The organism is Micromonospora sp. NPDC050980 (assembly GCF_040653835.1).
Lineage (GTDB): Bacteria > Actinomycetota > Actinomycetes > Mycobacteriales > Micromonosporaceae > Micromonospora.
The window spans coordinates 163,992-220,265 of sequence record NZ_JBFAGS010000002.1; the positions used below are offsets into that span (position 1 = coordinate 163,992).

Annotated in this window: 54 protein-coding genes (2 of these 54 running past the window's edge); 44 read left to right on the forward strand and 10 right to left on the reverse strand. The window is 73.8% G+C overall.

Going from position 1 to position 56,274, the window contains the following annotated elements:
- A protein-coding gene (locus AB0H28_RS04710) for a discoidin domain-containing protein (RefSeq protein ID WP_358034237.1) crosses the window boundary here: on the forward strand, positions 1-2,946 show its 3' portion. 144 nt of this gene lie to the left of the window's left edge; 2,946 of the gene's 3,090 nt are visible here — the last part of the coding sequence; its start codon lies off the left edge, out of view; the stop codon is at positions 2,944-2,946.
- A 70-nt stretch (positions 2,947-3,016) separates the two neighbouring features.
- Here AB0H28_RS04710 and phoA read toward each other — a convergent pair whose 3' ends face one another.
- The 3 genes from phoA to AB0H28_RS04725 form a co-directional block, all read right to left on the reverse strand.
- Entirely contained in the window at positions 3,017-4,384 is a 1,368-nt protein-coding gene (gene phoA / locus AB0H28_RS04715; protein WP_358034240.1) for an alkaline phosphatase, read from the reverse strand.
- A gap of 186 nt (positions 4,385-4,570) precedes the next feature.
- Positions 4,571-6,130, reverse strand: a complete 1,560-nt coding sequence (locus AB0H28_RS04720; RefSeq protein WP_358034242.1) for a hypothetical protein — start codon at positions 6,128-6,130, stop codon at positions 4,571-4,573.
- Between the two features lie 323 nt (positions 6,131-6,453).
- Positions 6,454-7,050, reverse strand: coding sequence for a hypothetical protein (locus AB0H28_RS04725; protein ID WP_358034245.1), 597 nt, complete (start codon positions 7,048-7,050; stop codon positions 6,454-6,456).
- 213 nt (positions 7,051-7,263) lie between these two features.
- Between AB0H28_RS04725 and AB0H28_RS04730 the strand changes: the two genes are divergently transcribed.
- A complete protein-coding gene (locus AB0H28_RS04730) occupies positions 7,264-8,208 on the forward strand; it encodes a LysR family transcriptional regulator (protein WP_358034248.1) in 945 nt (314 codons plus the stop codon).
- A gap of 76 nt (positions 8,209-8,284) precedes the next feature.
- On the opposite strand, the gene AB0H28_RS04735 is transcribed toward AB0H28_RS04730, so the two are convergent.
- From AB0H28_RS04735 to AB0H28_RS04745, 3 genes are all read right to left on the reverse strand, one after another.
- A complete protein-coding gene (locus AB0H28_RS04735) occupies positions 8,285-9,025 on the reverse strand; it encodes an ABC transporter permease (RefSeq protein WP_358034251.1) in 741 nt (246 codons plus the stop codon).
- Positions 9,022-9,900 carry an ABC transporter ATP-binding protein gene (locus tag AB0H28_RS04740; RefSeq protein WP_358034254.1) on the reverse strand — a complete coding sequence of 293 codons (879 nt, stop codon included), beginning with the start codon at positions 9,898-9,900 and terminating at the stop codon, positions 9,022-9,024. The genes AB0H28_RS04735 and AB0H28_RS04740 overlap by 4 nt, the downstream gene beginning before the upstream one ends.
- 80 nt (positions 9,901-9,980) lie before the next feature.
- Entirely contained in the window at positions 9,981-10,793 is an 813-nt protein-coding gene (locus AB0H28_RS04745; protein WP_358034256.1) for an AfsR/SARP family transcriptional regulator, read from the reverse strand.
- 246 nt (positions 10,794-11,039) lie between these two features.
- Here AB0H28_RS04745 and AB0H28_RS04750 point away from each other — a divergent pair, with 246 nt between their 5' ends.
- From AB0H28_RS04750 to AB0H28_RS04780, 7 genes are all read left to right on the forward strand, one after another.
- Positions 11,040-11,975, forward strand: a complete 936-nt coding sequence (locus AB0H28_RS04750) for a UbiA family prenyltransferase (protein ID WP_358034259.1) — start codon at positions 11,040-11,042, stop codon at positions 11,973-11,975.
- 78 nt (positions 11,976-12,053) lie between these two features.
- Entirely contained in the window at positions 12,054-13,103 is a 1,050-nt protein-coding gene (locus AB0H28_RS04755) for an ATP-binding protein (protein ID WP_358034261.1), read from the forward strand.
- Position 13,104: 1 nt separating this feature from the next.
- A complete protein-coding gene (locus AB0H28_RS04760; protein ID WP_358034263.1) occupies positions 13,105-13,782 on the forward strand; it encodes a response regulator transcription factor in 678 nt (225 codons plus the stop codon).
- An 84-nt stretch (positions 13,783-13,866) separates the two neighbouring features.
- A complete protein-coding gene (locus tag AB0H28_RS04765) occupies positions 13,867-14,484 on the forward strand; it encodes a flavin reductase family protein (RefSeq protein WP_358034265.1) in 618 nt (205 codons plus the stop codon).
- A 95-nt stretch (positions 14,485-14,579) separates the two neighbouring features.
- Positions 14,580-15,848, forward strand: a complete 1,269-nt coding sequence (locus AB0H28_RS04770) for a beta-ketoacyl-[acyl-carrier-protein] synthase family protein (RefSeq protein ID WP_358034267.1) — start codon at positions 14,580-14,582, stop codon at positions 15,846-15,848.
- Positions 15,845-17,104 (forward strand): ketosynthase chain-length factor, encoded by a 1,260-nt coding sequence (locus tag AB0H28_RS04775; RefSeq protein WP_358034270.1) that lies wholly within the window; start codon positions 15,845-15,847, stop codon positions 17,102-17,104. The genes AB0H28_RS04770 and AB0H28_RS04775 overlap by 4 nt, the downstream gene beginning before the upstream one ends.
- 22 nt (positions 17,105-17,126) lie before the next feature.
- Positions 17,127-17,387 (forward strand): acyl carrier protein, encoded by a 261-nt coding sequence (locus AB0H28_RS04780; protein WP_358034272.1) that lies wholly within the window; start codon positions 17,127-17,129, stop codon positions 17,385-17,387.
- 83 nt (positions 17,388-17,470) lie between these two features.
- On the opposite strand, the gene rfbC is transcribed toward AB0H28_RS04780, so the two are convergent.
- Complete coding sequence (gene rfbC / locus AB0H28_RS04785; protein WP_358034274.1) at positions 17,471-18,079, reverse strand: dTDP-4-dehydrorhamnose 3,5-epimerase; 609 nt, start codon at positions 18,077-18,079, stop codon at positions 17,471-17,473.
- Positions 18,080-18,235: 156 nt separating this feature from the next.
- Between rfbC and AB0H28_RS04790 the strand changes: the two genes are divergently transcribed.
- The 8 genes from AB0H28_RS04790 to AB0H28_RS04825 are packed head-to-tail and all read left to right on the forward strand — an operon-like array spanning position 18,236 to position 26,986.
- Positions 18,236-19,306 carry a glucose-1-phosphate thymidylyltransferase gene (locus tag AB0H28_RS04790; RefSeq protein ID WP_358034276.1) on the forward strand — a complete coding sequence of 357 codons (1,071 nt, stop codon included), beginning with the start codon at positions 18,236-18,238 and terminating at the stop codon, positions 19,304-19,306.
- The gene (rfbB, locus tag AB0H28_RS04795) at positions 19,303-20,274 is read left to right on the forward strand and encodes a dTDP-glucose 4,6-dehydratase (RefSeq protein ID WP_358034279.1); all 972 of its coding nucleotides are present in this window, start codon (positions 19,303-19,305) and stop codon (positions 20,272-20,274) included. Before AB0H28_RS04790 ends, rfbB begins: the two co-directional genes overlap by 4 nt.
- A 17-nt stretch (positions 20,275-20,291) precedes the next feature.
- Entirely contained in the window at positions 20,292-21,461 is a 1,170-nt protein-coding gene (locus tag AB0H28_RS04800) for a nucleotide disphospho-sugar-binding domain-containing protein (protein ID WP_358034282.1), read from the forward strand.
- Positions 21,458-22,903: an NDP-hexose 2,3-dehydratase family protein gene (locus AB0H28_RS04805; RefSeq protein WP_358034285.1), complete on the forward strand. Its 1,446-nt coding sequence runs from the start codon at positions 21,458-21,460 to the stop codon at positions 22,901-22,903. The genes AB0H28_RS04800 and AB0H28_RS04805 overlap by 4 nt, the downstream gene beginning before the upstream one ends.
- Positions 22,904-22,962: 59 nt before the next feature.
- The gene (locus AB0H28_RS04810; protein ID WP_358035143.1) at positions 22,963-23,931 is read left to right on the forward strand and encodes a Gfo/Idh/MocA family oxidoreductase; all 969 of its coding nucleotides are present in this window, start codon (positions 22,963-22,965) and stop codon (positions 23,929-23,931) included.
- Positions 23,932-23,950: 19 nt separating this feature from the next.
- Positions 23,951-24,706: an NAD-dependent epimerase/dehydratase family protein gene (locus AB0H28_RS04815; protein WP_358034288.1), complete on the forward strand. Its 756-nt coding sequence runs from the start codon at positions 23,951-23,953 to the stop codon at positions 24,704-24,706.
- 25 nt (positions 24,707-24,731) lie between these two features.
- The gene (locus tag AB0H28_RS04820; RefSeq protein ID WP_358034291.1) at positions 24,732-25,907 is read left to right on the forward strand and encodes a nucleotide disphospho-sugar-binding domain-containing protein; all 1,176 of its coding nucleotides are present in this window, start codon (positions 24,732-24,734) and stop codon (positions 25,905-25,907) included.
- Positions 25,904-26,986, forward strand: a complete 1,083-nt coding sequence (locus tag AB0H28_RS04825) for a MupA/Atu3671 family FMN-dependent luciferase-like monooxygenase (protein WP_358034293.1) — start codon at positions 25,904-25,906, stop codon at positions 26,984-26,986. The genes AB0H28_RS04820 and AB0H28_RS04825 overlap by 4 nt, the downstream gene beginning before the upstream one ends.
- 72 nt (positions 26,987-27,058) lie before the next feature.
- Here the strand turns inward: AB0H28_RS04825 and AB0H28_RS04830 are convergent, their stop codons facing one another.
- Complete coding sequence (locus tag AB0H28_RS04830; protein WP_358034296.1) at positions 27,059-27,316, reverse strand: DUF6059 family protein; 258 nt, start codon at positions 27,314-27,316, stop codon at positions 27,059-27,061.
- A gap of 300 nt (positions 27,317-27,616) precedes the next feature.
- Here AB0H28_RS04830 and AB0H28_RS04835 point away from each other — a divergent pair, with 300 nt between their 5' ends.
- Positions 27,617-28,840, forward strand: a complete 1,224-nt coding sequence (locus AB0H28_RS04835) for a nucleotide disphospho-sugar-binding domain-containing protein (RefSeq protein ID WP_358034299.1) — start codon at positions 27,617-27,619, stop codon at positions 28,838-28,840.
- A 66-nt stretch (positions 28,841-28,906) separates the two neighbouring features.
- On the opposite strand, the gene AB0H28_RS04840 is transcribed toward AB0H28_RS04835, so the two are convergent.
- On the reverse strand, positions 28,907-29,872 hold the full coding sequence (locus AB0H28_RS04840) for an aldo/keto reductase (RefSeq protein ID WP_358034301.1): 966 nt from the start codon (positions 29,870-29,872) through the stop codon (positions 28,907-28,909).
- Positions 29,873-30,153: 281 nt separating this feature from the next.
- Between AB0H28_RS04840 and AB0H28_RS04845 the strand changes: the two genes are divergently transcribed.
- The 17 genes from AB0H28_RS04845 (at position 30,154) to AB0H28_RS04925 (ending at position 48,279) form a co-directional block, all read left to right on the forward strand.
- A complete protein-coding gene (locus AB0H28_RS04845) occupies positions 30,154-31,083 on the forward strand; it encodes an aromatase/cyclase (protein WP_358034303.1) in 930 nt (309 codons plus the stop codon).
- Positions 31,076-32,710, forward strand: coding sequence for a class I adenylate-forming enzyme family protein (locus AB0H28_RS04850; protein ID WP_358034305.1), 1,635 nt, complete (start codon positions 31,076-31,078; stop codon positions 32,708-32,710). Before AB0H28_RS04845 ends, AB0H28_RS04850 begins: the two co-directional genes overlap by 8 nt.
- The gene (locus AB0H28_RS04855; protein WP_358034307.1) at positions 32,698-33,000 is read left to right on the forward strand and encodes an antibiotic biosynthesis monooxygenase family protein; all 303 of its coding nucleotides are present in this window, start codon (positions 32,698-32,700) and stop codon (positions 32,998-33,000) included. The genes AB0H28_RS04850 and AB0H28_RS04855 overlap by 13 nt, the downstream gene beginning before the upstream one ends.
- Positions 33,001-33,037: 37 nt before the next feature.
- Positions 33,038-34,678: an FAD-dependent oxidoreductase gene (locus AB0H28_RS04860; RefSeq protein WP_358034309.1), complete on the forward strand. Its 1,641-nt coding sequence runs from the start codon at positions 33,038-33,040 to the stop codon at positions 34,676-34,678.
- A gap of 77 nt (positions 34,679-34,755) precedes the next feature.
- Complete coding sequence (locus tag AB0H28_RS04865) at positions 34,756-35,778, forward strand: methyltransferase (RefSeq protein ID WP_358034311.1); 1,023 nt, start codon at positions 34,756-34,758, stop codon at positions 35,776-35,778.
- Positions 35,779-35,869: 91 nt separating this feature from the next.
- Positions 35,870-37,117, forward strand: coding sequence for an FAD-dependent monooxygenase (locus AB0H28_RS04870; RefSeq protein ID WP_358034314.1), 1,248 nt, complete (start codon positions 35,870-35,872; stop codon positions 37,115-37,117).
- A gap of 19 nt (positions 37,118-37,136) precedes the next feature.
- On the forward strand, positions 37,137-37,922 hold the full coding sequence (locus AB0H28_RS04875; RefSeq protein WP_358034316.1) for a cyclase family protein: 786 nt from the start codon (positions 37,137-37,139) through the stop codon (positions 37,920-37,922).
- Positions 37,919-38,395, forward strand: a complete 477-nt coding sequence (locus tag AB0H28_RS04880) for a nuclear transport factor 2 family protein (protein WP_358034318.1) — start codon at positions 37,919-37,921, stop codon at positions 38,393-38,395. Before AB0H28_RS04875 ends, AB0H28_RS04880 begins: the two co-directional genes overlap by 4 nt.
- Before the next feature lie 31 nt (positions 38,396-38,426).
- The gene (locus AB0H28_RS04885) at positions 38,427-39,659 is read left to right on the forward strand and encodes a nucleotide disphospho-sugar-binding domain-containing protein (protein WP_358034321.1); all 1,233 of its coding nucleotides are present in this window, start codon (positions 38,427-38,429) and stop codon (positions 39,657-39,659) included.
- Entirely contained in the window at positions 39,659-40,885 is a 1,227-nt protein-coding gene (locus AB0H28_RS04890) for a nucleotide disphospho-sugar-binding domain-containing protein (RefSeq protein ID WP_358034323.1), read from the forward strand. Before AB0H28_RS04885 ends, AB0H28_RS04890 begins: the two co-directional genes overlap by 1 nt.
- 30 nt (positions 40,886-40,915) lie before the next feature.
- Positions 40,916-41,914 carry an NAD-dependent epimerase/dehydratase gene (locus AB0H28_RS04895; RefSeq protein ID WP_358034326.1) on the forward strand — a complete coding sequence of 333 codons (999 nt, stop codon included), beginning with the start codon at positions 40,916-40,918 and terminating at the stop codon, positions 41,912-41,914.
- 53 nt (positions 41,915-41,967) lie between these two features.
- Complete coding sequence (rfbH, locus tag AB0H28_RS04900) at positions 41,968-43,275, forward strand: lipopolysaccharide biosynthesis protein RfbH (protein ID WP_358035145.1); 1,308 nt, start codon at positions 41,968-41,970, stop codon at positions 43,273-43,275.
- A gap of 5 nt (positions 43,276-43,280) precedes the next feature.
- The gene (locus tag AB0H28_RS04905) at positions 43,281-44,306 is read left to right on the forward strand and encodes a ketoacyl-ACP synthase III family protein (RefSeq protein ID WP_358034328.1); all 1,026 of its coding nucleotides are present in this window, start codon (positions 43,281-43,283) and stop codon (positions 44,304-44,306) included.
- Positions 44,303-45,895, forward strand: coding sequence for an AMP-binding protein (locus AB0H28_RS04910; RefSeq protein WP_358034331.1), 1,593 nt, complete (start codon positions 44,303-44,305; stop codon positions 45,893-45,895). Before AB0H28_RS04905 ends, AB0H28_RS04910 begins: the two co-directional genes overlap by 4 nt.
- Positions 45,892-46,203, forward strand: a complete 312-nt coding sequence (locus tag AB0H28_RS04915; protein ID WP_358034334.1) for a phosphopantetheine-binding protein — start codon at positions 45,892-45,894, stop codon at positions 46,201-46,203. The genes AB0H28_RS04910 and AB0H28_RS04915 overlap by 4 nt, the downstream gene beginning before the upstream one ends.
- Positions 46,203-46,955, forward strand: a complete 753-nt coding sequence (locus tag AB0H28_RS04920; protein ID WP_358034338.1) for an SDR family NAD(P)-dependent oxidoreductase — start codon at positions 46,203-46,205, stop codon at positions 46,953-46,955. The genes AB0H28_RS04915 and AB0H28_RS04920 overlap by 1 nt, the downstream gene beginning before the upstream one ends.
- A 46-nt stretch (positions 46,956-47,001) precedes the next feature.
- The gene (locus tag AB0H28_RS04925; RefSeq protein ID WP_358034340.1) at positions 47,002-48,279 is read left to right on the forward strand and encodes a nucleotide disphospho-sugar-binding domain-containing protein; all 1,278 of its coding nucleotides are present in this window, start codon (positions 47,002-47,004) and stop codon (positions 48,277-48,279) included.
- Between the two features lie 15 nt (positions 48,280-48,294).
- On the opposite strand, the gene AB0H28_RS04930 is transcribed toward AB0H28_RS04925, so the two are convergent.
- Positions 48,295-49,323, reverse strand: a complete 1,029-nt coding sequence (locus tag AB0H28_RS04930; protein WP_358034343.1) for a ketoacyl-ACP synthase III family protein — start codon at positions 49,321-49,323, stop codon at positions 48,295-48,297.
- A 270-nt stretch (positions 49,324-49,593) separates the two neighbouring features.
- Here AB0H28_RS04930 and AB0H28_RS04935 point away from each other — a divergent pair, with 270 nt between their 5' ends.
- From AB0H28_RS04935 to AB0H28_RS04975, 9 genes are all read left to right on the forward strand, one after another.
- Positions 49,594-50,730 carry an acyltransferase domain-containing protein gene (locus tag AB0H28_RS04935; protein WP_358034345.1) on the forward strand — a complete coding sequence of 379 codons (1,137 nt, stop codon included), beginning with the start codon at positions 49,594-49,596 and terminating at the stop codon, positions 50,728-50,730.
- Positions 50,731-50,750: 20 nt separating this feature from the next.
- Positions 50,751-51,704 (forward strand): ABC transporter ATP-binding protein, encoded by a 954-nt coding sequence (locus AB0H28_RS04940; protein ID WP_358034347.1) that lies wholly within the window; start codon positions 50,751-50,753, stop codon positions 51,702-51,704.
- The gene (locus AB0H28_RS04945; RefSeq protein WP_358034350.1) at positions 51,701-52,540 is read left to right on the forward strand and encodes an ABC transporter permease; all 840 of its coding nucleotides are present in this window, start codon (positions 51,701-51,703) and stop codon (positions 52,538-52,540) included. The genes AB0H28_RS04940 and AB0H28_RS04945 overlap by 4 nt, the downstream gene beginning before the upstream one ends.
- On the forward strand, positions 52,541-53,917 hold the full coding sequence (locus AB0H28_RS04950; RefSeq protein WP_358034352.1) for a glycosyltransferase: 1,377 nt from the start codon (positions 52,541-52,543) through the stop codon (positions 53,915-53,917).
- A complete protein-coding gene (locus AB0H28_RS04955) occupies positions 53,905-55,125 on the forward strand; it encodes a glycosyltransferase (protein ID WP_358034355.1) in 1,221 nt (406 codons plus the stop codon). The genes AB0H28_RS04950 and AB0H28_RS04955 overlap by 13 nt, the downstream gene beginning before the upstream one ends.
- On the forward strand, positions 55,122-55,319 hold the full coding sequence (locus tag AB0H28_RS04960) for an MbtH family NRPS accessory protein (protein ID WP_358034358.1): 198 nt from the start codon (positions 55,122-55,124) through the stop codon (positions 55,317-55,319). Before AB0H28_RS04955 ends, AB0H28_RS04960 begins: the two co-directional genes overlap by 4 nt.
- On the forward strand, positions 55,316-55,786 hold the full coding sequence (locus AB0H28_RS04965) for a DUF4345 domain-containing protein (protein ID WP_358034362.1): 471 nt from the start codon (positions 55,316-55,318) through the stop codon (positions 55,784-55,786). Before AB0H28_RS04960 ends, AB0H28_RS04965 begins: the two co-directional genes overlap by 4 nt.
- Positions 55,743-55,979 (forward strand): hypothetical protein, encoded by a 237-nt coding sequence (locus tag AB0H28_RS04970; protein ID WP_358034365.1) that lies wholly within the window; start codon positions 55,743-55,745, stop codon positions 55,977-55,979. Before AB0H28_RS04965 ends, AB0H28_RS04970 begins: the two co-directional genes overlap by 44 nt.
- Before the next feature lie 82 nt (positions 55,980-56,061).
- A protein-coding gene (locus AB0H28_RS04975) for a rhomboid family intramembrane serine protease (RefSeq protein WP_358034367.1) crosses the window boundary here: on the forward strand, positions 56,062-56,274 show its beginning. It continues 477 nt past the right edge of the window; 213 of the gene's 690 nt are visible here — the first part of the coding sequence; it begins with the start codon at positions 56,062-56,064; its stop codon lies beyond the right edge, outside the window.

The window sequence follows — 56,274 nt, forward strand, 5'->3', positions numbered from 1 at the left end:
GGCCGCCCGACCACCGCCTCGTCGACCGAGGGCGCGGCGACGCCGGCCGCCGCGGCCACCGACGGCGACGCCGGCACCCGGTGGTCCAGCGCCTTCGCCGACCCGCAGTGGCTCCAGATCGACCTCGGCGCGACCGCCACCATCGACCAGGTGCAGCTCGTCTGGGAGGCGGCCTACGCGACCGCGTTCCAGATCCAGGTGGCGCCCGCGGCGTCCGGGCCGTGGACCGCCGTCTACTCGACCACCGCCGGGGCCGGCGGCACGCAGACCCTCGCGGTGACCGGCTCCGGCCGGTACGTGCGGATGTACGGGACGGGACGGGCCACCGGCTACGGCTACTCGCTCTGGGAGTTCAAGGTGTTCGGCAGCACCGGCACCACCCCGCCGCCCACCGGCCGGCCGATCTCCGAGTTCCGCACGGTCGCGGCGTCCTCGTGGGAGGGCGGCAACGCGCCCGCCGCCGCGCTCGACGGCCGCAGCACCACCCGCTGGTCGAGCCAGTTCGGCAGCGACCCGCAGTGGCTCCGCGTCGACTTCGGCGGCGTCGCCACGATCAACCGGGTGGTGCTCGTCTGGGAGGCCGCCTACGCCACCGGCTACCGGCTGGAGACGTCGACCGACGGGTCGAGCTGGACGACGATCCACGCCACCACCACCGGTCGCGGTGGCACCGAACAGCTCACCGTCAGCGGCACCGGCCGCTACCTGCGCCTGTTCGGCACGGCCCGGGCCACCGGCTACGGATACTCGTTGTGGGAGTTGCAGGCGTACGGCAGCGTCGACGACACCGCCACCACCGCGCCGCTGCTCTCCGGCCCCACCCGCCCGCCGGCGGCCCGCGACCAGTTCACCCTGACCGCGCCGGCCGACGCGGCGATGGTCACCACCACCCGCCGACCCACGCTGAGCTGGACGGCGGTCCCCGGCGCGACCCGCTACCAGGTGTGGATCAACATCAGCCGCACCGACTACGACTTCACCGCCGCCGGCAACCTGCTCGACCTCTACACCAAGGTCGCCGAGCCGACCGGCACGTCCTACACGCCCACCTGGGACCTGCCGGACCGGTGGACCTACCGGTGGTACGTCACCACTGTCGGCGGTACCCCGGTCACCTCGACCATCCGCCGCTTCAGCGTCTACCTGCCCACCCTGGAAAGCGTCGCCGACGGGATCGGTGTCGTCGCCGGCGCCCGCGACCTCAACCGCAACGGGACCATCGAGCCGTACGAGAACTGGCGGCTGCCGGTCCAGACCCGGGTGGACGACCTGTTGGCGCGGATGACGCCCGAGGAGAAGGCGTACCAGCTCTTCTACAACGCCCAGGCGTACCCCCGGTCGGGGTGGCACTTCGGCCCCGCGCAGGCGGCGGACCTGCACCAGCAACTGCTCGCCTCGGCCGGCACCCGGCTGGGCATCCCGTTCGTCTCCGCGGGCGACACCATCCACGGCTACCAGACGACCTACCCGATGCAGAGCGCGCTCGCCGCCGCGAAGAACTACCCGCTGGACTACCAGCTCGGCGACGTGCAGCGGCGGGAACAGTTGGAGGTCGGCACCCGCGGCGTGCTCGGTCCGCTGGCCGAGGTCGGCACCAAGGTGATCTACCCGCGTATCCAGGAGGGCAACGGGGAGAACGCGCAGGTCGCCGCGGCCCAAGTCCGCGCCCTGGTGGCCGGCCTGCAGGGCGGCCCGGAGCTGAACCCGCACTCCGTGCTGGCGACGGTCAAGCACTGGCCGGGCGAGGGCGCGGGCGGCGAGGCGCTGATCGTCTACGACAACGTGACGATCAAATACCACATGATCCCGTTCCGGGCGGCGATGGAGGCGGGCGCGGTCAACATCATGCCCGGCTACGCGGGCAGTTCGCTGCTCGACCCGGGCGGCCCCGGCGCCGGGGACAGCGCCAAGATTCTCGCCTACCTGCGGCAGAATCTCGGCTACCAGGGCCTGATCACCACCGACTGGCTGCCCTCCGGGTCCTGGATCGGCGCGGCGAAGGCCGGCTCCGACGTAATGGGTGGCGCCGACCCGGGCGCGGCCGGCTTCTCGATCGCCGACTTCGTGGCGAACGTGCCGGCGTCGCGGATCGACGACGCGGTCCGGCGGGTGCTGCGGGTGAAGTTCCAACTCGGCATCTTCGAGGCCCCGTACGGCGATCCGGTCAACGGCCCGTACCGCTTCCACCAGCCGGTGTACGCGGCGTTGGCCAACCAGGCCGCGCGGGAGTCGATGACGCTGCTGAAGAACGACGCCGGCACGCTACCGGTGCGGCTCACCGCCGGTGACGACATCGTGGTCGCCGGTCCCCGCGCGGCCGACGGCGGCTCCTGCTGCGTGTGGACGAGCTTCTTCCACGCCGAGTACGGGTCGCAGACGATCCTGGACGCGGTCCGCGCCCGGGCCGCGCAGGCCGGGGTGACCGTCCACCAGGACGACAGCCCGAACCCCAAGCTGGCGGTCGTCGCGGTCGGCGAGGCGTCCTACACCCACGCGACGAACTGGCCGAAGGAACAGCCCTACCTGCCGCCGGACCAGCTCGCGGTGATCCAGAGGTTCCGCGCCCGGGGCATCCCGGTGGTGGTGGCGCTGGTCCTGCCGCGGCCCTACGTCATCACCGAGTGGCGGGACCTGGCCAGCGCGATCGTGGTCACCTACCGCGGTGGTGAGGAGATGGGTCCGGCCCTGGCCGGCCTGCTCTTCGGTGACTACCAGCCGCGCGGCAGGCTGCCCTGGCAGTTGCCCCGCAACCTGTCCGACGTGCTGCGTCCGGGCGGCACCGACACCCCGGCCGACGCCGTCGAGGCGTGGGACCTGCCGTACGACCTGGGCGCGACCGCGGCCGAACGGTCGCGGATCCGGGCCGCGATCGACGCCGACCAGCCACCGGCGACGACGTACGGCAACCCGCTCTACCCGTACGGCGCCGGGCTGACCGGCTTCTGAGGCACGCGGGCGGGGCACGGCGGCGTGGGACGAACCGGAGTTCGTCCCACGCCGCTCACCTCCGGTCCGGTTACCGCTCGACGCCGAGCGCGCGGGCCATGGTGTGGAACAGGTCGGTCTGATCGGTGACGCCGAGGACGTTCGCCGCCTGGGGGCCGCCGGCCGCGATCCGGACCTCGCTGCCGGTGTGCTGCTGCGAGCCCGGCAGCGCGGTGGTGGCGTAGCTGACGGTCATGTCGGCGCCGTCCGCGGTCACCAGCGTGGCGGTGACGCCGGGGGTGGTCGAGCCGGCCTCGACGATCTGGCTGGTGTGCGCGTGGTCGGCCGTGACGACCACCAGGGTGTCGGGGTGCGAACGCTGGTACCGCAGGGCCTCACCGACCGCGGCGTCGAAGCCCGCCGTCTCGCCGATCTGGCCGCAGGGGTTGGCGGCGTGGTCCTGCTTGTCGATGGAGGCGCCCTCGATCTGCAGGAAGAAACCCTTACGGTCGCCCCGCGACTGCCGGTCCAGCGCCTGGATGGCGGTCTTGGCCATGTCGGCGAGGTGCGGCTGGGCGGCCGAGCGCGCCGGGTTGACCTCGCACCGGCTCGGGTCGGTGTTGTCGGCCGTCGGCGTCGGGCCGACGTACTCCAGGTCCATGTTGCCGGCGGCGAAGGCGCCCAGGATCGGCCGGCGGTGGTCGGCGGCGGCGAGCCCGGCCGCGTCGGTCACCACCTGGTAGCCGGCGACCTGCGCCTGTTGCAGCACGGTCAGCCCCTGGAACCGGCCGGCGCCCACGGTCTGGTCGAAGTACTTCTTGCCGCCGCCCAGCAGCACGTCGGGGCGGGTCTGCACGAGCTGCTCCGCGATCGAGCCGGCGCCGCCGTTCTCCTTCGCGTTGGCCGGGCACTTCGCCAACGTCTCGACCGGGCCCTTGCAGTCGCGCTCGGTCACGTGCGCGCCGAGCACGGCCGGGGTGGCGTCCTGCACCTCGGCGGTGGAGACGTCGCCGGTGCGGTAGCCGGCCCGCTTGGCCAGTTCGAGGATCGTCGGCACGGGCTTACCGTTCGGCAGGACGGAGATCGCCCCGTCGTAGCTCTTGCGGCCGGTCGCCCAGGCGGTCCCGGTCGCCGCCGAGTCCGGCACGTAGTCCGGCAGCTTCGGGTTGTCCTTCTCCACCGAGTAGGTGGTCATGGCGCCGGTCAGCGGCAACCGGTCCAGGTTGAGGGTCCCGGCCGCGCCCTTGAGGTAGTTGCGGGCGATGGTGATCTCGGAGTCGCCCATCCCGTCGCCGATCAGCAGGATGACGTTGCGGGCCTGGCCGCCCTGGATGGCCTGACGTGCGTCGCGGGTGTGGTCCTGGTACTTGCTCGTCGCAACGGCGGCGGCCGGCGCGGCGACCGCCATCAGCGCGACCGCGGTCACCGCCGCGGCGCGGCGGGCACGAGAGAACTGCACGTGACACTCCCAAGTCGGGGGGTGGCGTCGGTCGGATCTCGACGGACGCGGGATCTCCACCACCCCACGCCCTCGTCGCGCCGCAGACCACCTACGGCGGATGAGCAGGCGGCGACATTCCGGCAAACGGCGCGATGCGCGGGCGGGGGCTGTGCCAAGGCGGGCGGACTGTGGTCCACCGATGTCTCACTGATCCGCCCGCCACCAGACCCGGGAACAGGATCCGGGCCGAGAGACCAGTTCGGTGAGGCGAAGGGCGGCGTAGAGATGCCGCACCGTGGTGTCCGGGTTGATCCGGTCGGTGCCGATCTCGCGATGCACGAGTTGTCGTAGCTCGTCGACGGTCGGTAGCTGCGGGGAGGTCCGGCCGAGTAGGCACTGCGTCTCGGCCAGATACCAGAGGTTGACGATGGTGGGAACGGTCGACGGGGCGACCGGTCCCAGCTGCTCGGTCCCTGAACGTGCGAGCATGCCGTCGGCGGCTGCGGTCAGGGCGTCAGTCAGACGTCGCTGACCGGCGGCTCCGCAGCGGGCGGTGGCCGAGACGAGCAGGGCCGCGTGGAACAACCGGACGCTGGACCAGGCCGCGACGTCCTCCCCGGCTCCGATGCTCCGGCGCAGGTCACGTGCCTGTGGCAGGCAGAGCCCCGGGTAGGCGGTGGCGACGTATCCCAGTGCCGTGAGCGGTAGGGGTGTGGCCTGCGCCCCGAGGGTCGTCGCCTGCCGGGAGGGCAGTTCACGTCTGTCCAGTGCCAGGGCCAGCACCGTGCGCTCCGGCAGGGTGAGCGGCGCACCCCAGTCGACCGGCCCGGGTGCCGGGCGTCCCAGGCGGCGCAGCAGATCCGCGGCGAGCGCGGTGTCTGTCGGGTCGGCCTGGCCGACCGCATCGGGCAGGCGGGACTCCGAGCGTATGATCCGGCGTAAGTTCTCCGTCTGGGCCGCAGGCAGCGCGTAGCCGGCACCGACCGCCGCTATCGCATCGGCGACCGTGATGACCGCGGCCTGTCCGGCATCCGAGCCCCGTCGGTGCTCGGGTCGTCCCAGTGCGGAGAGCAGGTCACCACCCATCGCGAGGAAGTCCGCGCGGTTTGCCGCTCCGACCGTGACCAGCGCAGACGCGGTGGCGACCACGCCGATCCGTTGCTGCAGACCGGTGGTCCGCTCCGGATGCCGGAGCAGGTCTTCGAGGGGGTCCCGTACGGTCGCCGGCACCTGGCACGGTTGGTGTGCGGTGGTCGCGAGCATCGCGGCGGCTGCCGCGTCCAGGGCGGACGTGACCTTCGCACAGCTGAACCGGTGCGCCGCGTCCGCCACGGAGGCGCCGAGATCCGCTGTCCCGGAGACGTCTGGTCGTGCCCGCAGCAGCTCGTCGGCGAGTTGTGCGGCTACGGTCACCTCGCGAAGTCTGCCCGCGTCGGAGGTCGCGAGCGTGGCGCGAACCCAGGCGAGCGCGGGGGTGACCCGGTCGGCGCCTATCTGATCAAGCCCGTCGACCGAGGTCAGCGCTCGGGTGAGCGCAAGCCAGCGGAACCCGTCCGCGTGCTTCGGCCACCACCGGCCGAGCAGCTGCGACGCCCGGTCACGGTCGGCGGGCGACAGCTCACCGGCGTGCGCGAGCACGCGGACCGCGTCGGCGTACAGGACGGGATCGGCGTCGACCGGAGCAGCGACCAGCGGATAGGCGCGGCCCGGATAGATCAGGTCGGTGGCGCGTACCGCAATTTGATCCAGCTCCCTCGTGGTCATGACCGGAACACCGACCCGGACCGCAGGCGAGGGCGGCGAGGTGCAGCCGGCGAGAATGATCAAAATGACTCCGGCCGCCAGCAGCAGGCGGAAACGGCGAGCGGGCATGACCCCTCCCAATCGTTCGAGGATGGTGCGGGCAAGCAGGCGGTGGGGGAACCTGCCCGCTCTCCGGCGTCGCGGGGGAGGCGGTGGTGCCGGGAGGCCCGGTCGGCCTCCCGGCATCCGACGTTCCCGCTCCTGCCGATCGGTCCTGCCCTCCGACCCGGGCGGAATCGGATCCGGAGCGCCGCCGGCCGACCGTTCGGCCAAGCCGTCACGCCTTAGTGGTCGGTCAGCGGCACCTGGCTCAGCAACCGGTAGGTGGTGTTGCCCGAGGGATATTCGATGGTCGCGGTAGTGGCCATTTCGATGGCATAGACGAGGACGTTCTCAGTGAACGCGAAATCCCCGTACCGTGACATGTAGCCGCTGCCGCCGCCGGAGTTCTGCCGGGTCATCGACATGAACACAGCTTGATTCGAGACATAGACCGGATCCGTCGTGTTCACGCTGATTCCCTGCCAGGAGACGTTGACCCGGACTCCGAACGTGTCGAGAGCCTTGATGGTCTGTTCCATCCGTAGTCTCTGGTAAGGGTTGGTGGTGCCCGAACTCCGGACGTACGCGTAGGTGTCCACGTAGGTCATGTGCTGGGGATTCGAGCGGTTGGGGGAGTAGTAAACGGTCATCGACTGGAAGGCGCCGACCGGCCCGACCGAGTTCGGGTCGGTGCTGTTCGAATTCCAGGCCTCCGCTCTCCGGCTGCAGTTGTATTTGCTGTAGCTGTCGAAGCTGCAGCTGGGCTGAAACAACGTCGAGTGCTGGGGGCCGGCGCTGGCCGGGTTGCCCGGAAGCAGACCAAAAGCGATCAGTGTCACGAGCAGCGCAGCGCACCGCGATGTGCGCCTCTTCCATCGACCTGTGGGGTTCACGGACCTCAACTCCTTTGGGGTGGGATGAGTGTCGGGAGAGTCCGCCGGACGAGGCGCAGAATTGCCGCGCAATAATCGCCACTGCTCCCGTGTCGAGTACAGCAGAGGGCAACTGGCCAGTCCAATGACGTTCTACTATGTGTGCCATAGTTGTCGGCTATGGAGCTCCGGCATCTTCGCTACGCCGTCGCGCTCGCCGAGGAAGGCGGGTTCGGTCGGGCCGCCCAGCGACTGCACGTCAGTCAACCCACCCTCAGCGTCCAGATCAGGAAGCTGGAGAAGCTGGTGGGGCATGATCTGTTCCGGCGGCTGCCCGACGGTGTGCGGCTGACCACGGCAGGCGAGGCGTTCCTGCCCGAGGCCCGGGCGGCGCTGGCGGCCGCGGAGCGGGCCCTCACCGCGGCCCGCGAAGGCGGGGTGGTGCGGGTGGGTTGCCTGCGAAGCGCCTGGACCACGTGGGAGCTGGCCGACGCCATCGCGGAGGCGAGTGACGGCCGGGTCTGCAGCCAGGTGCGAACCGTCGCTCCGGAACCCGGACTGATCCAGCTCTCCGCCGGCCAGTTGGACCTGCTGGTCGGCTACGACTGCCGGCGGTCGACCGACAGTGCCCAGCCGGGCGTCACTCGTCGCCCACTCTTCGCCGAGCCCGCCTTCGTCGCGCTGGACGCCCGGCACCCGCTCAACCGGGCGACGGTGACCCTGGCGGACTTCAGTGCCGAGGTGTGGCTCGTCCTGACCGACCCGGCGGATCTCGCCGATTTCGTGATCCGGACGTGCCGCCGCGTCGGTGGTTTCGAACCCCACGTGCTGGCGGTGAGCGCCGACGAGGTCGTGCCCGCGCTTCGCGACCTCAAGGCGGTGACCCTCTGTTCGCCCCTGGTGCGCAGCCGTGACGGGATCACCGCGCTGGACCTGGGGCTGCCCACGCGCCGACACCTGTACCTGGCGTGGCGACACGCCGACGACCGGGCCCACGCCGTCGCGCCGACGGTCGCCGCGGCCACCTCGGCTCTCTACCACAGTCACGGTCAGCGGGTGCCCGCCTACCGACACTGGGTGGCTCGAGAAGGGTGGACCTGGTCCGCCGTCGGCGAGCCCGACTGAGGCTCCCGGTGTGCCCGCCTTCGCGGCCTGCGGAGGGGCGTTCCGCGGTGCGGGGCGTGCCCGGTGGCGTCGGCGATCACGCGTCCCGGCGGGCCGCCGAGCGGCGGTAGGCGTAGACGGCGAACACGGCGAAGACGGCGAACCACCCGCCCAGCACCAGGACGTCGACAGTGGTCGGGCTGTCGTTGAAGTCCACCACCCGCAGTGGGAGGTCCGCGTAGCCGTGGGTGGGGGTGAGCCGCCCGATCACGCGCAGCCAGTCCGGAAACGTCGGCAGCGGCAGCCACAGCCCACCCAGCAGGGAGAAGCCGAAGTAGGCCAGGAAGTTCGCCGGCTGCACGGTCTGCGCGGTGCACAGGTAGCCGATGCCGAGCCCGAGCAGCACGAACGGCGCCGAGCCGAGCCACAGCATCGGGACGATGGCGAACCACTGCGCCGGGTGCAGGCGTACCCCGTTGACCGTCGCCGCGGCGACACAGAGCGCGACCACCGGCGGCAGCGCCAGCAGCATCCCGGTGAGCGCCTTGCCCAGCACCACCCGCAGTGGCGACAGGGGCGTCAGCCGCAGGTGCCGCAGCCAGCCGCTGGAGCGGTCGGCGACGATGCTCGACCCGTAGTTGAGCAGGGCGCCGATCGCCCCGAAACCGCCGATGCTGATCATCGCGTAGAGCGCGGCGTCCCCGGCGTCCCCCTGACCGGTCACCGCGCCCAGATTCGTGAAGATCAGGTACATCACCAGCGGCATGACGATGGTGAAGATCAGAAACCCCGGGGCGCGGAGGGTGCGCCGTAGTTCCAGTCGCAGATAGCCCATCATGCCGGGGGGCTCCCCTTCGCGTTGCCGGTGAGTGCCAGGAAGGCGTCTTCGAGGTTGGCGCCGACGACCTCCAGGCCGCGCACGAGCCCCTGCCGGGCCAGTGCCAGGACCGTCGCGTCCGAGTCGGTCGAGGACAGCTGGGCCCGGTCGCCGGCCAGGTCGACGGCGACCACCCCCGGCAGCGCGAGCAGCGCCGCCGGCGACACAGCGGCACCGGGCAGGCGGATGGTGATCGCCCGGCCGGGCACCCGGCGCTTGATTTCCGCGGGGGAGCCGTCAGCGATCTTGCGCCCACCGGCGAGCACGACGATCCGATCGGCGTTCTCGTCCGCCTCGGCCAGGTAGTGGGTGGAGAAGACCAGGGTCCTGCCCCGCGCCACGTACCGGCGCATGGCCGCCCACAGGTCCCGCCGGGCCGCCACGTCCAGCGCCGCCGTCGGCTCGTCCAGCACCAGCAGGTCGGGCTGACCGATCACGGCCAGGGCGAACCGCACGCGCTGCTGCTGGCCGCCGGAGAGCGCCTCGGTCATCCGGCCGGCGACGCCGGTCAGGTGCGCCAGGTCGAGCACCTCGTCCAACGGCATCGGATCCGGGTACAACCCCCGGGCGAAGCCCAGCAGTTCGGCCACCCGGACCCGGGGCAGCAACTGGTTCTCCTGCAGCATGGCGCCGAGGCGCCCGGCCGCGACGGCCAGCGCCGGGCGACCACCGAAGACCTCCACGGTGCCGGTCTGCGGTGGGAGCAACCCGAGCAGCAGGTTGATGGTGGTGGACTTGCCGGCGCCGTTGGGGCCGAGCAGTGCCAGCACCTCGCCGGGGGCGACCCGCAGGTCGAGCTGGTCGACGGCGCGGAGCTGCCCGTACCGGTAGGCCACCCCGGTCAGCGCCAGGGCGGGATGTGGCCGGTGGCGGTCGGTCAGGTCTGCTCCGCCTCGCCGGCTCGCGCGCCCACCCGTCACGAGGCGGCGGCGAGCGACGGCCGCAGCCGCAGGCCGAAGACCGGCGCCTCGGGGGCGCCCGAGGTGAGCACCTCGCGTTGCAGTTGCTGCAGCTCCGGCTGCGGGTCCAAGCCGAGCTGCTCGCTGAGCACGGCGCGCAGGTGCTGGTAGGCGTGCAGCGCCTCGCTGCGTCGCCCGCACCGGCTGAGCGCGGCGATCAACTGACCGTGGAACCACTCGTTGAGCGGGTGGGCGGCCACCAGGCCACGCAGCTCACCGATCAGCTCGTGGTGCCGGCCCAGCTCGGCGTCGGCCAGGATCCGCAGTTCCAGGGTGCGCAGCCGTTCCTCCTCCAGGTGGACGGCGTGCGCCTGCAGGTGCCGGCCGGTCAGCACGTTGGCGAGGCCGGGGCCCGACCACAGGTCCAGGGCGCGCCGCAGCACGGCGGCGGCTTCCTCGGTACGGCCGCCGTCGAGGAGTTGCCGGCCCTGCCGCGACAGGGCGTGGAAGGCGTTGGCGTCGACCTGCTGGGCGGTGGCGTACATCAGATAGCCCGGCGGGGTGGTGATCAGCCAGTCGTCGCGTCCGGCGGTGACCGTCGAACGGCCGAAGGACCGGCGGAGTTGGTAGATGTAGGTCTGTGCGGTGGTGATGGCGCTCTGCGGCGGCGCCTCACCCCACAGTTCCTCGATGAGCGCGTCGACCGGAACGACCTGATTGGCGCGCAGCAACAGCAGGGCGAGCACCTGTCGAACCTTCGGCGCCGTGGGCGTGCACACCCGCTGCGAATCGATGACCTGGAGCGGACCGAGAACCTTGAAGTCGAGCATTGACCATTTCCTCCGGATTAATGGTTATGGCTGCGAGCACCGAGGATGATCCGTTGTGGCGCCACGGTGGGCTGTTCTGAACTCATACACTAGGGTCGTTTTCTTCAACTGCTCAAGGAAAATCATACGGAGGGTGAGGTGGTCGCATCGCATAGATGTAGGTCGTGGTGCCGGGGGTGGGAGTGATGACTACAACTTTCGATGTATAAACGTTGACCGCACGGGTGGGGCCCCTACGGTTGGGGCATGTCGGTTGACGTGTCACTTCATGCGCAGGCTGTCAGACGGACGGTCTCCTCCCTGCCGCGGAACCTCGTGGCCTGCCTGGTGGAGGCGCGCCCCTGTGTTCAGTTGATCTTTCTGCTGCGCTTCGTCGCCGGCTTCGTGTTGATCCGCCCGGTCGGACTCCGGCTCCCGCTCGGACGGATGGCCCTCGCCGGCACCGTGTGGGAACTGGCGGTGGTGTCCGCGTACCTGTTCGACGGCGTGATGGACGTCGTGGAGGACCGGCTCAACTCCTCGGTCCGTCCGATCGCCGCCGGCGCGCTCTCCCGCCGTTTCGCCGCCGTGGTGTCCGCGGGTTGTGGGCTGGCCGCGCTGGTCGGCGCCCTCCTGCTCGGCAGTCCGTACCCGGTGCTCGTCGGCGTGTCGTTGCTGCTCGGCTACGCCTACTGCGCACCACCGGTGCGGCTCAAGCGTTCGTCCCTGGCGGCCGGCGCCACCGTGATCATATGCGGTCTGTTGACCTTCGTCGCCGGTGCCAGCAGCTATGGGAAATTGCAGATAAACCTCGACCTGACCATATTTGCGGTAACCATGTCTCTATGGATGGGTCTGGTCGGGGCGCTGGCCAAGGACTTCTCCGACACCACCGGAGACGCCGCGGCCGGCTGCCGGACGACCGCTCTGGTCAAGGGTGACGCCCGCGCCCGTCGGCTGGTGGCCGGCAACGCCCTCGCCATCGGCCTCGCCTTCCCCGTCGCCGCAGCGCTGTTCGCGCCCGCGCTGCTCTGGCCGGCGGGCACGATGCTGCTCGGCGCGGGCGTGGTGGCGGGGCTCGCCCGCAGCCCCGCTTCGCAGGGAAGTCGCCGCCGACGGCGGCTACCGTACCGCGCTTTTATGGCAACCCAATATGCGGTTAATGGTGTCCTTCTGATTACTGGTTCGATATTGCTCTGGTGAGAGCGCGCCGCTAGCCTCATCGCATTCGCAACACTGCGGGCGAGGAGACCGGCGTTGGCCGAAAGACATCGGGAGGGCGTGTCTGAGGCGCTGGCGTCCTACCTGAGGGCGGCAATTCCGGACATCGTGGCCTCGTTCGAGCGCCGTCTTGTCAAACAGGACAGCCCGCTGTTTCGCAGCGACGACTCCCGGGAGCAGATCGTCGCGCACGCCCGGCACCTGCTGGACGACCTGCTGGCCGAACTCGACGGAGAGCACCAGGAGACCGCCCGACGGACCCTCGCCAGCGACATCGGCGCGACCCGGGCCGCCCAGGGTTTCCACCCGGGCGACTCGGTACGGGCGGCCGGCATCCTGTTCGACGTGCTGCTGCGCACCATCGGTGCGCACCTCGGGGACCGCCCCGACCGGTCCGAGTTGACCCTGCTGGTCGCGCTGACGATGAACACCGTGCTGGTCCGGGCGCTCGGCCAGGCCGCCGACGCCTACGGCGGCTTCCTGCTCAACCGCCTGCACAGCGCGCACGTGGAGGAACGACGCCGGATCAGCCGGGAGGTGCACGACCGGATCGGCTTCGGCGTCACCGTGGCGTACCGCAACCTGGAACTGTTCAACCTCCATCGGGAGCGCCAGCCGGTCCGCGCGGCGGCCCGGGTGGGCGTGGCGTACGAGGCGTTGCGCGAGACCCTCGACGCGGTGCGCGACGTGATCTCGAACCTGCGGGTCGACGAGCCGCTGGACGGCCTGGAGAAGGAGATCGAGCGCTTCCTCGACTCGGTGCAGCGCCCGGAGCTGGAAGCGCACATCGAAGTCAACGGGGACGAACACTGGGCTCCGCCCCAGGTGCGCAACGAACTGCTGCTCATCCTGCGCGAGGCGGTCCGGAACGTCGTGGCGCACGCCCGGGCCGGCCAGCTGCTGGTGCGGGTCGACGTCACCCCCGACGAGCTGCGCAGCATCGTCCGCGACGACGGTCTCGGCTTCGACCCGCGCGGCGTGCCCCGCTCCCGGGCCGGGATCGCGTCGATGCGGGAACGGGCGGCGCTGCTCGACGGCACCCTCACCATCACCAGCGCCCCGGGGCGGGGCACCCTCGTCGAGTTGCTGGTGCCACTGGGGGAGGCGTGACATGGACCAGGATCCGACCCGTCTGGTGCTGGTGGACGACCACATGCTGGTGCGGGAGGGCATCCGCGGCATCCTTGAGGTCGAACCCGACCTGACGGTGGTGGGCGAGGCCGGCGACAGCGCCTCGGCGGTGGCCGTGGTCGCCGAGTTGCGCCCGCACGTCGTCCTGCTCGACGTGGAGATCATCGGTGACGACGTGGTGACCACGATCCAGCGGATGCGCGAGGTCGCCCCCGAGTCGCAGATCCTCATCCTCAGCATGTACGACGGGCCGCACCTCCTGCAGCGGCTGCTGGGCCTCGGCATCCGGGGCTACCTGCTCAAGAGCGCCCGCCGGGAGGAACTGGTCTCCGCCGTGCGCGCCGTGCGTCGCCAGGACGACCGCATCATCCTGGGCGTCTCCCGGCAGAGCCTGGCCCGCATCCGCGCCGCGCCCGCCGATCCCGGACTGTCCGCCCGGGAGATCGACGTGCTGGAGTTGGCCGCCCAGGCCCTGACCAACGCCCAGATCGCCTCCCGGCTGCAGGTGACCGAGGCCACCGTGAAGCGCCACCTGAGCAACATCTTCGCCAAGTTGGGTGCGGTGTCCCGGATCGACGCGGTGAACAAGGCGCTGCTGGCCGAGCTGATCAGCGCGCCCCGGCCGGGGGGTCACGGGGAGGGCGGCCGGCACCCCTGACCGCATCCTCCACCGGTCCTATAGCCGCGGCGGCCAGGATGGGCGTGCCGGCGACGGCTGGACCGGCCGGCGGAGGGAGGCGGCGTGTTCATCGACGAGCTCACCGGCGACACCGTCCGGCCCGTCCCGCCTCGGCAGCGACCACCCGAGCACGGGCCCGACCGGCGCGCGGGACCCGACGCCGCCGAGCCCGGCGGCAGCGCGGGACCCGACGCCGCCGAGCCCGGCGGCCTGCGCCCCGACGAGTTCCGCAGGGCGCTGGCCCGCTGCGCGAGCGGCGTCGTGGTGGTCACCGCCGCCGCCGGCCCGACCGGGATGACGGCCAGTTCGTTCACCTCCGTCAGCCAGTCGCCGCCGTTGGTGTCGTTCTGCGTCGACCGCGCGGCCGGCAGCCGGTCGACGCTGTGCGCCGCCGGCCACTTCGCGGTCAACGTGCTGGCCGACACCCAGGCGGAGACGGCCGCCCTCTTCGCGCGCCGCGACGTGGACCGCTTCGCGCTGAGCCGCTGGCGTCGCGGGCGGCACGGACTGCCGTTGTTGGACGGGGCCGCCGCGCACCTGGTGTGTCACCGGCACCGGATCGTGCCGCTCGGCGACCACTTCCTGGTCGTCGGGTTGCTGGTCGCCGCGGAGCACCACCGGCCCGGCGCTCCGCTGCTGCATCACCAGGGCCGGTACGGCCGGTTCACGCCGGAGCAGTGACGGCGCGGCCGACCCGGGGCGGCCCTCCAGTCCGGCTCGAAGCCGCCCCCAGCACCGGTCGGCACCATCGGCGCAGGACGAGAAGAGGAGACGGCATGACCCGACGTGTCGCGATAACCGGGATCGGCGTCATCGCTCCGGGCGGCATCGGCACCGATGCCTTCTGGAACCGCATCCTGTCTGGGCGCAGCGCCACCCGTACCATCACCACCTTCGACCCCGCGTCGTTCCGGTCCCGGATGGCCGCCGAGTGCGACTTCGACCCGACCGCGCACGGTCTGAGCCCGCAGGAGATCCGCCGGATGGACCGGGCGGCCCAGTTCGCCGTCGTCTGCACCCGCGAGTGCCTGGCCGACTCCGGCCTGTCCCCGGGCGAGGTCGCAGCCACCCGGACCGGCGTGACGGTGGGCAGCGCGGTCGGCTGCACCATCAACCTGGAGAACGAGTACCTCGTTCTCTCCGACGGCGGCCGGCGCTGGCACGTCGATCACGAGTACGCCGTACCCCACCTGTACGACTACTTCGTCCCCAGCTCGCTTGCCGCCGAGGTGGCCTGGGAGGTCGGCGCCGAAGGCCCGGTGTCGCTGGTCTCCGACGGCTGCACGGCCGGCATCGACGCCATCGGATACGCCTGCCAGCTCATCCGCGACGACGAGGCGGACGTCGTCATCGCCGGTGGCACCGAGGCGCCCATCGCACCGATCACGGTGGCCTGCTTCGACGCCATCAAGGCGACCTCCGCGCACAACGACGACCCGGAGCACGCGCTGCGCCCGTACGACGTCAGCCGCAACGGGTTCGTGCTGGGCGAGGGCGCCGCGATGTTCGTCCTGGAGGAACTGGGACACGCCCGGCGCCGCGGCGCCCGGATCTACGCCACCATCGATGCCGTCGCCACCCGGGCCAACGCCTTCCACATGACCGGGCTGCAGGCCGACGGGCGGGAGATGGCCGAGGCCATCCGGGTCGTGCTGGACCGCGCCCGGGTGCGGCCGGAGCAGGTCGGCTGGGTCAGCATGCACGGCACCGGCACCAAGCAGAACGACCGGCACGAGACGGCCGCGGTCAAGCGCAGCCTGGGCGAGCACGCCTACCGGACGCCGGCCAGCTCGATCAAGTCGATGGTCGGCCACTCACTGGGCGCCATCGGCGCCATCGAGACCGCCGCCTGCGCGTTGGCCATCACCCACGGGATGGTCCCGCCCACCGCCAACCTGCACGAACAGGACCCGGAGCTGGATCTGGACTACGTGCCCCTGCACGCGAGGCAGTGGACCGTGGACGTGGCCCTCAACGTGGGCAGCGGCTTCGGCGGCTTCCAGAGCGCCATGGTGCTCTCCCGGCCCGAGGCGGTGGCCCGGTGAGCCGGGCGGTCGTCACCGGCGTCGGGGTGCTGGCGCCGACCGGGGTGGGCGCCGAGGCCCACTGGGCGGCGACGGTCGCGGGCCGGTCGGCCATCGGACCGATCAGTCGGTTCGACGCGGGCACCTACCCGGTCCGGCTGGCCGGCGAGATCGCCGACTTCGACCCGAGGAGCCACCTGCCGAGCCGGTTGATCCCGCAGACCGACCGGATGACCCAACTGGCGCTCGTGGCCACCGAGTGGGCGCTCGCCGATGCGGAACTGACCGTGGACGACCGGCGTGACTTCGACTTCGGCGTGGTCACCTCCGCCTCCGCCGGCGGCTTCGAGTTCGGCCAGCGTGAGCTGCAGAAGCTGTGGACCGAGGGCCCGGCGACGGTCAGCGCGTACATGTCGTTCTCCTGGTTCTATGCGGTCAACACCGGACAGATCTCGATCCGGCACAAGCTGCGCGGGCCGGCGTCCGCGCTGGTCACCGACCAGGCCGGGGGACTGGACGCGGTCGGCCATGCCCGGCGGCTGGTCCGCGACGGCACCCCCGCGGTGATCACCGCGGGCGTGGACTCGTCGCTGTGCCCGATGGGCCTCGTCTCGCAGCTGCCCAGCGGTCAGCTCAGCCGGCGGCGGGACCCCGCCACCGCGTACCGGCCGTTCGGCGCCGACGCCAGCGGCAGCGTGGTCGGTGAGGGCGGCGCGGTGCTCATCGTCGAGGACGCCGCGGCGGCCCGCCGCCGCGGGGCGCCCCGGGTGTACGGCGAGATCAGCGGCTACGCCGCCACCTTCGACCCGCCGCCGGGATCCGGCCGGGAGTCGGGGCTGAGCCGGGCCGCCGCACTGGCGCTCGACCAGGCGGACGTGCTGCCCGACGACATCGACGTCGTCTTCGCGGACGCCGCCGCCTGCCCCCGGGCCGACCTGGCCGAGGCGCAGGCGCTGGAGAAGCTGTTCGGCCCGGGCGGGGTGCCGGTGACCGCGCCGAAGTCGATGACCGGCCGGCTGGGCGCCGGGGCCGGGGCGCTGGACGTCGCCACCGCGCTGCTGGCGATGCGGGCCGGCGTCGTGCCACCGACGGTGAACGTCGGCGACCTGGCGCCCGGCCACCAGATCGACCTGGTCACCTCGCCCCGCCGGATGCCCGTGCGGACCGTGCTGGTGCTGGCCCGCGGGCAGGGTGGCTTCAACGCGGCAGTGGTGCTGCGCGACGGCGGCGGGACGGACCGTTTGGACACCGTCCGGGACGAGGATCCGGCACGGTGAACACCGAGGAGAGGAGCATCCGGTGAGCCAGTTCACCATCGACGACCTGAAGCGGATCATGCGGGAGTGCGCGGGCGAGGAGGAGGGCGCCGGCCTGGACGGCGACATCGGGGAGGTGCCGTTCGAGCAGCTCGGCTACGACTCGTTGGCCCTGCTGGAGACCGCCGCTCGGGTGGGGCGGGAGTTGCGGGTGTCGCTCCCCGACGACCTGGTCGCCGAGGTCGACACCCCGGCGGCGTTCGTCGCCTTCGTGAACGGTCGATTCCTGGCCCAGACCCACTGATCAATTTCGGACTATCAGCGGCGGGCCGGGAGTGACGCTCCCGGCCCGCGGTGGCTGCCGCCCGGCACCGGACGCGCCGGCCCTCAGTGCCGCGCCGCGCGCTGCCGGTCGTACACCGCACGGCACTGGGCGTACGTCGGCAGCAGGCCGGCGCGGATCGCCTCCGCCAGCCCCGGCGCCTCGGCGTCCTTGCGGGACATCAGTGGTGGCCCGGCGAGTTGCCACGGCAGGGCCAGCTCGGGATCCAGCGGGTTCACCTCCAACGGGGTGCCCGGCACGTAGGTGGTGGAGCACAGGTATCCCACGCAGGCGTCGTCGGTCAGCGCCACGAAGCCGTGCCCGAGTCCCTCCGCCACGAACACCGCCACGCCGCCGTCGGCGTCCAACCGGTTCACCGCGTGCGTGCCGAAGGTCGGCGAGTCCAACCGCAGGTCCACCACGATGTCCAGCACCGCGCCCCGGACGCAGTTGACGACCTTCGCCTGCCCCGGCGGCAGCCGCACGCCGTGGATGCCGCGCAGCGTGCCGCGGCGGGAGACGGAGAAGTTCGCCTGCCGTGCGGTGAACGCGTGGCCGGTGGCCGCCAGCAGGCGGTCGCGGCGCAGGGATTCGTAGAAGCAGCCGCGCTCGTCCGTCAGCTTGCTCGGAACGATCCGGTACGCGTCGAGCACCGACAACGGTTGGATCTCCATGCCCGGAAGTTAGCCACGACGACTCAAGCCTGGGTCGAACGCCCGCCGTCCCGGGTCGTGGACCGGTCCTCGAAGTCACCTCGTGCCCCGGTCCGTATCCATGAAGGTGCCCGGCCGCGCGTAGGTGCCAGCGGCCCGTCGAGAGTGGGTTACCGCATGAAGGCTCTGGTCCTTGCCGGCGGCCTCGGCAGCAGGCTCCGGCCGTTCAGTTACAGCATGCCCAAGCAGTTGGTGCCGGTCGCCAACCGGCCCGTGCTGCTGCACTGCCTCGATCGACTGCGCGAGGTCGGCATCACCGACGTCGCCATCGTGGTCAGCAGCGAACGGGGTCAGGCGATCCGCGACGCCGTGGGCGACGGCAGCGAGCTCGGCCTCCGGGTCAGCTACCTGCCCCAGGAAGCGCCGCTCGGCCTGGCGCACTGCGTCCGGCTCGCGGCGGAGTTCCTCGGCGACGACGACTTCCTGATGTATCTCGGCGACAACATCTTCGCCAGCGGCCTCGGTGAGCTGACCGAGGCGTTCCGCCGGGACCGACCGGCGGCGCAGCTCGTGGTCACGAAGGTGTCCGACCCGTCGGAGTACGGCGTCGCCGAGGTCGACCCGGACGGCCGGGTCAGCCGGCTGGTGGAGAAGCCGGCCAATCCGACGAGCGACCTGGCCGTCATCGGGGTGTACTTCTTCACCGCCGCGATCCACGAGGCGACCCGGCGGATCCAACCGAGCGCCCGCGGCGAGCTGGAGATCACCGATGCCGTGCAGTGGCTGGTGGAGCAGGGCGCGGACGTGCGAGCGGCGCTCTACACCGGATACTGGCGCGACACCGGTCGCATCGACGACATGCTCGAGTGCAACCGGGTGCTGCTGGAGTCCACCGAGCGGCGGGTGCAGGGGGAGGTGGACGTCGCCAGCGAGATCTGCGGAGCGGTCGCCATCGAGCCCGGCGCCCGGGTGGTCCGCTCCCGCATCGTCGGCCCGGCCGTGGTCGGCGCCGGCAGTGTCGTCGTGGACAGCTACGTCGGCCCGTACACCGCGCTGGGCCAGGGCTGCGTGCTCGCCGGCGCGGGCATCGAGTACTCGATCGTGCTGGACCGGGTCTCGGTGCGCGACGTCCGCGGCATCCACGGGTCGCTGATCGGCCGCTCCGCCGAGGTGTGCCTGTCCGCCGGCGAGGTCGCCCGGCACTGCCTGGTCATCGGTGACGACACCCGGGTGGAGGTAGTGGCGTGAGGCTCCTGGTCACCGGCGGCGCCGGGTTCATCGGATCGCACTACGTGCGGGGGCTGCTCGCCGGCCGGCACGCCGGCTGGACGGACGCGGACGTCACCGTGCTGGACAAGTTCACCTATGCCGGCAACCGGGACAACCTGCCGGCGGCGCATCCGCGGCTGACCGTGGTGGAGGGGACCATCTGCGACGGCGACCTGCTGACCGACCTGCTGCCCGGACACGACGCGGTGGTGCACTTCGCCGCGGAGTCGCACGTGGACCGCTCGGTCGCCGGCGCCGCCCCGTTCGCCATGACCAACGTGGTGGGCACCCAGGCGCTGCTGGAGGCGTGCGTCCGCACCGGTGTGCAACGGGTGGTGCACGTCTCCACGGACGAGGTCTACGGCTCCATCGACGCCGGCTCCTGGACCGAGTCCTGGCCGCTGCTGCCCAACTCGCCGTACGCGGCGACGAAGGCCGGCAGCGACCTGGTGGCCCGTTCCTTCTGGCGCACCCACGGGTTGTCCGTCTCGATCACCCGGTGCTGCAACAACTACGGCCCCTACCAGCACCCGGAGAAGGTCATCCCGCGCTTCGTGACGAACCTGCTGGAGGGCGAGCCGGTCCCGTTGTACGGCGACGGCCGCAACGTGCGGGAGTGGCTGCACGTGGACGACCACTGCCGCGCGGTGCACCTGGTGCTCACCGGCGGCGGGGCCGGCGAGGTCTACAACGTCGGCGGGGGCGTCGAGCTGAGCAACCGGGAGCTGACCGAGCTGCTGCTGCGGCACTGCGGCGCCGACTGGTCGATGGTGCGCCGGGTGGCCGACCGGCCCGGCCACGACCTGCGCTACTCACTGGACGACAGCAAGATCCGCACCGAGCTGGGCTACCGGCCACGTGTCGACTTCGACAGCGGACTGGGCGAGGTCGTGCAGTGGTACCGGGACAACTCCTGGTGGTGGAAGCCGCTACGGGGCACGCGCTAGCGGAACGGGAGGACATCATGCGAGTACTTGTCACCACGGCCCCGTTGCACGGCCACTTCTTCCCACTCGTGCCGGTGAGCTGGGCGCTGCGCGCCGCCGGCCACGAGGTGCTGGTCGCCGCCCCCGCCAACTTCGTCGAGGAGATCGCCGCGACGGGCCTGCCGGTGGCGCCGTCCGCCGGTGCTGTCGAGTTCGCCGACTTCATGTTCCACGACCGGGACGGGCGGCGGCTCGACCAGCCGAGCGACCCGGCCCAGCGCCGGCAGTCCAGCGGTCGGGCCTGGGGCCGGCTGGCCGCCCGTACCCTCGACGGCACCCACGACCTGGTCCACACCTGGCGGCCGGACCTGGTGATCGGCGAACCCACCGAGTTCGCCGGCGCGGTCGCCGCGGCCACCGCCGGCATCCCGTGGGTCGAGCACTCCTGGGGCCTCGCCGTCCAGCCCGAGTACCGGCCGGCGGCCGCTGTCGAACTGCGCGGCGAGTGCGCCCGGTACGGGCTGGCCGGCCTGCCCGAGCCGGCCCTGCGGATCGACGTCTGCCCGCCGTCGGTGCAGCGCCCCGGCACGCCGGCCGGGCAGCGGATGCGGTACGTGCCGTTCAACGGGCCGGCGGTGCTGCCGGACTGGGCGCGGACGCCGGCGCGGGAGACCCGCATCTGCCTGACCCTGGGCAGCATGCTGCCCCGGCACGGGCTGCTGGACTTCGCCGGGATGCTGCGCGACTGGGCGACCGCGCTCACCCGGCTCGGCGCGGAGGTGGTCGTCGGGGTCGCCGACGAGGTGGCCCGGTCCTGGTCGGACCTGCCGCCGCGGGTCCGCGCCACCGGCTGGCTGCCGCTGCACCTGGTGCTGCCGAGCTGCGCCGCCGTGGTGCACCACGGCGGGCCCGGCTCGCTGTTCACCGCGCTCGCGCTCGGCGTGCCCCAACTGGCGCTGCCGCAGACCGCCGACCAGTTCGAGAACGCCGACCGGATGGTCGCCGCCGGCGCCGGGCTGCGGCTGCTGCCGGCGGAACGGACCACCGACGCGGTGGTGACCGCCTGCCGCGACCTGCTGGCCGAGTCCCGGTACCGCAAGAACGCCGAGTTGATCGCCGAGGAGAACGCCGCCGGGCCCGGCCCGGCGGAGGTCGTCGGCGTGCTGGAACGGCTCGTCACGGCGAGCCCCTGGAAGGAGATGGCGTGACCACCACCGCAGCACGACCCGGACTGGTCTCCGCGCACGGCCGGCGCACCGCCGAGCGGTTCACCGAGTCGGCCCTCGTCACCGACGGCCGGCTGCTACCCACCGAACGGCTCGACGCCTGGCTGGCCGAGCGGGCCGGCGTCAACCGGTTCGCGGTGCAGCGGGTGCCGTTCGCCGACCTGGACGGCTGGCGGTTCGCCGAGGACACCGGCAACCTGGTGCACGCCAGCGGCCGGTTCTTCTCGGTGGAGGGCCTGGAGGTGCGCACCGACTTCGGCCGTACGCCCCGGTGGACCCAGCCGATCATCAACCAGCCCGAGATCGGCATCGTCGGCATCCTGGTCAAGGAGTTCGACGGCGTCCTGCACTGCCTCATGCAGGCCAAGATGGAGCCGGGCAACGTCAACACCCTGCAGTTGTCGCCGACCGTGCAGGCCACCCGCAGCAACTACACGAGGGTGCACAAGGGCAGCGCCATCCCGTACCTGGAGCACTTCGTGGCGCCGCGCGCCGGCGCCGTGCTCGCCGACTCGCTGCAATCCGAGCAGGGCGCGTGGTTCCTGCACAAGCGCAACCGGAACATGGTCGTCGAGACGACCGAGGACGTCGAGGTCCGCGACGACTTCTGCTGGCTGACCCTCGGCCAGATCCACGAGCTGCTGCGGGTGGACAACCTGGTCAACATGGACGCGCGTACGGTGCTGTCCGGCATTCCCTTCGCCCGGCCGGACGGACCGGCCCGGGCGGTCGCCGGCGACGACCCGTTCCGGGCGGCGCTTGTGGAGTCGGTGGGCGGCCGGCGCGGCGCCCTGCACAGCACCGTCGAGGTGCTGAGCTGGCTGGTCGAGGCCAAGTCCCGGCACATGGTCGCGCAGCGGCGGATCCCGCTGCGGGCGCTGGAGGGCTGGCGGTGCGGCGACGACGTGATCTCGCACGAGGCCGACAAGTACTTCCAGGTCGTCGGTGTGCGGGTGGAGGCCAGCAGCCGGGAGGTGTCGAGTTGGACGCAGCCGCTGGTGGCGCCGGTCGGGCACGGCATCTCGGCGTTCCTCACCCGGCGTCTCGACGGCGTCCTGCACGTGCTGGCCCAGGCCCGGGCCGAGGCGGGCACGCTGGACGTGGTGGAGGTGGCGCCCACCGTGCACTGCCTGCCCGGCAACTACCGGGACGTGCCGGCGGAGGAGCGACCGCCGTTCCTCGACCACGTGCTGTCGGTCGACCGGTCCCGGATCCGCTACGAGGTGCTCCAGTCCGAGGAAGGCGGACGCTTCTACCACGCGCAGAACCGTTACCAGATCATCGAGGCGGACGACCTGCCACTGGCCGAGCCACCCGGCTACTGCTGGATGACGGTGGCGCAGCTCATGTCGATGCTGCGGCTGTCCAACCACCTCAACGTGGAGGCGCGCAGCCTGGTCGCGTGCCTGCAGACGCTGTGGTGAGCGACCCGGCCGGGCACCGGGCGGCCACCGGTGCCGCGGCGGCCCGCCGGCCGATCCGGCTGGGCGTGCTCGGCTGCGCCGACATCGCCTGGCGCAAGACGCTACCCGCGCTGGCCGCCGTACCGCGGCTACGGCTGACGGCGGTGGCCAGCCGCACCGCGGACCGGGCGGCCCGGTTCGCCGACCGGTTCGGCGGCACAGCGGTGACCGGATACCCGGCACTGCTGGCCCGCGACGACGTGGACGCGGTCTACCTGCCGCTGCCGGCCGCGCTGCACGCGCCCTGGGTGGAGCGGGCGCTGCGCGCCGGCAAGCACGTGCTCGCGGAGAAGCCCCTCGCGACCGTCGAGGCCGACGCCCGGCGGCTGGTGGCGCTCGCCGCCGACCTCGGCCTGGTGTTGGCTGAGAACTACATGTTCACCCGGCACTCCCAGCACGCCGAGGTACGCCGTCTCGTCGCCGCCGGAGTGGTCGGTGAACCCCGCCTGCTGACCGCGGCGTTCGCCATCCCGGCGCTGCCCGCCGACGACATCCGCTACCGTCCCGACGTCGGCGGCGGAGCCCTGGCCGACGTGGGCGGCTACCCGCTGCGGGCCGCCACCATGCTGCTCGGCCAAGGGCTGGAGGTGGTCGGCGCGACACTGCGCCGGGACCCGGCCCGGGGCGTCGACCTGTCCGGGACCGTCCTGCTGGTCACCCCGGACGGGGTGGCCGCGCAGCTCGCCTTCGGCATGGAACACGCCTACCGGTGCGAGTACGAGATCTGGGGCAGCGCCGGCCGGCTGCGGCTGGACCGGGCGTTCACCCCGCCCGCCACCTGGAAACCGGTGCTGCGCGTCGAGCGCGGCGGCGAGGTGCAGGAGCGGGTCCTGGCACCGGACGACCAGTTCGTGGCCGCCCTGGGCGCGTTCGCCGACGCCGTGGGCACCGGCACGGACAGCGGACTGCAGGGCCCGGCAATCCTTCGCCAGGCCGCCCTGGTGCAGCGGATCCGGGACACCGCCCGCTACCTGGACCTCCCACACTGACCGGCGGCGAGGAGCGCGGATGGACATCATCGGACGGGGTTTCCTGGCCCGGCACCTGGCGGCCCGGTCGACCGCCCACGACGGGGTGCTGGTGCTGGCCGCCGGCGTGTCGGCGGCCAGCGGCACCGCTCAGGCCGACTTCGACCGGGAGGCGGCGTTGGTCGCCGAGGCGGTACGGCGGTGTGCCGCCGACGGGCGCCGCCTGCTGATCTTCTCTACCGCCTCCACCGGCATGTACGGCGCGACCGGCCGGGGTCGGGAGGACGAGCCGGTGCGCCCCGGCACCCCGTACGGCTGGCACAAGCTGGCGGTCGAGGGCCTGGTCCGCGAATCCGGGGTGGACCACCTGGTGGTCCGGCTGGCGCACGTGGCCGGCCCGGCCCAGCCCGCGCACCAACTGCTGCCCTCCCTGGCCGACCAGGTGCTCGCCGGCCGGGTACGGCTGCACGCGGGGGCGCGCCGGGACATCATCGACGTGGTCGACGTGGTGGCCGTCCTCGACCATCTGCTGGGCGCGGGGGTCAGCCGGGAGGTGGTGAACATCGCCACCGGGCACGCGGTGCCGGTGGAGCGGCTCGTCGACCGGATCGAGCAGCGGCTCGGCGTGCGGGCCCGGCGCACCGTGGTGGCGACCCGCCCGGTCAACCACTTCGTCTGCACCGAGAAACTGCGCCGGCTCGTGCCCGCGGTGGCGGCCATGGGTTTCACCGAAACCTACTACGAGGCGGTGCTCGACCGGTACGTGGTCGCCCGCCCACTGGTCCGGACGGCCTGACCGGCCGCACGGCCAGCAGAGGGAGATGAGACGTCGGATGCGGATCCTGTTCGTCACGTCGGCGCTGCCGTCGCACTTCTTCGCGATGGCGCCGTTCGGCTGGGCCGCCCGGGCGGCCGGGCACGCGGTGCGGGTGGCCACGCCACCGGGACTGGCCGCGGCCGTCGCCCGGTCCGGGCTGCCCACCGTCGCGGTGGGCGAGGAGGTGGACTTCGCCGCGGGCTACCGCGGCCGGCGGCCGGGCGCCTCGGCGGACCCCAAGCGGATGTTCGCGGCCGTGGCCGAGGCCATGGTCGCGGACCTGGTGGAACTGGCCCGGAGCTGGCGGGCCGAGCTTCTGGTGTGGGAGCCGACCTCGTTCGCGGGGCCGGTCGCCGCCGCCGCTCTCGGGGTGCCGTCGCTGCGCTACCTGTGGGGCCCGGACATCGTCGGCCGGGGGACCGGCGGCCGGGACCGGCTGCCCGAGGCGGTGCGGGCCCTGTTCGACCGCTACGCCGACGGCCTGGCCGGGGTGCCGGAGTGGACCACTGTGGACCCGTGCCCGCCGTCGGTGCAGCTGCCCACCAGCGGCCCGTGGCGGCACGTCCGGTACGTGCCGCACAGCACCGCCAGCCGCGTCGAGCCGGCCGCGTTGCGTCCCCCGGACCGGCCCCGGGTGCTGGTGACCCTCGGCATGTCGGTCACCGACCTGGTGGGCCCGCGGGCCTTCCTGCCGCCGCTGGTCGTCCGGGCACTCGCCGACGAGGACGTCGAGACGCTGGTGGCGCTGCCCGCCGGCCAGGCGGCGGCGCTCACCGACGCCGGGCCGCTGCCGGCCAACGTGCGCACCATCACCGACTGTCCGCTGCCGGCGCTGCTCGCGGACGCCGCGGTGGTGGTGCACCACGGCGGCGCGGGCACCCTGCTGAGCGCCGTCAACGCCGGGGTGCCGCAGCTCGTCCTCGCCCAGATGCCCGACCTCGCCTTCTACGGCGACCGGGTGGCCGGCACCGGCGCGGCGCTGCGGCTCGACGCCGACGTCACCGGGTCGGCGATCCGCGACGCGGTCGCCGCGTTGCGCGCCGACGACGGCCCGGCCGGTGCCGGCCACCGGGCCGCCGCGGCCCGGCTGCGTGCCGAGGCGCTGCGGCAACCCACCCCCGCGCAACTCGCGACCGAGCTGCTCGACCCCGCCACCCAGCACGAGGAGTCCTTCGCATGAACCGATCCCGAACGCCCATCGGCCTGTTCTTCTTCGCCGCCCTCGGCGACGAGGCGCCCCGCACGTACCGGCTGATGCTCGACGCCGCCCGCCGGGGCGAGGAACTCGGCCTCGACTTCGTCTCCACCCCCGAGCGGCACTTCCACCGGTTCGGCGGGGCGTTTCCCAACCCGGCCGTCACCTCGGCGGCGCTGGCGGCGGTCACGAGCCGGATGCAGATCCGGGCCGGCAGCGTGGTGACCCCGCTGCACCCCGCCCTGCGGGTGGTGGAGGACTTCGCGCTCGTCGACTGCATCTCCGGCGGCCGGGCCGGCATCTCCGTCGGCTCCGGATGGAACGTCAACGACTTCGTCCTCAACCCGCAAGCGTACCACGACCGGCGGGAGCGGATGCTGCGCGACGTGGCGGAGATCCGGCGGGTGTGGCGCGACGGCACCTGGAGTGGGACCAACCCGGTCGGTGGGGCGGTCACCCTGCCGGTCTTCCCCCGGCCCGTCCAGGCCGAACTGCCGATCTGGGTCACCGTGTCGCGCAGCCCGGAGACCTTCCGGCAGGCCGGTGCACTGGGCGCGAACGTGCTGACCCACCTGGAGAACCAGGACCTCGACGCGCTGGCGGGCAACATCGGCGCCTACCGCGAGGCGTACGAGCGTGACCACCCGGGGCGGACCGGCACGGTCACCCTGATGATGCACACCTACGTCGCGGACAGCACGCGCCGGGCCCGGGAGGTGGCGCTGCCGTGGCTGCGGTCGTACCTGCGGACCGCGATCGACCTGGAGTCCCGGGCGGTCGGCGCCGGCGGCCGGATGAGCGGCGGCCGGACCGGGCGCACGGTGATGACGGACGAGCGGGGCCGGGACCGCCTGGTGGAGATCGCGGTGAACCGCTACCTGGCCGGGACCTCGTTGATCGGGTCGGTGGCCGACTGCCGCCCGGTGGTGGACGCGGTGCGGGCCGCCGGCGTGGACGAGATCGCCGCCCTGGTCGACTTCGTCGGGGACGCCGACGCGGTGCTCGCCGGCCTGCCCCACCTGGCCGCCCTCGCCGTCGGTGACCCGGTGCCGGCCCCGGCCTGACCGCACCGCCCGTCCGCCGGGTCAGGGCCGTCCGGCGCGTGGTCGCGGGGCGGCCCCGTCCCGGCCGGTCGGTCAACCGGTGGGCCGGGCGGAGCCGTCCCGCCAGCCCAGGTCGCGCCAGAGCGCCAACTCCACCTCCGACGGCGGGACGGCGCCGGCGGCGCGCTCCGGATGACCGGGCAGCACCGGGTCGTCCGCCGCTCGCCGGCACGGTGCGCACCCGGGGCCGGGGTCCGGCCAGGCCAGCCCCAGCGCGTGCGACATCGCGACCATGCCCAGCCCGTCGACGAGGTATCGCAGCAACCGCCGCCAGCGGGTCCGGCCGGTCACCGCGGCCCCGCCCCGGTCGCGCGGCGCGGGCCGGCCGCCCGGTCGTACCGTCCGATCATGGCGCGCCCTTCCTCCTCGATGTGCCCGGCGACCACCACGTGGCCCGGCCGGACCCCGGAGCACCCACTGTGGCCCGGCGGCTTCGAGCTGCGGTCCACCGCCGGCCGAGGGTGACCGGCCCGGCGCGGCGGTGCCGCTGCGGCAGCACACCCGGTCGCCGCCGGCGCTGGACCCCGACTCGATCCGGGTGGCCCAGGCTGGCCGCAGCGGGGACCGTGACGAGCTGCGACAGGAGGCGGTATGCGGGTCATGTGCACGGTGTCGGCCTGGCCGAGCCACTACTACCCGATGGTCCCGGTGCTGTGGGCGCTGCGGGCCGCCGGGCACGAGGTCCTGGTGGCCTGCCCGCCGAGCCAGGCCGGGCCGGTGTCCCGGGCCGGCCTGACCCCGGCGCCGGAACTCGGGGAGCTGGCCATCCCGTTCCTGGCTCGGCTACGCAACGTGTGGGACGCCCAGGCGGGCACCTGGCCGTACGACTGGGTGCCGCCGCACCCGGTGACCGGCGCCGACATGTCCTCGCTGGCGGAGTTCGGGTACGCCGACTTCGCCCGCGCCAGCCGGCAGCTGATCGCCGAGCCGGTGGCCCGGGGCGGCCAGGCGGCGATCGACCTCGCCCGCCGCTGGCGGCCGGACCTGATCCTGCACGAGCCGCTCTCCATGGAGGGCCTGCTCGCCGCCCGGGTGGTCGGCGTGCCGTCGGCCGTGCACCTGTGGGGGCCGGTCGGCACGCACGAGGACGACCCGGCGATCCGCGCCGTCGTCGAGTACCCGGTCGGTTCGTTCACGCCGCACCGGGCCGGCCCGCTCACCCTGGACACGGTCACCCACGTCATCGATCCCTGTCCGGCCGGTCTGGCGCCGCCGGTCGACGCCACCCGGCTTGCGGTGCGCTACACCCCGTACAACGGCCCTGGCACCATGCCCACCTGGGTGCTGGAGCCGCCGGAGCGTCAGCGGGTGACGGTGGTCTGGGGCAGCTCGCTCACCGCGATGTTCGGACCGCCGTCGCTGGCGGTGCGGCTCATCCTGGCGGCGCTTGCCGACCTCGACGTGGAGGTGCTGGTGGGCGTCGCCGGACAGGACCTCGACGGCGTGGGTCCGACGCCGGCGAACGTCCGGCTCCTCGACGGGGTGCCGCTGCACGTGGCGCTGCCCGGCAGCGCGGCGGTGGTGCACCACGGCGGTGCCGGCTGCCTGATGACCTCGGTCGCCGCGGGCGTGCCGCAACTGGTCCTGCCCACCGGGATGGACCAGCCGGCCAACGCCGCGCGACTGGCGGCCACCGGCGCCGCGATCCGCCTGCCCCGGGCCGAGGCCACGGTGCAGCGGATCCGGGACGCCGTCACGAGCCTGCTCGACGTGCCGGAGCACCGTCGCGCCGCGCAGCGGCTGGCCGCCCGCAACGAGGAGCGGCCCACCCCGGCCGGGCTGGTCACCGACCTGGAGAAGCTTGCCGCCGGGTGACCGCCGGGCGCGCGGCGCGGGTGGCCGGCCGTCCGTCCGCGCGGCGGGGAACGGCCGACCACCCGGTCACCGCCGCGGCGAGCGGTCCCCGCTCACCGCGTCCGGCGGAATCGCCTCGGCGAGCAGGCGCAACTCCTGCTCGGTCAGCCGCACCCGGGTCGCGGCCACGTTCATCTCCAGATTCGTGGTGCAGCGGGTGCCGGGGATCGGCACGACGTCGGGCCCCTGCGCCAGCAGCCACGCCAGGACCAGCCGGCCCACGCTGACGTCGCGTTCCGCGGCCAGCCGCTCCGCTCGTCTCACCAGGGCCCGGTTGCGGGCGAAGTGTTCGGGCGCGAACCGCGGGTGGTTGCGCCGGTAGTCGCCGTCGCCGAGCTGGTCCACCGAGGTGAGCCGCCCGGTGAGCAGACCCCGACCCAGCGGGCTGCAGGCGACCAGCCCGACTCCGAGTTCCCGGGCCACCGGCAGCACGGTCCCTTCGATCTGCCGTTCGAACAGCGAGTACTCGCTGGCCAGGGCGGCCACCGGGTGCACCGCGGCGGCCCGGCGCAGCTCCTGCGCGCTCACCTCGGACAACCCGATGTGCCGCACCTTGCCGGCCGCCACCAGTTCGGCCAGGGCGCCCGTGCTCTCCTCGACCGGCACCTCCGGGTCGACCCGGGCCAGGTAGTACAGGTCGATGTGGTCGACGCCGAGCCGGCGCAGCGAGGCGTCGCACGCCGCGCGGAGCCGTTGCGGGCTGCCGTCCACCCCCAACGGCCGCCCCTCGGGGGTGAACAGCGCGCCACCCCGGGTGGCCACCACCACGTCGTCCCGGCGGCCCTTGATCGCCGTGCCGAGGAGCGACTCCACGGCGCCGCCGCCGTAGAAGTCGGCGGTGTCCAGCAGCGTGACGCCGGCGTCGAGGGCGTGCCACAGGGTGGCGACCGCCTCGTCCCGGTCGACCGGGCCGTAACCGCCGGTCAAACCGAGGGTGCCCAGCCCGATGGCCGAGGTCACCGGCCCGGCGCTGCCCAATCTGCGGAGCTGCATGAAGTCGTCCCTTTCTGCTGCCCGATACCCGGCTGGCCCTGGTGGCCCCGGTGCGGCCGGTGCGACGCCCGCGCACCGGTGGCGCCGTAGCCGGCTCACGGCAGCCTGGCAGGCCCCGGTCGAAGGCGGTTTGAGTCGATCGGGACCGGACCGGGGCCGGCGCTTCAACGGGCGCTCGACCGGCGCTCGACCGGCGGACGCCACGATCGGCACGTCACGACGGGTGTGAGGGCTCCGGCCCGGAAGGTAGGTGCGCGGTGTCGCAGTCAGGGCATGTCGAGGTGACTCAGCACGTGACGGTGGAGGCCCCCGCGGACGAGGTCTTCGACCTGATCGTGGACGTGCGGCGCTGGCCGCAGTTCTTCGGCTCCCTCGTGCACACCAGTGTGGCGCCCGGATCCGGGGGCGCGACCGACGAGGTGCGGCTGTGGGGGGTACGCGGCGAGTCGGCGGTCCGGGCCTGGACGGCACGCCGGTGGGTCGACCGGGAGAACCTGCGGGTGACCTTCGACAACGACCCGCCGCCGCCCGGGGCCACCGGCCAGCTCGGGCACTGGGAGGTCGAACCGGTCGGCGCCGAGGGTTGCCGGGTCACCCTGCGGCACTCGGTGGTCGCCGCCGACGCCCCGCAGGAGGCGCTCGCCCGGGTCCGCGCGGAGTTCGACAGGCACTCCCGGATCCAGCTCGCCGAGCTGAAGTCCACCGCCGAACGGCGCAAGGAGCTGGAGGAGCTGGTCATCGGCTGGGAGGACACGCTGTTCGTCTCCGGCTCGGCCGAGGACGCCTGGACGATCCTGTACGAGGCCGGCAGGTGGCCGGAGCGGATCCCGCACGTGGCGCGGATCGACCTGATCGAGCCCAGCCCCGGAATCCAGTTCTTCGACATGGACACCTCCACCCCGGACGGGCGCGCGCACACCACCCGTTCGGTGCGGGTCTGCCTGCCGTACGAGTTGATCGTCTACAAGCAGATCACGCTCCCGCCGATGCTGGAGGCGCACACCGGCCACTGGCGCTTCGAGCAGACGCCGGAGGGCACCGTCCTGGGCGCCCGGCACACGGTGACCCTGAAACGGTCCAAGCTGTCGATGCTCGGCCCGGACACGACGGTGGCCGACGCCCGGCGCTACGCCCGGCGGGTGCTGGGCACCAACAGCATGAAGAACCTCCAGATCGCCAAGGCCCACGCGGAGGAGCGGGCCGATGCCTGACCCGTCGGCCGCCGTGGCGGCGCCGGCCGGGTCCGGGCCCGAGCGGGGCGACCCGGCGCACCGGGCGTCGCTGGACTACCCGGCGATCCCGGTCGACGGCCTGCTGCGCGACGCGGCCCGCCGGTGGCCGGACCGGATCGCGATCCAGGACGGCGCGACCCGGCTCAGCTTCGCCGACCTGGACGCGACCGCCGACCGGGTGGCCGCCGCGATCACCCGCCGCGTCGGCGGGCCGGGCCGCCGGTGCGCGATCACCACCGTGCTCAGTCCGCTGTTCGCCGGCGCCTTCTACGGCATCGCCCGCAGCGGCAACGTGGCGGTCTCGGTCAACCCGTTGCACCGGCCGGCGGCGATGGTCGGCACCATCGCCGCGTCCGGCGCCGCGCTCGTGCTCGCCGACCCCGCGACGCTGGCCCGGCTGTCGCCGCTCGCCGACCGGCTGCCCCCGCTGGTCCCGCTGGCCGAGCTGACCGCCCCGGCGGCCGACCCGGTCGGGGGGCAGGCGACGCCGCCGCCTCCGGTCGGGCCGGACGACGTGGCCTGCCTGCACTACACCAGCGGCACCACCGGGGAACCCAAGGGGGTGCTGTTGACCCACCGCAACCTGGTCGTCAACGCCCTGCAGACCGTCCAGGCGCATCACCTGGACACCGCGTCGGTCACCTTCAACGGGCTGCCCGCCTACCATCTGATGCACCTCAACGCGGCGGTGTGCGCCGGGGCCACCCAGCACCTGTACGGCGCGCCGGCCCTGCGGGGCGCCGCCGGGGTGACCGAGTCGGTGCGCGAGGCCGAACGGGTGGGTGCCACCCACTACTACACGCTGCCGGTGCTGCTGGCGATGCTGGCGGCCGACGAGGGCCTCGACCGGCTGCGGGTGACCTCGGTGCGCGGCATGTACTGCGGTGGCTCCGCGCTGCCCGCACCGGTCGCCCGCCGGCTCAGCGACCACTTCGGCATCCCGGTGGTGCAGGGCTTCGGCCTGGCCGAGGCCAGCTCGATGACCCACCTCGACCGCCCGGACCGGCCCCGGTTCGGCTCGGTGGGCGTACCGGCCGCGGACACCGGGTGCCGGGTGGTCGACGTGACGACCCGGGTGCCGCTGGGGGCGGGCGAGGTGGGTGAGATCCAGGTCCGCGGTCCGCAGCTGATGGCCGGGTACGTCGACGGCGCGAGCGCTGTCGACGCCGACGGCTGGTTCAGCACCGGCGACGTCGGGCGGATCGACCCGGAGGGCTACCTGTACCTGGTCGACCGCCTCAAGGACGTCTTCAAGCGCGACAACGAACTGGTGTCGCCCTCGGAGCTGGAACAGGTGCTGGGCACCCACCCCGCGGTGCGCGACTGCGCGGTCGTGGACCGGCCGGACCCGCTGCACGGCGCGGTCCCGGTGGCGCTGCTCGTGCTCGACGGGTCCGCCGGCCCGGATCACGACGAGGTGGCCGCCACCGTGCTCGCGTACGCCAACGGCCGGCTGGCCCCGTTCCAGCGGATCGTCGCCGCGCGGGTCGTCGACGCCGTGCCCCGCACCCCGGTCGGGAAGATCGCCCGGCGCGTCCTGCGCGAGACGTACGACGAACCGGAAACCACCGAGCAGTCCAGAAGGGACGCCCCATGTTCACCCTGATCAACGAGTTCACCGTCACCGGTGACGTCGAGGAGTTCCGGCTGGTGCTGGAGGACTTCAACCGGTACATGTCGGCCCAGCCCGGCGCCGGCGGCTACCGGCTGCTGCGGTCCACCCGCCGCCCGGAGGTGTTCGTCGAACTGGCCGAGTGGGAGAGCGCCGAGGCGCACCAGGCGGCCGTGCGCAGCGATGGCTTCCTGCCGCTGGTGTCCCGGCTGCGCCCGCTTGTCGAGAAGTCGGTGCCGGACCTCTACGAGACGGTGCGGGACGAGCAGACCGTGGCCGGCTGACCGGGCCCACCTTCCGAGACCTCCGAGGAGCCGCTCCATGTCCGAGCCGATCGACGTGCTGGTCGCCGGCGCCGGCCCGGTGGGCCTGACCGCCGCGTACGAACTCGCCCGCCGGGGCGTCCGGGTGCGTCTGGTCGACGCGGCGCCCGGACCGGCGACCACCAGCCGCGCCATCGCCACCCATCCGCGCACCCTGGAGACGTACGACCAGATGGGGATCGTCGACCGCATGGTCGCCCGCGGCCTGGTGGTGCAGGCGTTCACCATGTATTCCAACGGGCGCCGGCTGGCCCGGCTGGACGCCGACTACACCGAGATCCCCACCCGGTTCCCGTTCACCCTCGCCATCGACCAGGTGTTCACCGAGGAGGTGCTGCGGGCGGCGCTGGCCGAACACGGGGTGACCGTCGAGTGGGGCACCCGGCTGGAACGCTTCACCCAGGACGACGCCGCCGTGCGGGCCACCGTGGCCGGCGCGGACGCCGGGCGCCCGGAGGTGGTCGAGGCCGGCTGGCTGGTCGGCTGCGACGGTGGGCACAGCGTGGTCCGCAAGCAGCTCGGCCTGCCGCTGATCGGCGCGGCCAACGAGACCTGGCTGATCGCCGACGCCCTGGTCGACACCGACCTGCCCCGCAACAGCATCTACTGGATCCGGTCCGGCTCCGGCACCCTGATGATGGCGCCGCTGCCGGGGGAGCGGCGGTGGCGGATGCTGGACACCGTCGAGGTCGACCACGACGGCGACGCCGCCGTGATCGCCGAGCGGTTCAGCCGCAAGCTGTCGGCCGGCACCGGGACGCCGGTGTCGGTGCGGTCACCCGGCTGGGTGTCGGTGTTCACGGCACAGCAACGCATGGTGCCGGCCATGCGGGGCGGCCGGGTCTTCGTCGCCGGCGACGCCGCGCACGTGCACAGCCCGGCCTCCGGGCAGGGCATGAACACCGGCATCCAGGAGGCGTACAACCTGGGGTGGAAGCTGGCCCAGGTGGTGCGCGGTGAGGCCGGGCCGGCGCTGTTGGACACCTACGGCGCCGAGCGGGTGCCGATCGGCCGCGAGTTGCTGGGCTCCACCAGACGGGCGACGGCCCTGGTGGCGCTGAAGAACCGGCTCGCCGGTCTGGCGCTGCCGGTGGTCTTCGGCGTCGTGCAGCGGATACCGGCGTTGCGGGTGCGCGGGCAGCGGACCGCGCTGGGTCGGGTCTCCGGGCTCAAGCTGGGCTACCGGACCGGGCCGCTCACCAGCACCGGCTCGACGCCACCGGACGCGCCCGCCCCCGGCGAGCGGGTGACCCGGGTGCATCCGGAGCAGGCCGCGAGCCCCGGTTGGCAGGCCCTGCTGGCGCACCTGCGGGACGTGCGGTGGACGCTGCTGGCCTTCGGCACCGGCGCCGGGTCGACGGCCGACGCCGTCGCCGCCGCGGTGCCGCCCTGGCTGTCCGTACGGCACGTGGTGCGTGCCGCCGACCCCGGCGCGGGCGCCACGACCGGCGCGGCGCCGGTCGCGCTGGTCGACCCGGACGGCGTGCTGGCCGCCACCCTCGGCTGCGCCGACGGCGGATGGCTGCTGATCCGCCCGGACGGCTACGTCGCCGCCCGGGGCGCCGCGCTGAGCGTCGACGCCGTCCGGGCGGCGCTGCGGCCGGCACACCCGCTCCCCGCCCCCGTATCCGCACCCTGACACCTCTTGGCGCGGCCGGTCCGCGTGGCCCCGGGCGACCGGGGCGCGGCCGGCGGCATCCGCAGAAGGGAACGACAGTGACCAGCACCATCGCGCAGCCCTCCGCACCCACCCGCCTCAAGGAACTCGCGCTCGGCCTGGCGTACGCGGCCATGCTGCACGCCGCCACCCGGCTCGGCCTGGCCGACGCGCTGGACGACGAACCGGCGACCGTGGCGGAACTCGCCGCCGCCGTCCGGGCCGACCCGCCGACCCTGGCCCGCCTGCTGCGTGGCCTCACCCTGGAAGGGGTGTTCGCGGCGACCGACGACGGCCGGTACACCCACACCGACCTGTCCCGGCTGTTGCGATCCGACTCGCCGACCCCGATGTCCGACATGGTGCTCTGGGCCGGCGCCGCCTGGGCGTGGGACGCGTGGCCCCGGCTGACGGACGCGGTCCGCACCGGCGAGCCGGTGGTTCCCGGCCTGTACGGCAAGGACTTCTTCACCTATCTGCGTGAGGACGGCGGCGCGGACGCCGCGGTCTTCAACCGGGCGATGACCCAGTCCAGCGGGCAGACCTCCCGGGCCGTCGCCGAGGCGCTGGACGTCACCGGGGCGAAGACGCTCGTCGACGTGGGGGGCGGGCAGGGCCACCTGCTGCGCACCCTGCTGGAGAAGCACCCCCACCTGCACGGCCTGCTGTTCGACCTGCCGGCGGTCGTCGCGGACGCCGACCCCGAGCTGCGGGCGGGCGGTTCACTGGCCCCGCGCACCACCGTCGTGTCGGGTGACTGCCTGGACGGGGTCGCGGTGGAGGCCGACATCTACGTCGTCAAGCAGGTCCTCAAGTGGGACTTCGACAGCTCGGTGCGGGTGCTGGAGCACATCCGCGCCGCGGCCCGGCCGGGCGCGCGGGTGGTGGTGGTGCAGAACCTCATCGACGACACCCCGGAGCCGCGCTACGCCGCCGCGATGGACCTGCTGCTGCTGCTGAACGTCGGTGGCCGGGAACACACCCTGGACGAGTTCCGGCACCTGTTCGACCGGGCCGGGCTGCGGTTCACCGGCGTGACCCCGACCCGCACCTCGCTGCGACTGATCGAGGCCACGGTCTGACCCGCACGACGGCGCCTCGACGGCGGGTCCGTCGGCCTTCGAGGCGCCACCGGCAAGGTGGGGACGATCGGACGAGGGGACAGGAGAAACGATGGACGACCCCGGTACGGACGTGTGCGTCGTCGGCGGCGGACCGGCCGGACTCACCCTGGCGCTGCTGCTGCTGCGCTCCGGCGCGGCCGTCACCGTGGTGGAGAAGGCCCGGTCCACCGACCGGGAGTACCGGGGTGAGATCCTCCAGCCGGGCGGGCTGCGGATCCTCGACCAGCTCGGGGTGCTCGCCGGCGCGCGCCGGCGGGGCGGGTACGAGCTGACCCGCTTCCAGCTCGTCGACGGCGACCGCGTGGTGATGGACATGGACTACCGGCGGCTCCCGGCCCCGCACAACCACCTGCTGAGCATCCCGCAGCGGCATGTGCTGACCGAGCTGCTGCAGCGGTGCGCGGAGCACGACGGCTTCCGCTATCTGGCCGGCCACCGGGTCAGCGCCCTGATCCGCACCGCCGCCACCGGCGGTGTGCGCGGGGTGGTGGCCGAGCACGACGGGTCCCGGGTGACCGTGCCGGCCCGCTGCGTGGTGGGCGCCGACGGCCGGTATTCCAAGACCCGGCGGTTGGCCGGCATCCCCAACGACCGGCAGGAGGTCTTCGACCAGGACGTGCTGTGGTTCCGGCTGCCCGCCGCCGGCCTGCCGACCGGCCGGGTCCGGATCTTCCGGTCCGGCGCCGAACCGCTGCTGGCCTACGACTCCTACCCGGACTCCGTGCAGATCGGTTGGACGGTGCCGCACGGCCGCTACCGGGAGGTGACCGGCGGCGGCGTGGCGCAGGTGCGGGCCGCGGTGGCCCGCTGCCTGCCGGAGTACGCGGACGCGGTGGCCCGGCGGGTGCGTGCCTGGTCCGACCTGACCCTGCTGGACGTGTTCGGCGCCCGGGCCCGGCGCTGGGCCGACGACGGTCTGCTGCTGATCGGCGACGCCGCGCACACGCACAGTCCGCTCGGCGCGCAGGGCATCAACCTGGCCGTCCAGGATGCCGCGGTGGCCCACCCGATCCTGGTGGCGGCGCTGAACGACCGCGACGTGGGCGCCGACCGGCTCGGCGAGTTCGAACGCCGGCGGGGCCGGGACATCGACGCGGTCATGCGCTTCCAGGTCATGCAGAGCAAGGGCATGTTCGCCGCCGGCGGCCTGGCCGGGTTCCTCCGGCCGAAGGTCGCCGGCCTGCTGATGCACACCCCGGTTGGCGCCCGGGTCACCCGGCACGTGACGCTCGGCAACCCGCGCGTGCGGGTGCGTCCGGACGTACGGCTCGACGTCCAGCCCGCAACCAACCGCTGACACCCTTCAGGAGGACGACGTGCGGATCATCGACCTGTCCACGGCCGTGGACGCGTCCAAGTGGGAGCCGGAGACGGTCACCCACGCCATCACCTCACCGGCCGAGGGCGCCGTGCACATGGCGGAGGAGATGGCCGCCAACTTCGGACTGGAGATCTCGCCGAGCGACCTGCGCGACGGGGAGCTGCTGTCCATCGACACGCTGTCGCTGACCACCCACACCGGCACCCACATCGACGCGCCGTCACACTACGGGTCGCGGTGCACCTACGGCGACGGCCGGCCGCGCAACATCGACGAACTGCCGCTGGACTGGTTCTACGGGCCCGGCGTGGTGCTGGACATCAGCGCGGCGGAGAGCGTCGCCGACCAGGCGTTCCTGGAGCGGGAGCTGAAGCGGATCGAGTACACCGTCCAGCCGGGCGACATCGTGCTGCTCTACACCGGCGCCAGCCAGTTCGCCGGCTCGATGCTCTACTTCACCAACTTCGTCGGCCTGGAGGCCACCGCCACCAACTTCCTGCTCGACCAGGGGGTCCGGGTGATCGGCACCGACGCGTTCAGCCTGGACGCGCCGTTCGGTGACATGATCGGCCGGTTCCACGAGTCGGCCGACAACAGCGTGCTGTTCCCGGCCCACTTCGTCGGCCGGGACCGCGAGTACTGCCAGATCGAGCGGCTGGACAACCTCGACGACCTGCCGCCGCACGGCTTCACCGTGGCCTGCTTCCCGGTCAAGATCGCCGGTGCCGGCGCCGGCTGGACCCGCGCCGTGGCGATCCTCGACGAGAAGGTGGCCCGATGAGCGCGCCCACCACCGAGGTCGGGACCCGCAGCACGCCCGCCGGGGCCGGTCTGGCCGAGCTGTACGCGCAGGTGCAGCAGTTCTACGCGGCGCACTTCCACCTGCTCGACTCCGGCGACGCGCACGCCTGGGCCGAGACCTTCACCGAGGACGGGTGGTTCTGGCCGCAGGTGCTGCCCGAGCCGGTCCGGGGCCGCGCGGCGTTGCGCGCCGGGGTGCTGCGTACCCGGGAGAAGCTGGCCGCGGCCAACGAGCAGCACCGGCACTGGCACGGCATGGTGCACGTCCAGCCGGTCGACGAGCGGACCGTGGCGGTGCGCTGCTACGCCCAGATCTTCGCCATCCCGGCCGGCGGCCCGGCCCGGCTGCACCTGCACTGCGTCTGCGAGGACGTGCTGGTCCGCGAGGGCGACGAGTGGAAGGTGCGGCAGCGCAAGGTCGTCCGGGACGACCTGCCGCCGCGAGCCTTCTGACCACCCGCCCGAGGCAGGAAGGACGGATCCGATGCGCGTGTTGTTCGCGGTCTCCGCGTGGCCGGGGCACTACTACCCGATGGTGCCCCTGGGGTGGGCGTTGCAGGCGGCCGGCCACGAGGTGCGGGTGGCCTGCGCGCCGAGCCAGACGGCGGCGGTCACCACCGCGGGGCTGACCCCGGTGCCGGTGCTGGACGGCATGGACATGGTCTTCCTCAGCCGGCTGCGCTACCTGTGGGACGCCCAGGCGGGCCGGTGGCCCTACCCGTGGCGTCCGCTGCATCCGCTCACCGGCGAGGAGGTCACCGACCTGCGGGAGTTCGACTTCGACAGGTACGTCGCCGAGCACACCGGACAGACCTTCGGCGCGCTGGTGCGCAGCTTCGACGCCGTGGTCCGGCTGGCCCGGGACTGGCGGCCGGACCTCGTGGTGCACGACCCGCTGGCCACCGAGGGTCCGCTCGCCGCCGCCGCCACGGGAGTGCCGGCGGCGCTGCACCTGTGGGGTCCGACCGGCACGCACGAGCCCGCCGAACACGGCCTGGACCTCGTGCCGGAGTATCCGCCCGGCACGTTCGCCCGGTGGAAGGTGCGCGGCCTGGACCGGGACACGGTCCGCCACGTCATCGACCCCTGCCCGCCGGAACTGGCCCCGCCGACCGCGGCGCGCCGGCTGCCGGTGCGGTTCGTGCCGTACAACGGGCCGGGCGGGGCGCCCGACTGGCTCCTGGAGCCGGCGGACCGCCCGCGCGTCTGCGTCGTCTGGGGCACCTCCACCACCCGGATGTCCGGCCCGCGCTCGTTCCTGCTGCCCGCGGCCGTCGAGGCGGTGGCCGGGCTCGACGTCGAGGTGGTGGTGACCGCCACCGCCGAGGATCTGGCCGCGGCCGGTCCGATGCCGGCCGGGGTGCGCACCCTGGAACGCTGCCCGCTGCACCTGGTGCTGCCCGGCAGCGCGGCGGTGGTGCACCACGGCGGCGCGGGGTGCGCGATGACCGCCCTGCACGCCGGCACCCCGCAACTGGCCCTCACCTTCGCCATCGAACAGGCCCTCAACGGCGAGCGGATCGCCGCCGCCGGCGCCGGCGCCCACCTGCCCGGCCACCTGGCCGACGTGCCGGCCATCCGGGCCGCCGTCGCCGGGCTGGTCGAGAAGCCCGCCGCCGCCGAGGCCGCCGAACGGCTGCGCGTCTCCTCGTCCGCCCGGCCCAGCCCGGCGGAGCTGGTCGACACCCTGGTCGACCTCGCGGCGGGGCGTGCCTGATGCGCGTGCTGTGCACCGTCTCCGGCTGGCCCGCGCACTGGTTCCCGATGGTGCCGGTCGGCTGGGCGTTGCGGGCCGCCGGGCACGAGGTCCGGGTCGCGTGCCCGCCCGACCAGGCCGCCGCGGTGGCCGCCGCCGGCCTGGTGCCGGTCCCGGTGCTCGGCGCGCTGGACATGACGTTCCTGCTGCGCTACGCCAACCTGTGGGCCGCCCGGGCCGGGACCTGGCCGTACCCGTGGGCGCCGCTGCATCCGCTGACCGGGGAGGCGGTCGACCTGGCGAGTTTCGACCTGGACGCCTTCGCCGACACCGCGAAGCGGCGCATCGCCACCGAGACCGAGGCCGGCTTCGCCGCGGCTCTCGGGTACGCCCGACGCTTCCGACCGGACCTGGTGCTGCACGACCGGCTCAGCGCCGACGGGCTGCTCGCGGCGCGGGTGCTGGGTGTCCCGGCGGTCGCCCACCTGTGGGGACCGGTCGGCACCGACGAGAGCGACGGCGAGCTGTATCCGCTGCCGGTCGATCACACCCGGGCGTTCCCCCGCCACGGGGTGGGCGACCTGAACGCCGACGCGCTGCGGCACGTCGTCGACCCCTGCCCGCCCGGGCTGCGCCCACCGATCCGCGGCACCCGGCTGGACGTCCGCTACCAGCCGTACAACGGCCCCGGTCGCCCGGCGGAGCTGCCGCCGCCGGGCGACCGGCCCCGGGTGTGCGTGGTGTGGAGCAACTCGATGAGCCGGATGTACGGCGCCGGGGCGTACCTGGTGCCCTCCGTGGTGCGGGCGCTCGCCGAGCTGGACGTCGAGGTGGTCCTGCCGGCGCACCCGGACGACGTCGCCCGGCTCGGTGAGCTGCCCGAACGGGTCCGGGTGCTGCCGGCGACCCCGCTGCACCTGCTGCTGCCGGGCTGCGCCGCGGTCGTGCACCACGGCGGCGCGGGCTGCGCGATGACGGCCCTCGCCGCCGGTGTGCCGCAGCTCGCGCTGACCTTCGGCGCCGAGCAGCGCGCCATCGGCCGGCGGGTGACCGCCACCGGGGCCGGGCTGGACGTCGCCGGGCACCTGGCCGACGCCGCCCGGATCCGCGACGCGGTCCGCGAGCTGCTCGACGACCCCCGCTACCCGGCCGCCGCGGCCGAACTGGCGGACCGCAACGCGGCCCGGCCCACCGTCGCCGCGCTCGCCACGACCCTGCGGGAGCTGGCCGCCGTGCCGGTGGCCTGATCCTTCGCGGCGGCTCCCTGGGAGGTGAGCGTGTCCCGTCAGCAGCCCTCCGCGGCGCCCGTACTCGTGCTCGGCGGGCACGGTTTCCTGGGCCGGCACGCCTGTGCGGCGCTCGCCGCGGCGGGCGACGAGGTGATCGCCGTGTCCCGCCGCCCGGCGCGGCTGCCGGCCGCCCGGTCGATCGCGCTGGACCTGGCCGCCAGCGACCAGGCCACCATCAGCGGCATGCTCACCGCGATGCGGCCCCGGGTCGTGGTCAACGCGGCCGGCGCGGTGTGGGGGGTCAGCGACGAGGAGCTGACGGCGTCCAACGTGACCCTGGTCCGCCGGCTGGTGGCGGCGCTGGGCGAGCTGCCCTGGCGGCCACGCCTGGTGCACCTGGGCAGCGTGCACGAGTACGGGCCGGTGCCCGCCGGCACCCTCATCCGCGAGCAGGACCCGCCCCGGCCGGTCAGCCCGTACGGCCGGACGAAGCTGCTGGGCACCGAGGCGGTCCTCGCGGCCGTCCGCTCCGGTGCGGTGGACGCCACAGTGCTGCGGGTGGTGAACGTGAGCGGCCCCGGCACGCCCGCGAAGAGCCTGCTGGGCCAGGTGGCCCGGCAACTGCGGGCGCACCGGCACCGATGGGAGCCGGCCGTGCTGCGACTGGCCCCGCTGCGCGCCCACCGCGACTTCGTGGACGTGCGGGACATCGCCGACGCGGTGTGCGCGGCAGCCGCCGCCACCGACCCGGCCGCGGTGACGAACATCGGCCGTGGCGAGGCGGTGAGCGTCCGCTGGCTCGTCGACCAGCTCATCGCCGCCAGCGGGGTGCCGGCGAGGATCGTCGAGCACGGCGTGCCGGCCGAGCGGTCCGACCGGGGCTCCGGGATCGACTGGCAGCAGGTGGACATCACCGAGGCCCGCTGCCGGTTGCGCTGGGCCCCGCGGCGCGGCCTCACCGAGTCCCTCACGGCGCTGTGGGCGGAGGTCCGCGCCGCGTCCTCGGCGGAGGTTGGACCGGTCCTCGAACGACCCCCGGCACCGTAGTCCTGGCAGCGGAACCCCACCGGTATCCGCGCACGGGCCACCTGGAGGTGAAGCTGATGACGGATGCGCAGGAGCTCATCCTGGAGCAGGTCCGCAAATACCATCGGGAGCAGCAGTCCGACCCGGGTTTCGTGCCGGGCGTGACGCCGCTGCTGCCGTCCGGCGCGGTCATCGACGAGGACGACCGGGTGGCGCTGGTCGGCGCCGCGCTGGATCTGCGGATCGCGGCCGGCGTCAGCTCACGGCGGTTCGAGCGGGCCTTCGCCCGCACCCTGGGCCTGCGCAAGGCGCACCTGACCAACTCCGGTTCCTCGGCGAACCTGCTGGCGTTGACCGCGCTGACCCAGCGGGAACTCGGGGACCGCCGGCTGCGGCCCGGCGACGAGGTGATCACCGTCGCCTGCGGCTTCCCCACCACGGTCAGCCCGATCCTGCAGAACGGCCTGGTTCCGGTCTTCGTGGACGTCGAGCTGGGCACCTACAACACCACCGCCGAACGGGTGGCGGCGGCGATCGGGCCGCGTACCCGGGCCATCATGATCGCCCACGCGCTCGGTAACCCGTATCCGGCCGACGAGATCGCCGAGCTGGCCCGCCGACACGACCTGTTCTTCGTGGAGGACAACTGCGACGCCGTCGGCTCCTACCTGCACGGCCGGTTGACCGGCACGTTCGGGCACCTCGCCACCACCAGCTTCTATCCGGCCCACCACCTCACCATGGGCGAGGGCGGCTGCGTGCTGACCAACGACCTCAAGCTGGCCCGGGTGGTCGAGTCGCTGCGCGACTGGGGGCGGGACTGCTGGTGCGAGCCGGGCGAGAACGACACCTGCCGCAAACGCTTCGGCCAGCAGCAGGGCCTCCTGCCCTTCGGCTACGACCACAAGTACACCTTCTCGCACGTCGGATACAACCTGAAGAACACCGACCTGCAGGCCGCGCTGGGCCTCAGCCAGCTCGGCAAGCTCGCCGAGTTCGGCGCCGCGCGCCGGCGCAACTGGCAGCGGCTGCGCGACGAACTCGACGGCGTCCCGGGGCTGATCCTGCCCGGGCCCACGCCCGGCTCGGACCCGAGCTGGTTCGGTTTCGTGCTCACGGTCGAGCCGGACGCCGGCTTCACCCGCCGCGACCTGGTGGCGTACCTGGAGGCGCGGCGGATCGGCACCCGGGTGCTGTTCGCCGGCAACCTGACCCGGCACCCGGCGTTCGCCGACCAGACCTACCGGGTGGTCGGTGAGCTGACCAACAGCGACGTGATCACCGACCACACGTTCTGGATCGGGGTCTACCCCGGACTGACCACCGAGATGATCGAATACATGGCGCGGTCCGTCCGCGAGTTCGTCGCGGGCCGGAGGTGACGGCGATGCGCTGGGAGAACCTGTACCTCGCCGGCCTGGGGAGCTGGTTGCCCCCCGCGGTGCCGGCCCGGGAGGCGGTCGACGCCGGGCTGCTGGACGCCGAGCGGTTCAAGACCCTGGGCTACACCTCGATCTGCGTGGGGGAGCAGACGGCGCCGGCCGACATGGCCGTCGCCGCGATCGACGTGGCGGTCGGCCGGGCCGGCGTCACCAGCCGTGACGTGGCGCTGCTGCTGCACGGCAGCCTGTGGTTCCAGGGCCTGGACATCTGGCCCACCGCCTCGTACGTCGCGGACCGGACCGGACACCCGGCGGTGCCGGCGTTCGACGTGCAGCAGCGCTGCAACGTCGGGCTCGGCGCGATCGAGCTGGCCGCCGCCGCCCTGCGGGGCGCGCGCGGCACGGCGGCCGTGGTCAGCACCGCCGACCGGTTCGCCCCGCCGGCGGTCGACCGCTGGACCATGCACGACTTCAACGTGTACGGCGACGGCGGCACCGCGATGGTGCTGTCCTCCCGGTCCGGGTTCGCCCGCATCCGGTCCACCGCCACGGTGGCGGACAACACCCTGGAGGGCCAGACCCGGGGCGACGCCCCGTTCACCACCGCGTCGTTGGCCGCGTCCGACCCGATCGACCTGCTCGCCCGCTCCGGGCAGTACGCCCGGGTCACCGACACCGTCCGGACCAGCGTGCGGATCGGCCGGGTCCTGCTGATGGCGCGCAACGCCGCGTTGAAGGACGCCGGGGTGAAGGCCGGACAGATCCGGCGGGTCATCACCCCCGCCACCGGCCGGCTGCCCGGCGACTCCCAACTGCACGACCTGCTCGGCGTGCCCGAGTCGACCACCACCTGGGAGTACGGCCGCACCACCGGCCACGTCGGCGGTGGCGACTGGGCGCTGGGCCTGGAGCACCTGCTCCGGACCGGCGCGCTCGACGCCGGGGACCACGTCCTCCTGCTGGGCGGCGGGGCCGGCTACACCTGCACGGCCGCCGTCGTGGAGATCCTCGAACCGCCGGAGTGGACATGACCGTCGCCGCCAGTCCGCTACCGTCGCCCGCCGGCGGTGCCCGGGACGACGTACGCCTCGACCACCGCGCCGATGTCACCGACCTGCTGTGGGCCACCGCGGCCCGGCGCCCGGCCGCCCCGGCCGTCACCGACCCGGACGGCCGGTGGAGCTACGCCGACCTGGCCGCCGCCGCCGAGTCGTGCGCCGCCTGGCTGGCCGGGCTCGGTGTGCGGCCCGGCGACCGGGTGGTGGGCCGGGTCGGGAACGTCCGGGAGTTCCTGGCGCTGCTGTTCGGCACCCTGCGCCGCGGCGCGGTCTTCGTGCCGGTGAACCCGGAGGTGCGCCCCTACCTGCTGCGCGGCGTGCTGGCCGACGCCGAGCCCCGGCTCGTGGTGAGCGTGGACGCCGACCTGCCGTCGGTCGCCGCGCTGACCCCCGTGCCGGTACGTCCGTTGACCGAGCTGCGCCGCGTGGTGGCCGGCGGTCCCGCCGCGCCGTCGGCGGCGGGACCCTCCGGTGCCGACGACCCGGACCGGATTGCGTTGCTGATCTACACCTCCGGCAGCACGGCCGCGCCGAAGGCGGTGGTGAGCCCGCACCGCACGGTGTTGTTCGCCACCCGGGCCGTCGGTGCCCGGCTCGCCTACCGGTCCGACGACGTGGTGCTGGTCGCCGTGCCACTCGCCTTCGACTACGGCCTCTACCAGATCTTCCTGGCGCTGGCCGCCGGCGCGCACCTGGTGCTGGCGGATCCGGCCCTGCACGTCCGGCTGGTCACCACGATCGCGCAGCACGGGGTGAGCGTGGTGCCGGTCGTGCCCAGCCTCGCCGAGACGCTGGTCCGGCTCGCCGACCGGCACGTCCGGCGGCACGGCGCCGCGCCGCCGGTACGGCTGTTCACCAACACCGGCGCGGCCCTCACCCCGGGGCACGCGGCCGGGCTGCGACGGGCGTTCCCGGGCGCCGCCGTGGTGCCGATGTTCGGCACCACCGAGTGCAAGCGGATCACCATCGCGGAACCGGACGGTGACCTGACCCGGCCGGGCTCCGTGGGCCGCGCCCTGGACGGCACCGAGGTGCTCGTCCTCGACGACGACGGTCACCCGCTGCCCGCCGGGCACACCGGCGAGATCGTCGTGCGCGGCCCGCACGTGATGGCCGGCTACTGGCGGGCGCCGGAACTGACCGCACGACGGTTCCGCCCGGACCCGGTGACCGGAACCGTCACCCTGCACACCGGCGACTACGGGCGGCTCGACTCCGACGGGCACCTCTACTTCGAGGGTCGGCGCGACGACCTGTTCAAGCGGCGCGGCCTGCGGGTGAGCGCGTTGGAGATCGAGGCGGCGGCCTGCGACGTACCCGGGGTGACGGCCGCCGCGGTGCTCCCGCCGGCGGACGGCCGGGACGCGGAGCTGGCCGTCGTGGGCACCGTGCCGGCCGACGAGGTGTTGCACGAGCTGGCCGGGCGGCTGGAGGACGGCAAGGTCCCCCCGGTCTGCCACGTGCTGCGCGAGTTGCCGCTGACCGCCAACGGCAAGACCGACAAGCGGCGCCTGGCCGAGCTGATCCGCCGGCCGGCGCCAGAAGGCGAGAAGACCCGATGACGCAACCCTGGGACCCCCACTTCGAGCGGCTCCTGCGCGACGTCCTGCCGAAGCTGTCCGAGGTGACCGGCGACACCTGCCTGCGCGGGCACGGGCTGGATTCGTTGGCCACCGTCGAACTGCTGCTCCGGCTGGAGGAGACATATCAGGTGAGCGTGCCCGACACGCTCCTCACCGCCGACAACTTCGCCACCCCGGCAGCCCTGTGGGCGATGATCGGCGAGGTGCGCCGCGGCGAGGTGGCGGCGGACGGCGCCGACCGGCGACCCGGGCCGGCCGCCGCCGCGTCGGCCGCCGGGGGTCGGTGATGGGCCGGCTGACCGGGCGCGTCGTGCTGGTCACCGGCGCGGGACGGGGCATCGGGGCCGCCCAGGCCCGCCGGCTGGTCGCCGAGGGCGCCCGGGTGCTGGTCACCGACATCGACGTCGCCGCGGCCAAGGAACTCGGCGCCGAGCTGGGCGACCACGCCCGGGGCGACGGGCTGGACGTGCGCGACCCGGCGCAGTGGCAGGCGGCCGTGGAACGGGCGGTGGCGGAGTTCGGTCGCCTCGACGGGTTGGTGAACAACGCCGGGGTGCTCGCCGTCGGCACCGTCGCCGAGCTGTCCGAGGAGTCGTTCCGGGAGGTCGTCGACGTCAACCAGGTCGGGGTGTTCCTCGGCATCCGGGCGGTGGTCCCCGCGCTGCGCGCGGCCGGCGGCGGCACCATCGTGAACATCTCGTCCATCGACGGCATGACCGGATTCAAGTACCTGTCGGCGTACTGCGCCACGAAGGCGGCGGTGCTGGGGTTGAGCCGCACCGCGGCGATGGAGCTGGGCCCCGACGGCATCCGGGTGAACGCGGTCTGCCCCGGCGTCATCACCACCGCGATGACGGAAGGGCTGGACGAGCGGGTGTCCGGGTGGCTGCACAAGACTTTGCCGCTGCGCCGGCTCGGCACCGCGGACGAGGTGGCCGCCGTGGTGGCGTTCCTCACCGCCGACGACTCGTCGTACGTCACCGGCACGGAGATCGTCACCGACGGCGGCCTGCTGGCCGGCTTCCTGATGCCCGGCTGACCCGGCCCACCGGCTCGACCGAGCCACCGACGGAGGGGACTCCTCGATGCGCGTGCTGTTCTCCGTCTCGGCCTGGCCCGGGCACTACTATCCGATGGTGCCGCTGGGCCGCCGGCTGTTGGCCGGCGGCCACGAGCTGCGGGTGCTCTGCGCCCCCTCGCAGGCCACCGCGGTGACCGCCGCCGGCCTGCCGCCGGTGCCGGCCCTCGACGGGCTGGACATGGTGCTGCAGGCCCGCCTCAGTCACTACTGGCAGGCCCAGGCGGGCGCCTGGCCGTATCCTTTCCTGCCGCCGCATCCGGTGACCGGCGTCGAGTTGGCGAGCCTCGCCGACTTCGACTTCCCGGCCTACCGGCGGGCGCACCGGGCGGCGGCCCTCGCCGCCACCACCCGCAGCTTCGACGCCGCGGTGGCGACGGCCCGCCAGTGGCGACCCGACGTGGTGGTGCACGACCGGCTCAGCCTGGAGGGGCTGCTCGCCGCGCGGGTCGTCGACGTGCCGGCCGTGCTGCACCTGTGGGGTCCGGTCGGCATCGACGAGCCCGGCGAGTTGCGGCTGATGCCCGGCGACCCGACCGGTTCGTTCGCCCGCTACGGGGTGGCCGATCCCACCGCGGCCACCGTCGACCACGTGGCCGATCCGTGCCCGGAGCGGCTACGCCCGCCCGTCGGCGCCGCGACCCGGCTGGACGTCCGGTACTCGGCCTACGCCGGTCCGCTCGACGGCGAACCGCCGGCGGATCTCACCCGCCCCGGCGAACGGACCCGGGTCTGCGTGGTGTGGGGCACCTCGGTGACGGCGATGGTCGGTCCCCGGTCCTTCGTGGTGCCGGAGCTGGTCGAGGCGCTCGCGCGGCTGGACGTGGAGGTGGTGGTGCTGCTCGGCGCCGCCGACCGGGAGCGGCTGTCGGCCGCGCCGGGCCGCGCGCTGTCGTGCGGCGCCACCGTCGCCGGCCGGCTGCCCGGCCGCGGACCGGTCCGGGTCCTCACCGACGTGCCGCTGGCGCGGGTGCTGCCCGGCTGCGCCGCCGTGGTGCACCACGGCGGCGCGGGATGCGTGATGACGGCGGTGGCGGCGGGGGTGCCGCAGCTCGCCGTGACGTTCGCCGGCGAGCAGGCCGCCAACGCCGCCCGGATCGCCGCCGCCGGCGCGGGCCGGCACCTGCCGGGCGCGGACTTCCAGGCCGACGCCGCCGGCGCGATGGTGCGCGAGTTGCTCACCGACCGGTCGTACCGGGAGGCGGCCGGTGCGCTGCGGGACCAGCACGAGCGCCGCCCCGACCCGGACGCCCTCGTCACCCGCCTGGCCACCCTCGCCGGGTAGCGTCGGCCGCCGCCGTCAGGCCGCGGGCGGATCGGCGGTCAGTTCGACGATGGCGCACGACCAACTGAAGCCGCCGCCGACGCCCAGCAGGGCGCACACGTCACCGGCCCGCAGCTCACCGGCGGTCAGCAGGTGGGTCAGGCCGGCGAACTGGTCGCCGGCGCCCAGGTGGCCGACCCCGCGCCCCCAGGGCCAGGTGGTGCGCTCCGGGTCCAGCTCGAACGGCTGGAAGAACGATGTCTCCATCCGCCGGCGGCCGAAGTTCGGCAGCACGAACCGGGCGACGTCGGCGAGTTCGAGACCCGCCTCGGCGAGCGCCGTCTTGACCACCGCGCGCTGCCCGGCCGCCATCCGGCCCACCGCGAACGAGGCGCCCTCGGCGCGCAGGAAGGCGCGCGTGGTGTGCCGCACGTCCAACGGGCTCCGGATGGTCATCGGTCCCGGGCTGAACGGGTCGTCGCCGCGGTGCATCCGCTCCAGCGAGCTGTCGCTGTGCAGCACCAGGCTGCGCACCCGGGCGAAACCGGTGCCGCGGGCCACCACCACGGCGGCGCCGCCGTCGGCGAAGACCGTGCCCGGGTCGCTGCGCCACCGGTCGATGCCGGGCGGACAGAACCGGTCACCGCAGGTCAGCAGCGCGGCGTCGCCCACCTGCCGGCCGGTGAGGAAGCTCGCGGCGAGCGCCAGGCTGGCCATCCCGCCGTTGGAGGTCTGCCGGACGTCGATCGCCGGGCAGCGGTCCCCGACGGTGTGCCGCAGCACGTACGAGGCCGGCGCCCACATGTCGTGGCCCTGGTAGTACAGGGCGCTGTGCAGCAGCAGCTCGACGGACTCGCCGGCGGCTCCGGCGCGGGCGAGGGCCGCGCGCCCGGCCCGTACCGCCAGCTCGGGGCCGGCCAGGTCGGTCGAGACGGTGACCGCCTCCATGGCGTTCTGCGCGGCCAGCGCCCGGTCGCACAGCCCCTGCCCGGCCGCCTCGGCGGCGGTGACGGCGGGCGGCAACTCGCTGCCGTACCCGGCGATGTGGATGTCGTCGAACCTCACCAGCAGCCCCCTCGTTCGCACCGGGCGCGCCGCGCCGCCGGGTACCGCCGGGCTCGTGACCCGGGTGGTACCCGGCGGTGGCCGGCACAGCGGAATCGGCGGGTCGCGCCTGGCCCCCACCGTCGCCGGGTCGGCTCGACCCACGGACGAGAACGCGGCGAGAGCCGGCGGACGGACCGGCCGGCGGCGCCCCGCGAGCGGCTGTCGAGCCCGGCTCGAACCGCACCGGCCAGCGTGGTGCGGGTCAGGACCGTACCTCCGGGGGGATTCATGGCCAGCGAAACCACGATGGTGGCCGGACCGGCCGCGGACCCGCCGCCGGTCCGGCCGCGGCCCGTCGCGTTGCTGTTCGCGGGCCAGGGCGCCCAGCGGGTACGGATGGCCGCCGGCCTCTACGGTGCGGACCCGGTGTTCACCGACACCATGGACGAGATCCTCGGGTGCTTCGGCGCGGACGGTCCGTCGCTGCGGGCGGACTGGCTGGCCGAGCGGCCCGGCGTGCCGATCGACGCGGTGTCCCGGGCGCAGCCGCTGCTGTTCGCCGTCAACCTCGCCCTGGGCCGCATGGTGCTCGGCTGGGGCTGCCGGCCCGCGGTGCTGCTCGGGCACAGCGTCGGGGAGATCGCGGCGGCCACCCTGGCCGGGGTGTTCCGGCTGCCGGACGCGGTGCGGCTGCTGCGGCACCGGGTGGCCGCCTCGGCGGCGGCGCCGCCGGGCGGCATGCTGGCCGTGGCGGCCGGTGTCGCACAGGTCGCCCCGTTCCTCGGGTCGCAGGTGGTCGTCGGCGCGGTGAACTCGCCCCGGCAGACCGTGCTGGCCGGGCTCGACGGACCGCTGACCGAGGTGGCGCACCGGCTGCGCGCGGCGGGCTTCGTCTGCCAGCGGGTCGGCTGCGCCGTGGCGTTCCACAGCCCGGCCGCCGCGCACCTCGCCGCCGACTCGCTCCCGCTGATCCGCCGGTTGCCGCTGCGTCCGCCCCGGCTGCCGCTCTACTCCGCGTACACCGGGTCACGGGTGGACGGCGCGCTCGCCGCCCGGCCCGAGTTCTGGGCCGGCCACGCGGTCGAGCCGGTGTTGTTCTGGCCGACCCTCGACGCCCGCCTGGCCGAGCAGGACCTGCTGCTGGTCGACGCGAGCCCCGGGCAGGCGCTGGCGGTGGCCGCCCGCCGGCATCCGGCGGTGGTGGCCGGGCGCAGCGACGTGCTGGCGCTGCTGCCGGCGCGCTCCGGTCCCGCGGAGGCCGACCGGCGCAGCGTGGACGCCGCCGCGGCGCGGTTGCGCGCCGAGGGACACGACGTCACCGCGCGGCCCCTGGCCGGGCCCGGCGCGACGCCGCCGGGCGCCGCCGGCTCTCCGATCATCGTCGAGCCGCGCTGGCCGCGGACCGGAAACCATCGACGTCGATAGCCGCCACGAAGGAGCCCAGGATGACGCGAGCCGCGATCACCACGACGGGACTGCGCAAGGAATACCAGTACGGACCGCACACGATCAAGGCGGTGGACGGCATCGACCTGTCGGTCGGCGAGGGCGAGTTCTTCGGACTGCTCGGGCCGAACGGCGCGGGCAAGTCCACCACGATCGGCATGCTGACCACCCGGATCCGGCCGACGGGCGGCTCCGCCTCCGTCGCGGGGATCGACGTGCTGGCCCGCCCGGTCGAGGTCCGGCGTCGGGTGGCGGTGGTCACCCAGCGCAACACCATGGACCGGCAGATCTCGGTGGCCGAGAACCTCGAGTTCCGCGGCCGGTACTTCGGGATGGGCCGCCGGGAGGCGCGGCGGCGGGCGATGGAGTTGCTGACGGAGTTCGACATCGCCGACAAGGCCGGCGCGTCGCTCGACGAGGTCTCCGGCGGGCAGGCCAGGCGGGCGATGATCTGCCGGGCCATCATGCACCGGCCCGACGTGCTGGTCCTGGACGAGCCGTCGGCCGGGGTGGACCCGCAGACCCGGCTGCACCTGTGGGACCTGCTGCGCCGGCTGCACGCCGACGGGCAGACGGTGCTGCTGACCACGCACCATCTGGACGAGGCGGAGTCGCTGTGCCAGCGGATCGCCGTCATCGACCACGGTCGGGTCGTCGCCGCCGGCGGCATCGACGAGATCAAGAGCGCCGCGGGCGCGGAGTCGGTGACCACCGTGGTCTTCACCGGCGACGCCGGCCCGGCCGCCGAGACCGCCAGCAAGATCGGCTACGTCACCCGGGTCGAGGTCGAGGGCAGCCGGATGCGCGTCCACGCCACCCAGACCACCGGGCTGATCGGCGAGCTGGCGGCGGCCGGCGCCGACCAGGGGCTGTCCATCCAGGACGTGTCCACGCTCCGACCGAGCCTGGAGACCGCCTTCCTCAACCTCACCGGACGGGAGTACCGGCAATGACCCTGATCGCGTTGCCGCACGCGGACCTCAGCACGCGGCGGATCGGACTGCACACCTTCGCCGCCCTGCTCGCCCGCGACCTGCGGGTGCTGCGTGGACAGCTCGGTTCGCTGCTGGTCCGGGCCGTCATGCAGCCGTTGTTCTTCACCTTCGTGTTCACCTACGTGATGCCGAAGATCGGGCTGTCGGGCGCGCCCGGCGTCGACGGGCGCGGCTTCAGCACCATCCTCGTGCCCGGCCTGGTCGCCATCACCATCGCCATTCAGGGCATCATGGCGGTGACCATGCCGCTGTTGCTGGAGTTCTCCTACAACAAGGAGATCGAGGACCGGGCCATGGCGCCCCTGCCGATCTGGATGCTCGGCGTGCAGAAGATCGCCTCCGGCGCCATCCAGGCGTTGCTCGCGGGTTTGCTGGTCTTCCCGATCGTGCTGCTGGTGCACGCCAAGGGCCAGGCACCCTACGTGCACGTCTACCACTGGCCGCTGTTCGTCGCCGTGATGCTGCTGTCCTGCCTGCTCGGCGCCGCGACCGGCCTGCTGCTGGGCACCCTCGTCGACATCAAGCGCGCCCAGCAGTTCTTCGCGGTGGTGGTCACGCCGCTGACGATGCTCGGCTGCGTCTACTACTCCTGGTCGACGCTGGACCGCCTACCGTGGTTGCAGGTCGCCGTCCTGCTCAATCCGGTGGTCTACATGAGCGAGGGACTGCGGGCCACCCTCACGCCGCAACTGCCCCACCTGCCGGTCTGGGCCTTCCTGCTGGCGCTCGGTGGTGGCACGGTCGCGGTCGGCGCCCTCGCGGTCCGCGCCTTCGTCCGTCGGGTGGTCGGGTAGATGTCGGTGTCCGTGGTGATCCCGACGGTGCTCCGCAGCCCGACCGTCGGCCGGTGCGTCCGGGCGGCCGGCACCGCCGCCGCGCGGTGCGGGCCGGACGCCGAGGTGATCCTGGTCGTCAACGGCCCCGACGCCCCGCCGGCTCCGGCGGCGGTGCCGGACGCGCCCCGGCTCCGGGTACTGCGCTCGGCCGCCACCGCCGTCTCGGCCGCCCGCAACGACGGGGTGGCGGCGGCCCGCCACGACACCGTGCTGTTCGTCGACGACGACCTCGTCGTCCCAGCCGACTGGTGCCGGCGGATGGCTGCGGCCCTGCACGCGGTGCCGGCCGTGGCCGCGGTGGCCGCGCCGGTGCGGACCGCGGCGGTGGGCCCGATGACCGCGTTCCTGCAACACGAGCGGGCCTTCGACGCCCGGCCCCTGTCCGCCGGTCGGGCGGCGACGCTGGTGACCGCGAACGCGGGCTACCGGCGCGACGTCTTCGCGGGGCCGCCGTTCGACCCGGACCGCTACCCCGAGTTCGGCGAGGACACCGACCTGGGGCTGCGCATCCGGGCCGCGGGCGGGGCCATCGCCTGGGCGGCCGGGGGCGAGGCGCCGGTGCACGAGGTCGCCGAGAACCCGGCGTCGGTGTTGCGGCGCGCGTTGCGTCAGGGCGCCGGCAGCGCCCGGGTCTACCTGCAACGGAGATCGCTGGACTACTACCTGCCGGCGCCGCGGCACGCGTACGACGCCCTGGTGTCCGGCAGCAGGCGCAGCTGGCGGCGGTACGCGGAGGTGACCGACCCGGCCGCGCGGAGCGTGTTCGTGACCGTGGGACTGCTGCGGCAGGCCGCGATGCTGATCGGATACCTCGACGAACTGGGCCGGTCGGCCGGGGTCGAACTCGTCGAGTGCGACGAGCCGGCCCTGATCCGGGAGCTGACCGATCTGGTCGCCCACGTCGTCGAGGAGGCCCGGGTCGGCGCCGGCGTCTGGCCGGATCTGCCGGTCCGCTTCGCCCGCCCGGCCGCCGCCGCGTCGGACCGGACCGCCGCGCCGCCGCTGGCCGCCATCGGCCGGGCCCTGCACCGGTTCGCCCGGCCGGTGCCCGGCGCCCGGGTGCCCGCCGCACTCGCCCGGGACGAGCTGTCCTGGCTGGCCCGGCGCGACCGGTCGACAGCCGACTTCACGGCTCGCCTCGCCTCCAGCGCCGACGCGGACGCGCCGACGCCGACGACGCTGGAGGCGGCCGGTCGGGCCGCCGGGCTGGCCCTGGGGGAGGCGTGCCTGGCCTGGGAGAACGGGCTCGGCTCGGCGCCCCGCCGGTGGCCCGGCGGGTCCGGTCCGGCGTCGTGGCCGGTGCAGTCCCGGGAAGCATCGCCATGCGGATCCTGATCTCCACCATCGACGCGGCGTCCCACCTGCGGGTGCTGGCGCCGGTCGCGCTCGCCGCGCTGGCCGGCGGTCACGAGGTGCTGGTGGCCGCCCCCGCCGGCCTGCGGCACGAGGCCGGCGCCCACGGGTTGGACTTCGCGCCGGTGGGCGAGGACTGGACCCGCGATGCGGTGACCGTCGAGGCGATCGGCCGGCAGTTGGCCTTCGGGGCGCACCGGGACTACAACTCGACCCTCGTCGAGCGGGTCTTCCTGGGCGAGCCCGCGTTGTCGGCCGCGGCGGACCTCCAGCGGCTGATCCGCGCGTGGCAGCCCGACGTGCTGCTGCGGGTCGCCGAGGAGTTCGGCGGCTACCTCGCCGCGGAGCGGGCCGGGTTGCCCCACGCCGCGGTGGCCTCGGGTTACACCCACCTGCTCGGCCCGACCGCCGTCCGCGCGCCGCTGCGGCGGCTGCGCGAACGCTACGGCCTGCCGGACACCGACGCCCCGGACCCCTATCCGTGGTTGCTCGCCGCGTTCACCCCGCCCGGCTACGAGGATCACCCGACCCCCGGCACGCTGCGCCGGTACCGGCAGGCCCAGCCGGACCGGGCGGGTGAACGGCTGCCGGGATGGGTCGGGAGGCTGCCCAGCGACCGGCCGCTGGTCTTCGCGGCCTTCGGCTCGGTGGTGCCCGACGTCGACTGGAAGATGCGACCGCTGGCCGGGACCGTGCTGGCGGCGCTCGGCGCGCTGGACTGCGTCGCCGTGGTGGCCGCCGGGTCCACCGCCGCAAACCTGCACTCTGGGTGGGAGCACGTCCGGGTCGTGGACCGGGTCGCCCAGCCGCTGCTGCTGGAAGCGGCGGACCTGTTCGTCACGCACGCCGGGTTCGGCAGCGTCCGGGAGGGGCTGCGGGCCGGTGTCCCGATGATGGCGGTGCCGGTGATCGGCGACGAGCCGTACCACGCGGACCGCTGCGCCCGGCTCGGGGTGGCCGGTGTGCTGCCCGCGGCCAATCTACGCCCGCAGCGGCTGACCGCCGCCTGCGCCGACGTGCTGTCGACGCCGTCGTACCGGGAGGCGGCCCGGGTCGTTCAGCGGCGACTGCTGGCGTTGCCGCCGGTCGACGTGCTGGTCGCGGATCTGGTGACGCTCGCCCGGACCGGTCGCGGCCCGGCGCCGGCGGCACAGCCCGTCACGGCGACCTTCTGCGGAGGCTTCACATGACCATCATCGATCAGTTCGACGATCCCACGGCCACCTTCGTGGTGGCGCTGGACCCGGACGGCCGGCCCTCGGTGCGTTCGGGCTACCTGCCCCTGCCGCCGGGCTGGACGACGCTGCACCGGCCGGACGACTTCCAGGCGTGTTCCGACTACCGGGCCCGCTACCTGGCCGCCAACCCGGGAGACGCCGGATGAGCAAGCGGGCCCTGCAGGCTGTGGTCCTGCCCTTCGGTGTGCTTCCCGTCGTGACCGGGCTGCTGGCCGTCACCGGTGGCCCGGCCGGGATGCTCGTCGCCCAGCGCACCAACTCGACGGTGGACAGCGAGGTGCGGTTCATGGCGGTCTACTGGCTGGCGTACGGGGTGTTCGTCCTGCGTCTCGTACCCCGTATCGCCCACGCCGGCGGGGCCTTCCGGGCGGCGCTGGTGGTGATGTTCGGCAGCGGCCTCGCCCGGCTGCTGTCCATCCTGGAGGTGGGTCGACCGCACCCGGTACTGTTTGCGGCGACCTTCGTCGAACTCCTGCTGCCCCCGGTGCTGTGGTGGTGGCAGGCGGCGGTGGCCGCGGCCGCGACCCGGCCGCCGGCCAAGATCGAACGCGACAACGGAGGATCGGATCATGGAATTTCAGATGCGGATGAGCGGCAGCCCGCGGCTCGGTGACCTGATCGGTCGGGTGACCGGTGGGCGTCTGCGGGACGTCAACCGGGAGGCGAACCGGATCATCGAGCGGTCGGCCGGCCGGAGCGTCGACGACGTCACCGACGAGGTGTTGGCGATGATGCGTTCGCGGGGCCTGAAGCGGGTGGACCCCGCCGAGGTGCGACGCGCGGTGGCCGAGGCGATGCGGGGGTGACCCGTCCGATGGGCGGCAGCCCGGGCGGGCCGACGCCGGCCGGCCGTCAGGCACCGGCTCGGGCCGGCGTGGAGAGGAACTGATGAACACCGATTCGTTGATCCGCCTCGGCTGTGCCCCGGTGCTGATGGCGGCCTCCGTCCAGGTGCTGGTCCGCGTGGTGCCGCGTCCGCTGGGCGAGGCGCCCGGCGGCATCCCGGGTGCGCTGGCCTCGGAGTGGCGCCGCCCGCGCCCGCTGACCGTGCTCGTGTGCTCGCTCACGGCGGCCTTCGCCGGGTGGCAACTCGCCCGACCC

What these genes read in the sequence shown, in the direction of transcription:
- AB0H28_RS04760 (WP_358034263.1), top strand. Translation starts at nt 13,105, where the DNA reads ATGGACCAGGATCCGACCCGTCTGGTGCTGGTGGACGACCACATGCTG.
- AB0H28_RS04950 (WP_358034352.1), top strand. Translation starts at nt 52,541, where the DNA reads ATGTCGGTGTCCGTGGTGATCCCGACGGTGCTCCGCAGCCCGACCGTC.
- AB0H28_RS04890 (WP_358034323.1), top strand. Translation starts at nt 39,659, where the DNA reads ATGCGCGTGCTGTGCACCGTCTCCGGCTGGCCCGCGCACTGGTTCCCG.
- AB0H28_RS04720 (WP_358034242.1), bottom strand. Translation starts at nt 6,130, where the DNA reads ATGACCACGAGGGAGCTGGATCAAATTGCGGTACGCGCCACCGACCTG.
- AB0H28_RS04745 (WP_358034256.1), bottom strand. Translation starts at nt 10,793, where the DNA reads ATGCTCGACTTCAAGGTTCTCGGTCCGCTCCAGGTCATCGATTCGCAG.
- AB0H28_RS04790 (WP_358034276.1), top strand. Translation starts at nt 18,236, where the DNA reads ATGAAGGCTCTGGTCCTTGCCGGCGGCCTCGGCAGCAGGCTCCGGCCG.
- AB0H28_RS04970 (WP_358034365.1), top strand. Translation starts at nt 55,743, where the DNA reads ATGGAATTTCAGATGCGGATGAGCGGCAGCCCGCGGCTCGGTGACCTG.
- AB0H28_RS04910 (WP_358034331.1), top strand. Translation starts at nt 44,303, where the DNA reads ATGACCGTCGCCGCCAGTCCGCTACCGTCGCCCGCCGGCGGTGCCCGG.
- AB0H28_RS04770 (WP_358034267.1), top strand. Translation starts at nt 14,580, where the DNA reads ATGACCCGACGTGTCGCGATAACCGGGATCGGCGTCATCGCTCCGGGC.
- AB0H28_RS04925 (WP_358034340.1), top strand. Translation starts at nt 47,002, where the DNA reads ATGCGCGTGCTGTTCTCCGTCTCGGCCTGGCCCGGGCACTACTATCCG.
- AB0H28_RS04940 (WP_358034347.1), top strand. Translation starts at nt 50,751, where the DNA reads ATGACGCGAGCCGCGATCACCACGACGGGACTGCGCAAGGAATACCAG.
- rfbC (WP_358034274.1), bottom strand. Translation starts at nt 18,079, where the DNA reads ATGGAGATCCAACCGTTGTCGGTGCTCGACGCGTACCGGATCGTTCCG.
- AB0H28_RS04800 (WP_358034282.1), top strand. Translation starts at nt 20,292, where the DNA reads ATGCGAGTACTTGTCACCACGGCCCCGTTGCACGGCCACTTCTTCCCA.
- AB0H28_RS04855 (WP_358034307.1), top strand. Translation starts at nt 32,698, where the DNA reads ATGTTCACCCTGATCAACGAGTTCACCGTCACCGGTGACGTCGAGGAG.
- AB0H28_RS04820 (WP_358034291.1), top strand. Translation starts at nt 24,732, where the DNA reads ATGAGACGTCGGATGCGGATCCTGTTCGTCACGTCGGCGCTGCCGTCG.
- AB0H28_RS04815 (WP_358034288.1), top strand. Translation starts at nt 23,951, where the DNA reads ATGGACATCATCGGACGGGGTTTCCTGGCCCGGCACCTGGCGGCCCGG.
- AB0H28_RS04850 (WP_358034305.1), top strand. Translation starts at nt 31,076, where the DNA reads ATGCCTGACCCGTCGGCCGCCGTGGCGGCGCCGGCCGGGTCCGGGCCC.
- AB0H28_RS04965 (WP_358034362.1), top strand. Translation starts at nt 55,316, where the DNA reads ATGAGCAAGCGGGCCCTGCAGGCTGTGGTCCTGCCCTTCGGTGTGCTT.
- AB0H28_RS04860 (WP_358034309.1), top strand. Translation starts at nt 33,038, where the DNA reads ATGTCCGAGCCGATCGACGTGCTGGTCGCCGGCGCCGGCCCGGTGGGC.
- AB0H28_RS04920 (WP_358034338.1), top strand. Translation starts at nt 46,203, where the DNA reads ATGGGCCGGCTGACCGGGCGCGTCGTGCTGGTCACCGGCGCGGGACGG.
- AB0H28_RS04960 (WP_358034358.1), top strand. Translation starts at nt 55,122, where the DNA reads ATGACCATCATCGATCAGTTCGACGATCCCACGGCCACCTTCGTGGTG.
- AB0H28_RS04870 (WP_358034314.1), top strand. Translation starts at nt 35,870, where the DNA reads ATGGACGACCCCGGTACGGACGTGTGCGTCGTCGGCGGCGGACCGGCC.
- AB0H28_RS04735 (WP_358034251.1), bottom strand. Translation starts at nt 9,025, where the DNA reads ATGATGGGCTATCTGCGACTGGAACTACGGCGCACCCTCCGCGCCCCG.
- AB0H28_RS04750 (WP_358034259.1), top strand. Translation starts at nt 11,040, where the DNA reads ATGTCGGTTGACGTGTCACTTCATGCGCAGGCTGTCAGACGGACGGTC.
- AB0H28_RS04955 (WP_358034355.1), top strand. Translation starts at nt 53,905, where the DNA reads ATGCGGATCCTGATCTCCACCATCGACGCGGCGTCCCACCTGCGGGTG.
- AB0H28_RS04730 (WP_358034248.1), top strand. Translation starts at nt 7,264, where the DNA reads ATGGAGCTCCGGCATCTTCGCTACGCCGTCGCGCTCGCCGAGGAAGGC.
- AB0H28_RS04915 (WP_358034334.1), top strand. Translation starts at nt 45,892, where the DNA reads ATGACGCAACCCTGGGACCCCCACTTCGAGCGGCTCCTGCGCGACGTC.
- AB0H28_RS04945 (WP_358034350.1), top strand. Translation starts at nt 51,701, where the DNA reads ATGACCCTGATCGCGTTGCCGCACGCGGACCTCAGCACGCGGCGGATC.
- AB0H28_RS04840 (WP_358034301.1), bottom strand. Translation starts at nt 29,872, where the DNA reads ATGCAGCTCCGCAGATTGGGCAGCGCCGGGCCGGTGACCTCGGCCATC.
- AB0H28_RS04880 (WP_358034318.1), top strand. Translation starts at nt 37,919, where the DNA reads ATGAGCGCGCCCACCACCGAGGTCGGGACCCGCAGCACGCCCGCCGGG.
- AB0H28_RS04885 (WP_358034321.1), top strand. Translation starts at nt 38,427, where the DNA reads ATGCGCGTGTTGTTCGCGGTCTCCGCGTGGCCGGGGCACTACTACCCG.
- AB0H28_RS04935 (WP_358034345.1), top strand. Translation starts at nt 49,594, where the DNA reads ATGGCCAGCGAAACCACGATGGTGGCCGGACCGGCCGCGGACCCGCCG.
- AB0H28_RS04905 (WP_358034328.1), top strand. Translation starts at nt 43,281, where the DNA reads ATGCGCTGGGAGAACCTGTACCTCGCCGGCCTGGGGAGCTGGTTGCCC.
- AB0H28_RS04835 (WP_358034299.1), top strand. Translation starts at nt 27,617, where the DNA reads ATGCGGGTCATGTGCACGGTGTCGGCCTGGCCGAGCCACTACTACCCG.
- AB0H28_RS04825 (WP_358034293.1), top strand. Translation starts at nt 25,904, where the DNA reads ATGAACCGATCCCGAACGCCCATCGGCCTGTTCTTCTTCGCCGCCCTC.